Origin of the sequence: Flavobacterium sp. AED, assembly GCF_000812945.1 — a bacterium.
In the GTDB taxonomy this organism is placed as follows: Bacteria; Bacteroidota; Bacteroidia; order Flavobacteriales; family Flavobacteriaceae; genus Flavobacterium.
The window spans coordinates 461372-519042 of sequence record NZ_JSYM01000002.1 but is presented as its reverse complement, the minus strand read 5'-3'; the positions used below and the strand labels follow the sequence as shown (position 1 = coordinate 519042).

At 32.2% G+C, this 57671-nt stretch carries 44 protein-coding genes and 3 tRNA genes (2 of these 47 running past the window's edge); 22 read left to right on the top strand and 25 right to left on the bottom strand.

Going from position 1 to position 57671, the window contains the following annotated elements; translation table 11 throughout:
* Positions 1-1818, top strand: partial view of a putative LPS assembly protein LptD gene (locus OA85_RS11405; RefSeq protein ID WP_039109862.1) — the 3' portion only. 927 nt of this gene lie to the left of the window's left edge; only the last 1818 of its 2745 coding nucleotides appear in the window; its start codon lies off the left edge, out of view; it ends in the stop codon at positions 1816-1818.
* Positions 1819-1951: 133 nt separating this feature from the next.
* On the top strand, positions 1952-2332 hold the full coding sequence (locus OA85_RS11400; protein WP_039109861.1) for a RidA family protein: 381 nt from the start codon (positions 1952-1954) through the stop codon (positions 2330-2332).
* Here OA85_RS11400 and OA85_RS11395 read toward each other — a convergent pair.
* From OA85_RS11395 to OA85_RS11375, 5 genes are all read right to left on the bottom strand, one after another.
* Positions 2313-2687 carry a methylglyoxal synthase gene (locus OA85_RS11395; protein ID WP_039109860.1) on the bottom strand — a complete coding sequence of 125 codons (375 nt, stop codon included), beginning with the start codon at positions 2685-2687 and terminating at the stop codon, positions 2313-2315. The two genes, OA85_RS11400 and OA85_RS11395, sit on opposite strands and share 20 nt — an antisense overlap.
* 5 nt (positions 2688-2692) lie before the next feature.
* Entirely contained in the window at positions 2693-3544 is an 852-nt protein-coding gene (locus tag OA85_RS11390; protein WP_039109859.1) for an N-acetylglucosamine kinase, read from the bottom strand.
* A gap of 142 nt (positions 3545-3686) precedes the next feature.
* Positions 3687-4691, bottom strand: a complete 1005-nt coding sequence (gene gap / locus OA85_RS11385; RefSeq protein ID WP_035672828.1) for a type I glyceraldehyde-3-phosphate dehydrogenase — start codon at positions 4689-4691, stop codon at positions 3687-3689.
* Between the two features lie 73 nt (positions 4692-4764).
* On the bottom strand, positions 4765-5751 hold the full coding sequence (pfkA, locus tag OA85_RS11380) for a 6-phosphofructokinase (RefSeq protein WP_035672830.1): 987 nt from the start codon (positions 5749-5751) through the stop codon (positions 4765-4767).
* Between the two features lie 366 nt (positions 5752-6117).
* A complete protein-coding gene (locus OA85_RS11375; protein ID WP_039109858.1) occupies positions 6118-10545 on the bottom strand; it encodes a translocation/assembly module TamB domain-containing protein in 4428 nt (1475 codons plus the stop codon).
* A 211-nt stretch (positions 10546-10756) separates the two neighbouring features.
* Between OA85_RS11375 and tsaD the strand changes: the two genes are divergently transcribed.
* From tsaD to OA85_RS11335, 8 genes are all read left to right on the top strand, one after another.
* Positions 10757-11779, top strand: a complete 1023-nt coding sequence (gene tsaD, locus OA85_RS11370; protein WP_039109857.1) for a tRNA (adenosine(37)-N6)-threonylcarbamoyltransferase complex transferase subunit TsaD — start codon at positions 10757-10759, stop codon at positions 11777-11779.
* A gap of 3 nt (positions 11780-11782) precedes the next feature.
* Complete coding sequence (locus OA85_RS11365; protein ID WP_039109856.1) at positions 11783-12490, top strand: 16S rRNA (uracil(1498)-N(3))-methyltransferase; 708 nt, start codon at positions 11783-11785, stop codon at positions 12488-12490.
* 26 nt (positions 12491-12516) lie between these two features.
* Positions 12517-13155: a DUF4159 domain-containing protein gene (locus OA85_RS11360; protein ID WP_039109855.1), complete on the top strand. Its 639-nt coding sequence runs from the start codon at positions 12517-12519 to the stop codon at positions 13153-13155.
* Between the two features lie 546 nt (positions 13156-13701).
* Complete coding sequence (locus OA85_RS11355; protein ID WP_039109854.1) at positions 13702-14652, top strand: zinc metalloprotease; 951 nt, start codon at positions 13702-13704, stop codon at positions 14650-14652.
* A gap of 221 nt (positions 14653-14873) precedes the next feature.
* Complete coding sequence (locus OA85_RS11350; RefSeq protein WP_039109853.1) at positions 14874-15824, top strand: zinc metalloprotease; 951 nt, start codon at positions 14874-14876, stop codon at positions 15822-15824.
* A gap of 75 nt (positions 15825-15899) precedes the next feature.
* Complete coding sequence (locus OA85_RS11345) at positions 15900-16991, top strand: AI-2E family transporter (protein ID WP_039109852.1); 1092 nt, start codon at positions 15900-15902, stop codon at positions 16989-16991.
* A 2-nt stretch (positions 16992-16993) separates the two neighbouring features.
* Positions 16994-18175, top strand: coding sequence for a hypothetical protein (locus OA85_RS11340; RefSeq protein WP_039109851.1), 1182 nt, complete (start codon positions 16994-16996; stop codon positions 18173-18175).
* A 2-nt stretch (positions 18176-18177) separates the two neighbouring features.
* Complete coding sequence (locus tag OA85_RS11335) at positions 18178-18744, top strand: hypothetical protein (RefSeq protein ID WP_039109850.1); 567 nt, start codon at positions 18178-18180, stop codon at positions 18742-18744.
* Between the two features lies 1 nt (position 18745).
* Here OA85_RS11335 and OA85_RS11330 read toward each other — a convergent pair whose 3' ends face one another.
* Together OA85_RS11330 and OA85_RS17490 are read right to left on the bottom strand one after the other, a co-directional pair.
* Positions 18746-19408, bottom strand: coding sequence for a M15 family metallopeptidase (locus OA85_RS11330; protein ID WP_039109849.1), 663 nt, complete (start codon positions 19406-19408; stop codon positions 18746-18748).
* Positions 19409-19507: 99 nt separating this feature from the next.
* Positions 19508-19708 carry a hypothetical protein gene (locus OA85_RS17490; protein ID WP_197056076.1) on the bottom strand — a complete coding sequence of 67 codons (201 nt, stop codon included), beginning with the start codon at positions 19706-19708 and terminating at the stop codon, positions 19508-19510.
* Between the two features lie 116 nt (positions 19709-19824).
* Here OA85_RS17490 and OA85_RS11320 point away from each other — a divergent pair, with 116 nt between their 5' ends.
* The 9 genes from OA85_RS11320 (at position 19825) to OA85_RS11280 (ending at position 29854) form a co-directional block, all read left to right on the top strand.
* A complete protein-coding gene (locus tag OA85_RS11320; protein ID WP_156129452.1) occupies positions 19825-20307 on the top strand; it encodes an NADPH-dependent F420 reductase in 483 nt (160 codons plus the stop codon).
* Positions 20308-20398: 91 nt separating this feature from the next.
* Positions 20399-21016 (top strand): TetR/AcrR family transcriptional regulator, encoded by a 618-nt coding sequence (locus OA85_RS11315; protein ID WP_039109955.1) that lies wholly within the window; start codon positions 20399-20401, stop codon positions 21014-21016.
* Between the two features lie 53 nt (positions 21017-21069).
* The gene (locus OA85_RS11310) at positions 21070-22404 is read left to right on the top strand and encodes a TolC family protein (protein ID WP_039109954.1); all 1335 of its coding nucleotides are present in this window, start codon (positions 21070-21072) and stop codon (positions 22402-22404) included.
* A gap of 16 nt (positions 22405-22420) precedes the next feature.
* Positions 22421-23542: an efflux RND transporter periplasmic adaptor subunit gene (locus OA85_RS11305; protein WP_052257232.1), complete on the top strand. Its 1122-nt coding sequence runs from the start codon at positions 22421-22423 to the stop codon at positions 23540-23542.
* Positions 23543-23550: 8 nt separating this feature from the next.
* A complete protein-coding gene (locus tag OA85_RS11300; protein WP_039109847.1) occupies positions 23551-26619 on the top strand; it encodes an efflux RND transporter permease subunit in 3069 nt (1022 codons plus the stop codon).
* 7 nt (positions 26620-26626) lie between these two features.
* A complete protein-coding gene (locus OA85_RS11295; RefSeq protein WP_039109846.1) occupies positions 26627-27427 on the top strand; it encodes an SDR family oxidoreductase in 801 nt (266 codons plus the stop codon).
* Between the two features lies 1 nt (position 27428).
* The gene (locus OA85_RS11290) at positions 27429-27872 is read left to right on the top strand and encodes a PaaI family thioesterase (RefSeq protein WP_039109845.1); all 444 of its coding nucleotides are present in this window, start codon (positions 27429-27431) and stop codon (positions 27870-27872) included.
* A gap of 208 nt (positions 27873-28080) precedes the next feature.
* Positions 28081-28899: an SDR family NAD(P)-dependent oxidoreductase gene (locus tag OA85_RS11285; protein WP_039109844.1), complete on the top strand. Its 819-nt coding sequence runs from the start codon at positions 28081-28083 to the stop codon at positions 28897-28899.
* Positions 28900-28957: 58 nt separating this feature from the next.
* Positions 28958-29854, top strand: a complete 897-nt coding sequence (locus OA85_RS11280) for an AraC family transcriptional regulator (protein WP_039109843.1) — start codon at positions 28958-28960, stop codon at positions 29852-29854.
* A 290-nt stretch (positions 29855-30144) separates the two neighbouring features.
* On the opposite strand, the gene OA85_RS11275 is transcribed toward OA85_RS11280, so the two are convergent.
* The 10 genes from OA85_RS11275 to OA85_RS11230 form a co-directional block, all read right to left on the bottom strand.
* Positions 30145-31062 (bottom strand): carbohydrate kinase family protein, encoded by a 918-nt coding sequence (locus OA85_RS11275; protein WP_039109842.1) that lies wholly within the window; start codon positions 31060-31062, stop codon positions 30145-30147.
* Positions 31063-31131: 69 nt separating this feature from the next.
* Positions 31132-32286, bottom strand: a complete 1155-nt coding sequence (locus tag OA85_RS11270) for a DUF4960 domain-containing protein (protein ID WP_039109841.1) — start codon at positions 32284-32286, stop codon at positions 31132-31134.
* 41 nt (positions 32287-32327) lie between these two features.
* Positions 32328-34166, bottom strand: coding sequence for a hypothetical protein (locus tag OA85_RS11265; protein WP_039109840.1), 1839 nt, complete (start codon positions 34164-34166; stop codon positions 32328-32330).
* A gap of 31 nt (positions 34167-34197) precedes the next feature.
* The gene (locus OA85_RS11260) at positions 34198-35904 is read right to left on the bottom strand and encodes a RagB/SusD family nutrient uptake outer membrane protein (protein WP_039109952.1); all 1707 of its coding nucleotides are present in this window, start codon (positions 35902-35904) and stop codon (positions 34198-34200) included.
* A gap of 10 nt (positions 35905-35914) precedes the next feature.
* Entirely contained in the window at positions 35915-38992 is a 3078-nt protein-coding gene (locus OA85_RS11255) for a TonB-dependent receptor (RefSeq protein ID WP_082014158.1), read from the bottom strand.
* A 71-nt stretch (positions 38993-39063) separates the two neighbouring features.
* Positions 39064-40659: a glycoside hydrolase family 32 protein gene (locus OA85_RS11250; protein WP_039109838.1), complete on the bottom strand. Its 1596-nt coding sequence runs from the start codon at positions 40657-40659 to the stop codon at positions 39064-39066.
* A gap of 9 nt (positions 40660-40668) precedes the next feature.
* Positions 40669-41985, bottom strand: a complete 1317-nt coding sequence (locus tag OA85_RS11245) for a sugar porter family MFS transporter (RefSeq protein ID WP_039109837.1) — start codon at positions 41983-41985, stop codon at positions 40669-40671.
* Positions 41986-42976: 991 nt separating this feature from the next.
* Positions 42977-45520 (bottom strand): GH32 C-terminal domain-containing protein, encoded by a 2544-nt coding sequence (locus tag OA85_RS11240; protein ID WP_039109836.1) that lies wholly within the window; start codon positions 45518-45520, stop codon positions 42977-42979.
* A 196-nt stretch (positions 45521-45716) separates the two neighbouring features.
* On the bottom strand, positions 45717-48437 hold the full coding sequence (locus OA85_RS11235; protein ID WP_039109835.1) for a substrate-binding domain-containing protein: 2721 nt from the start codon (positions 48435-48437) through the stop codon (positions 45717-45719).
* Between the two features lie 433 nt (positions 48438-48870).
* The gene (locus tag OA85_RS11230) at positions 48871-49740 is read right to left on the bottom strand and encodes an AraC family transcriptional regulator (RefSeq protein ID WP_039109833.1); all 870 of its coding nucleotides are present in this window, start codon (positions 49738-49740) and stop codon (positions 48871-48873) included.
* Between the two features lie 265 nt (positions 49741-50005).
* Here OA85_RS11230 and OA85_RS11225 point away from each other — a divergent pair, with 265 nt between their 5' ends.
* Positions 50006-50332 (top strand): DUF6616 family protein, encoded by a 327-nt coding sequence (locus OA85_RS11225; RefSeq protein WP_039109832.1) that lies wholly within the window; start codon positions 50006-50008, stop codon positions 50330-50332.
* A 196-nt stretch (positions 50333-50528) separates the two neighbouring features.
* Here OA85_RS11225 and OA85_RS11220 read toward each other — a convergent pair whose 3' ends face one another.
* The 6 genes from OA85_RS11220 to OA85_RS11195 all read right to left on the bottom strand — a co-directional run bounded on the left by OA85_RS11220 (position 50529) and on the right by OA85_RS11195 (position 53681).
* The gene (locus OA85_RS11220; RefSeq protein WP_052257225.1) at positions 50529-50774 is read right to left on the bottom strand and encodes an MmcQ/YjbR family DNA-binding protein; all 246 of its coding nucleotides are present in this window, start codon (positions 50772-50774) and stop codon (positions 50529-50531) included.
* A 214-nt stretch (positions 50775-50988) separates the two neighbouring features.
* The gene (locus tag OA85_RS11215; RefSeq protein WP_039109831.1) at positions 50989-51720 is read right to left on the bottom strand and encodes an SDR family oxidoreductase; all 732 of its coding nucleotides are present in this window, start codon (positions 51718-51720) and stop codon (positions 50989-50991) included.
* Between the two features lie 118 nt (positions 51721-51838).
* Entirely contained in the window at positions 51839-52738 is a 900-nt protein-coding gene (locus tag OA85_RS11210) for an AraC family transcriptional regulator (RefSeq protein ID WP_052257223.1), read from the bottom strand.
* A gap of 669 nt (positions 52739-53407) precedes the next feature.
* Positions 53408-53481 (bottom strand) — tRNA-Arg (locus OA85_RS11205).
* Between the two features lie 23 nt (positions 53482-53504).
* Positions 53505-53579: transfer RNA gene (locus tag OA85_RS11200), tRNA-Pro, on the bottom strand.
* An 18-nt stretch (positions 53580-53597) separates the two neighbouring features.
* Positions 53598-53681: transfer RNA gene (locus tag OA85_RS11195), tRNA-Ser, on the bottom strand.
* A 229-nt stretch (positions 53682-53910) separates the two neighbouring features.
* On the opposite strand from OA85_RS11195, the gene OA85_RS11190 reads away from it, so the two are divergent.
* Positions 53911-55089, top strand: a complete 1179-nt coding sequence (locus OA85_RS11190; protein ID WP_039109830.1) for an acetyl-CoA C-acyltransferase — start codon at positions 53911-53913, stop codon at positions 55087-55089.
* 72 nt (positions 55090-55161) lie between these two features.
* The gene (locus tag OA85_RS11185; RefSeq protein WP_039109829.1) at positions 55162-55923 is read left to right on the top strand and encodes a C40 family peptidase; all 762 of its coding nucleotides are present in this window, start codon (positions 55162-55164) and stop codon (positions 55921-55923) included.
* A gap of 60 nt (positions 55924-55983) precedes the next feature.
* Here OA85_RS11185 and OA85_RS11180 read toward each other — a convergent pair whose 3' ends face one another.
* Together OA85_RS11180 and gyrA are read right to left on the bottom strand one after the other, a co-directional pair.
* On the bottom strand, positions 55984-57252 hold the full coding sequence (locus OA85_RS11180; RefSeq protein ID WP_039109828.1) for a tetratricopeptide repeat protein: 1269 nt from the start codon (positions 57250-57252) through the stop codon (positions 55984-55986).
* 49 nt (positions 57253-57301) lie between these two features.
* Positions 57302-57671: the 3' portion of a DNA gyrase subunit A gene (gene gyrA, locus OA85_RS11175; RefSeq protein ID WP_039109827.1), read on the bottom strand. 2255 nt of this gene lie beyond the right edge of the window; 370 of the gene's 2625 nt are visible here — the last part of the coding sequence; its start codon lies off the right edge, out of view — the gene reads right to left on this strand; its stop codon occupies positions 57302-57304.

Below are 57671 nucleotides of genomic sequence, written 5' to 3'. Positions count from 1 at the left end.
GGAGATTATTATACCAATGGTAGTTATGGAATGCGTTTTGAGTCTAGTTATGCCGAACGTTATAAATATCGAGGAAATTTAAATGTACGATTTGAAAATTTAATTACAAGTGAAAGAGGTTATCCTGATTATTTAAAACAGAAAATTTATAACATTCAATGGTCTCATTCTAAAGACTCTAAATCAAACCCTAACTCAAGTTTTTCTGCTTCCGTAAATCTTGGAAGTAGTAAATATTTTAGACAATCCATAAATCAGGCAAACATTGGATCTAATCTTAATAATACATTAAGCTCTTCGATTTCTTACAGTAAAACCTTCAATTCAGTACCACAAGTCAGAATGTCATTGACAGCAACACATTCTCAAAACACACAAACTGAAGAAATCAATATGACTTTACCAACACTGCAAGTAAGTGTGGATCGTTTATATCCTTTTGTAGGTAAAGATGGCGTAAAAAAGGGTTTCTTTAAGAACATCAATTTACAATATAACCTGAGCGGTAAAAATAGCATTGTAACAACTGATTCTTTATTCTTTAAGCCTCAGATGTTTAGAAATGCAAAAACTGGTATTGAACATACTATTCCAATCAGTACCAATTTTAAATTATTCAAATATTTCAGTGCTTCTTCCTCTTTTAACTATCGAGAAGTTTGGTATACAAAGACGATTAATAGAAGTTATGATGACGAACAAAGTAAAGTAGTCGATAATATTGTAAATGGATTTGATGCCTATAGAACCTACTCTTTTTCATCAAGTTTAGGAACGACAATTTATGGGACATTTAATTTTGGAGCAGACAAAAAAATAAAATCAATTCGTCACGTCATGCGCCCTTCAGTTTCATATGGCTACACACCTAGTTTTGAAAAATATTACGACACGTATGCTTCAGATGCAACTGGAACTATGACAAAGCAGTATTCTCGATTTGAAGCTGGAATTTTTGGAGCGCCAGGTATTTCAAACTCCAACACATTAGGATTTGACCTGAGTAATACTTTTGAAGCTAAAGTTACTGATAAGGATAGCACTAAGTTAGAACCTAAAAAGGTAATGCTACTTAATAATTTAAATTTTTCAACCAGCTATAATCTTAATGCAGATGGTAAAACATCTTTAGCATGGTCACCAGTTAGAGTAAGCGGTGGTACACAACTTTTTGCCAATAAAATGAATGTTAATTTTGGTGCAACTTTAGATCCTTATGCCATTGATAATTCAGGTACTAGAATTAATGTTTATAATATTGACAATGGTGGAAGTCTATTTAGAATGACAAGTGCCAATATGACTTTGAACTATGCCATTTCAAGTAAAGAAAAAGATAAAATCAAGAAAGATAAAAACGTTCAAAGCGAAAGAAATGGAGGTCGTGAAGATGATTTATTTGGAACAAATACTGATTTAAACGACAGCAGAAAAAGTCAATTTAGCGAAAGTGAAAAAGAAGAAGATAAAATTTCTGAATTTTTCAATGCAAAACTACCTTGGGATATGACTTTTGCTTACTCTTTGACCTATGGAAACAACAATAGAGAAAAGAAAATCATAGGGAATTCCATAATGATTTCAGCCAATGCAGACATAAGTCCAAAATGGAAAGCTGGTGTATCTACCGGTTATGATTTTGTACAAAAAGGCGTTACTTTCACTCAATTACGTTTTGAAAGAGATTTATTAAGTTGGAGAATGGATTTCAACTGGACACCTTTTGGAACAAATGCTAATTGGGGCTTTTTTATCGGAATAAAATCCGGTGTATTAAGCGATATAAAATTCGATAAAAGAAGTAGAACAAACAGATAGTTTAGCTCTATATATCCATACATTTTGAACTAAATACTCAAGCCTAGATTCCTTAAGAAATAATTCTCCATACAAAATAATCTATAATTTTAAATTATAGTTTTCAACTTAAATAATTAAACGCTACAATATTATGAAACAGATAATCTTTACTGAAAATGCTCCTGCTCCTATTGGTCCATACAATCAAGCTGTTCTTAAGGGAAATACACTGTATACTTCTGGCCAAATTGCAATAAACCCAGCAACTGGAGAATTAATTACCGAAACAATTGAAGCCGAAACTGAACAAGTTATGCAAAACATGAAAGCAGTTTTAGAAGCTGCCGGAATGACGTTTGAAAACGTAGTTAAAGCTACAATTTTCATAATGGATATGAATGACTTTGGAAAAATAAACACTATTTATGGTTCTTATTTTAACGAAAAAACCGCTCCAGCTCGTGAAACGGTTCAAGTGGCTTGTTTGCCAAAAAATGTAAATGTGGAAATTTCTATGATTGCAGTGCAATAGCATTTAATAGTAATTGTGCTGTTGCCTCATTTGTAGCCAATGGCACATTATGTACATCACAAACACGAATAAGCATATTAATATCAGCTTCATGGGGATGACTTGATAATGGATCCTTAAAAAAGAAAACCATTTGAGTTTTACCCTCAGCAACTCTGGCTGCAATTTGAGCATCACCTCCTAATGGACCTGAAAGCATTTTAGTAACTTTAAATCCTGAATTTTCGGCTTTACCACCTGTTGTCCCAGTTGCAATTAAATGTATTTTTTCTTCTTGTAAAATGACTTTATTTTTTTCTAAAAACTGAACTAAATCTGCTTTTTTACCATCATGTGCAATTATTGCAATCTCCATAAAAATTATTTATTAGCAATATGATACGCAATAAGTCCATCGATTGGTCTTCTTAATACGTTACCTAATTTTAATTCATATTTATCAAAAGTCTCTTGTAGTTCCTCTTTTAAATAAAATGCAATAGAACCTACAAAGTGTACAGGCACCTCTTTACAGTTATCATATTGTTTAATATAATTCTTCACAAAAGATTTCATTCCTTTGAAAATAATTTTTCTACAAAATTCAGTTTCTTTATGTTGAATTAAGAACTTGGCAAATGTTGCTAAATAAGCATTTGGATTTGGTTCTTTATATAATTTACTTTTAATAGCATCAGGATCTAAATCGTACTCTTTTTCAAATTCTACTGCCAATTCTTTGGGCATTTTATTGAAATAATACTTTCTGATTAATTCTTTTCCAAAAACATTACCACTACAATCATCCATAGCGATATAGCCTAATGATTGTACTTTTTGATGTAATTCTTTACCATCAAAATAGCTACAGTTAGATCCGGTACCTAAAATACTAACAATAGCTTTTTCACCTTTAGGTGTTGTAGCATATACAGCTGCATAGGTATCCTCTTCAACAACTATAATTGCGTTTGGAAAATAGTTTTGAAAAATTTGTGAAAGTGCAACTTTCATTCTTTCGGTTCCACAACCTGCCCCATAAAAGAACAAATGGGTTGCTTCCTTTTTATTTTGTAAAATATCAAAACGGTCATTTAAACGTTCCACTATTTCATCTCCCTCCAAAATTTCTGGATTTAATCCTAAAGTTTGCGTTGTAAACAATACTTTTCCATCATCATCTATCGCAATCCAATCAGCTTTGGTAGAACCACTATCAACTAATAATCTCATTTTTTTTGGTTTTTTTGGTTTTTTTGTATTTCGTTTTACTTATTTAAAATGCATGCAGTATAAAATTTGCATTTTAAAAAGTGCACAAAAAATAAAAAATCCCGTTAAATATAATATAACGGGACTTTGTAAATATAAAGAATTATTTTAAACCTGCAATATGTACAGATAAATCAATTAATTTGCTAGAATAACCATATTCATTATCATACCAAGAGATGATTTTGAAGAAAGTAGAGTTCAATCCAATTCCAGCATTAGCATCAATGATAGATGTTCTTGAATCAGAAACGAAATCTTGAGAAACAACTAAATCTTCAGTATATCCTAAGATACCTTTCATTGTAGTTTCAGAAGCATTTTTCAATACAGCCATAATTTCTTCGTAAGTAGTTTCTTTTTCAACTTTTACAGTTAAATCAACTACAGAAACATCAGTTGTAGGAACACGCATTGACATACCTGTTAATTTTCCGTTCAATGAAGGAATAACTTTCCCTACTGCTTTAGCAGCACCTGTAGAAGATGGGATGATGTTACATGAAGCAGCACGTCCACCTCTCCAGTCTTTTCTAGAAGGACCATCAGTAGTCATTTGAGTAGAAGTTGTTGCGTGAACTGTAGTCATTAAAGCTTCAACAATTCCAAAGTTATCATTGATAACTTTAGCTAATGGAGCTAAACAGTTAGTAGTACAAGATGCATTAGAAACAACCATATCAGTTGCTAAAGCTTCTTCATGGTTTACTCCCATTACAAACATTGGCGCATCAGCAGAAGGAGCAGAAATAATTACTTTTTTAGCACCACCTTTAATGTGTTCGTTTGCAGTTTCAATAGTAGTAAAGAAACCTGTACATTCAGCAACTACATCAACATCAACTTCATTCCATTTTAAATCTGCAGGATTTCTTTCAGCAGTAATACGAATGTTTTTTCCGTTTACAAAAAGTTTTCCATCTATAACTTCAACAGTCCCATTGAAACGACCGTGAACTGAATCATATTTTAATAAGTAAGCTAAGTGATCTACATCTAATAAATCATTAATAGCTACAACTTCTACATTATCTCTGTTGAAAGACTCTCTGAAAACAATTCTTCCTATTCTTCCAAAACCGTTTATTCCTAATTTTACTTTTGACATTTTACTTTAATTTTTGTTTGTATTTATTTAACTTATATAAAGTCTAATTTCCTCACAATAAACTTTAACCACTCTATGTTGACATTATATCAGAAACTCTTAATAACTCTCTATCAATTTCTGTTTTACCTTTTATAGCTTGTTCTAATGGTGTCAGGGCAACTTTGTCACTTTGTAAACCAACCATATAATTTGATTTGCCTTCCAATAATGATTCAACAGCTTTCACTCCTAATCTACTAGCCAAAACCCTGTCGAAACATGATGGAGAACCACCACGTTGCATATGACCTAAAACAGAAACTCTCACATCATACTCCGGTAAATTAGCTTCAACGTAATCTTTCAATTCGAATACGTTTTTACCAATTTTATCCCCTTCTGCGATTACAACTATACTGGATGATTTTCCTGAAGCTTTACTTTTTTGTAATGATTCTAATAATCTTTCCAATCCTAAATCTTCTTCCGGAATCAAAATTTCTTCAGCTCCTGCTCCAATACCAGCATTCAATGCGATATGACCTGCATCTCTTCCCATTACCTCTACAAAGAATAAACGGTTATGAGAACTTGCAGTATCTCTGATTTTATCGATTACATCTACTACTGTATTTAAGGCTGTATCATACCCTAAAGTATGGCTTGTTCCGAAAATATCATTGTCGATAGTACCTGGAATTCCCATAACTGGGAAATTAAATTCGGTATTAAATATCAAACCTCCGGTAAAAGTACCATCACCCCCTATTACAACTAAAGCATCAATTCCTGCTTTTAAAAGATGTTCATGGGCTTTTTTTCTTCCTTCTGGAGTTCTAAATTCTGTAGATCGAGCCGATTTTAAAATCGTTCCTCCTTTATTTACAATGTTGTTTACACTTCGAGGCCCCATTTCTTTGAAGTCGCCTTCAATCATTCCTTGGTATCCTCTGTATATTCCTATGCATTCTATATTATGATAAGCACATGTTCGAACAACTGACCGAATTGCTGCATTCATTCCTGGTGAATCTCCACCCGAGGTTAGAACACCAACCTTTTTTATTGTTTTTGGCATTATTTAAGTATTAAAGTGTAAAATTAGCAAACATTCAGCACTTTTAAAGCTGCATTTTTTATAAATTAGTAAACAGCTCTAAATTCAAACGTTTTCGTTAATAAGTTTTTAAAAAACCAAAATAAAACCCATTTTATTTAACAAAATTAAAAAAAATTCAATTATTATTTGATAATTAACAATTAATAGGATTTTTATTGTTGAAATTTAGAAAAAGTCAGCGCTCATTTTAAACGACGAAAAATAACATTTTTTGAACAAAAATTATCACAATTTATTTATAAATATTTTAACCGAAATTATAAAATATCATTATAAGCTACTAGTCTTTATGATTTTATATTTTATTCATAAAATACAAACGGACTAATCCTCTTTAGGAATAACAGCTTCCTGGTTGGTTTTTTGCTTTTCTGTAGTCGGTTTTTTAGGTTTCGAAAAGTTAATATAATCTGGAGCTAAATTAGAATCTTGGTCCTCACTAGTAGGCTTAATTTCTCTATCCAGTTTATGTTTTTTAAATATTTTATTAACTAATTCTTTAAAAGTATCAAAATCCACCTCATAAGAAACCCCTAAACCTTGTGTGTACCCTATTCCTTGACCTATATAATTAATATCGTTTTCTTTATTGAAAAGACGTAAATTCATAGTACCATCTTCGTTAACTCTGTAAAGCACTTCTAAATCACCTACAATTGCTGATTCATTTATTCCGCCAAATGGCACCCCAACTTTTCCATTAATAGTAATCCTTTCATTAATTTTTGATGAAATCGTAGCAACAAATCTTCCATCCGTTTCTCTACCGATTCTTTTATCAGCACCTATAAAATTAATTCCAACTTTAAATTTTTCGTTATCCGATTGTATTATACCGCCTAATAAACTAGTTGCTGTTTCAAATAAACTACCTGAAAAATCAGACTGGTTTACTCCTTCAGGACTTAAAAAACCACCTGATGACAATAAATATAATGCTTGTGTTTGTCTGACATCCTTATCATTTAATTTATACTGAATTTCTGATTTCAGGACATTACTTACCGTTGGGAATTCAATGTTAAAATCTGGCTCCGGGCTAGTTAAATCCCCTCGAAGACCTATTACTACTTCAACAGGAACTTTAGTGTTGAAAGAAGAGTTTTCTAATAATACAGCTGGATTTGCCGTTGTTTTATAAACCGCTTCTAGATTTAATTGTGCTTTCATGGGATTCCCTTCCCAAGAAATTGAACCTCCTTTTTTTACAGCAAACTTTTTATCAATCAATCCGCCATATTTAAAATTATAAGTTCCTTCGTATGCCTGGAAATCTCCCCACATATTGAATTTACCCAAAGTGTTTATCTTAAATAATAAGGACCCAAAACCTTTTCCTTTCATTCCGTGTCCCGTATTTCTATCTAAAATAACTTCCACTTCAGCATTTGGTGTTATATCAAAATCAAACTCTAATTCTAAACCATTATAATTTCTGGTATTCTCATAGATCCCTTTTTGAATATTATATTTTTCTTTAGCCGTAACAAAATGAATGAAATTATTATCACTAACACTTTCAGCATTATTAATAGGTATTTTTATTGCCGTTCCTTTTTCAGATTTCGCATCCACTTTTATAAATAAAGAATTCGTAGGTCCCTTAATCGTGGCAATACCATCTATAAAAGCGGTGCCATAATAGGCTGCGTCTTCACTGTCTTTTGTATCTAAAGCCAATAGATTTTTTGAATTAATGGCCAAATCTAATTTCCAATCACCAAAATTATGATGACTAATGCTTCCATTTAAAGTTCCTTTTGTTCCGTACTTAGTATCCGTTAGTGTATTATTCCTGAACAAAAACTTCTCATCAGCTAAGTCAACAATTGTTTTATCTTTTAATTCATAATCTACATTCAAATACGGAATGGTCATTCCGGCATTATCTACATAAAGGCGACCGTTTATTTCTGGTTTATTAAGATTTCCTTGAATAGTCGAATTACCAGATACAGAACCTCTAATGTTTGACAGAACCTCACCTCCCAAAGAACTTAACACTCCTAAATTAAATTTCTCGAATTTCAGCTTTAAATCCAGAATTGTTTCTTTATCTACAATTTCAAAATTCCCATCAGCATTAAACGATTGAAAATTTTCATTTTCGAGATTAGAATTTATAGTAAATTTTTTAAAACTCTCATCCCCTTGAATATCAAAATTCAAAATACCTAAATCCGTTTTATTCAAATTCAGATGATCAATTATTATGGAAGCAGTAGGTTGATAAACGTTTTTGTCTTGTTTATAATTTACTTCTCCATTGATATTACCATTAAAAACAAATTTGTTATTATCCGGTGTAATTTTATTTAAATCAACATTTTTAAAACTCAGTTTCAAATCTTTATAGGAAGTATCTTTCAAATCCCCTTTCAGTGAAATTTCTTGGTTTTCATGAGACAAAATGATATTATCAATATTGAAATTTTTAAAAGCCTTATCAAAAACGATTTGATTGTCAGCAGTTTCTTTAGCATTCAAAAACCATAAATAGTCTTTAAATTTAACTTCTGATTTACTAATACCGACAACATTTTTATTGGCTGCATTTATAGTATGATATAAATTTAAATTATAATAATCTTCCCCTTTTGCTCCTCCTTTAAATTCAGAACGAAAGTATAAAGTATCTTTCATTGTGACATTTATCAAACTAAAGTCACGAATTTTATAGTATTTATTTTTAATACTATCTAATTCTATATAAGCATTGTAAAGAGGGTTTTTATTATCTACAGCTATTCTAATATTATCAAAAGTATTGTTTGAAGCTACAATTTGCGGCGAATTGAAATTAAGCTTAAATTCCTGGTTGTCCGAGTTAATATTTCCTTTAACGATGGTATTGGCACCAATAGAAATATCAGGATAAAAAATTTCAATAATTTTATTATAAATTGTAAAATCAAATTTCAGGAACTGTCCCTTTTTTACCTTATTTGGTTTATAATTTGTGTAAAGACTACCCAACGAATTTGTCACCATATTTTTCAATTGACTAAATTCATATTTACCCACAATCTGACCTTGGATAATATCAGGGGAATTTACAGTTATTGTTCTAACTTTATTTTGATCAAAAACTGAACTTACAGCAAAATCATCAAAACGGTAAATTCCTTTTACATTTTGATATGAGGTCGCGTTAATAAATAAATTTCCTTGTAGATTTTCTATCGTATTCCCAGAAGCTTGAACAACAACATCACCTTTAAATATTGAAACGGAATCTTTTACAAAATTCAATTTATGCAAATCCGCATTTTCAACATTAATATGAAAATCATATCGACTATCTTTTTTACTTAAATCTAATAATCCATCAAATGTCATACTCAAATTAGGATCATTTACAGAAATTTGACCTTTATAATTAGGCATTTTAAATTTACCGTTAACCACAACATTATTATAGGTATAATTGTTATAATCAATTTTAGTAACATCACCTTTTATGGATGTATCCAAATATTTTTCTTTAAAACCTTTCCCATCAACATCTATATTCATGCTGACTTTCCCAAAGTCTTTCTTTTCGAATAAAGTACCAATATCAAAATCTTCTAAAACAACCTTACCCACATATGATGCTTTGTCAATGAAATCTAAGTTTTTCATTTTCAAGTCAGATTGTACTTTCCCTAAAGCGGTAGTCATGGAAAAACTAGCTTCAATTGCAGTAGTTGTAATCTGGGTAATCCCCACTGCGGTAAATTTTCCTAATTTTTTTAATGTAGTTGGTAATTTTTTTCCAAGAATATCCGGAAGTATAACTATCAGATTATCATAACTCGACGAAAGCTTATTGAACTTACCGTACATGTAAAATTTTTGATCTTTTTTAGCAAAAAGATTCTTGAAGTTAACATTTCCTATAATCTGTGTATTCTTAGAATCTATTAAATTAAGATTTGTAATTTTTAAATCATTAAGAGTACCTCTAATAGTCGCATTAGTGTAAAAATGCTGATTTTTACCTAATTCTTTATAAAAAAAGCGAATATCATTTGAAGCTATAGAAGTCGATTTCAGTTTTATATCAAATTGAACTTTATCTGTAAAATTAGAGAAATCCTCAATTTTATAATTTAGAAAAACATCACCCTTCAACTTCGAATCTTTCGTTACTAAATCAAGATTTTCTAATTTTATACTCTTTTTAGAATAACTAAATTTCGAACTTAAATTTTCTACATACAAACCTCGGTGATCCAGAAAGGACATTTTAGTAATAATAGTAGTTACTTCTGGTCCGTATATCTGAAAATTATTTACTGAAGCATTTAGATGAGTAAAATCAACTGATTTTGGAGTTTCCCGGTTTTCATCTGTTAGAATAAAATGCCCATTATAAATATGTAACTTAGTGGATTTAAGCAAAAAATGCTTTTGAGATGGCTTTCCAGTTCCAAAAGCAGCAATGAATATATCTATATTTGACTCTTTTTCATTCTTATATGTTTTTAGATTGAAAACTAATCCGTCTAAACGTAAATCGCCAAAAATCAAGTCACCATCCAATAATTTCTTCCCTTCTAGAATGGTAGTTTTTATTCTATCAGCATAAATAAGAGTATCTTTATGATGATCAATAATTAGTACTTTTTTAAATTTCACACCTCCAAAAGCGGATACTGCAACTCCGTCAATAGAGATATTAATTCCGAAATCTTTATTTATACTTCGAACAAAATATTGAGCAATTTTTGTTTGAACATAAGGTGTCGAAAGGGCTATTCCAAGCACCAATAAAAGTAGGATTAGTCCAAGTAGAGAACGAAATACTATTTTTTTAAATTTTTTGATACTTATATAATGTTTTAATTTTTTATAAAATTTTATTTTGCTTTTAGAAACAACAGCAGCTTTAATAAAAATTCTTTAATTTTGCCTTTTTATGTAAAAAAACATTTTTTACATAGGATTGTCAAATATAATTCAAAATTTGTGCCTTTTTATGCAAAATCCCGAGGTTTTTATTCTTGCTATCGAAAGTTCTTGTGATGATACGGCAGCAGCTGTTTTACAAAAAGACAAAGTATTATCAAACATTGTCGCTAATCAATTGATTCACAATCAATATGGCGGTGTAGTTCCTGAGTTAGCTTCACGTGCGCATCAACAAAATATAGTGCCGGTTATTGACGCAGCACTTAAAAAAGCAAATATACAAAAAGAACAGTTGTCCGCAATTGCTTTTACTCAAGGACCAGGATTAATGGGCTCTCTTTTAGTAGGAAGTTCATTTGCCAAATCATTGGCATTGGCCTTGAAAATCCCTTTAATAGCCGTAAATCATATGCATGCCCATATTTTGGCACATTTTATACATGAAGAAGGATTTGAAAAACCTACCTTTCCCTTTTTGGCCTTGACCATAAGTGGTGGCCATACCCAAATTGTGAAAGTAGATGATTTCTTTGATATGACAATCATAGGAGAAACTACTGATGATGCTGTTGGAGAAGCTTTTGATAAAAGTGCAAAAATACTTGGACTCCCTTATCCCGGTGGGCCTTTGATAGATAAATATGCGCAATTAGGAAATCCTAAAGCTTTTACTTTTACAAAGCCTAAAGTTCCAGGTTTAGATTTTAGTTTCTCAGGTTTAAAGACTGCAATTTTATATTTTATTCAAAAGAAAAAACTAGAGAATCCTAATTTTATTGATGAAAATCTAAATGATATTTGTGCCTCAATTCAATATACAATTATTGAAATTCTGATGGATAAATTAAAATTAGCCGTAAAGGAAACGGGAATAAAGCAAATAGCAATTGGCGGAGGAGTTTCGGCCAATTCAGGAATAAGAAACACTTTGGCGGAAGCCGAAAATAAATACGGCTGGAAAACATTTATTCCTAAATTTGAGTACACCACGGATAATGCTGCAATGATTGGAATTGTAGGTTACCAAAAATTTTTAAATGAAAAATTTGAAGCGTCATCTGTCGTTTCTAAAGCAAGAATACAATTCTAAATTATGCAATTATTTTATAATCCAAATATAAACGAGACTACTGAAACCTTTTCTTTTGACAAAGAAGAAAGTAAACATATAATCAAAGTATTACGCAAAAAAGACAGTGATATTTTATTTGTAACCAATGGTTTAGGATATTTATTCAAAACTGAAATTACCTTAGCATCCGACAATAAATGCACAGTAAAAATTATTTCTTTTGAAAAAACAGCAACTCCTAAATTTCATTTGCATTTAGCGGTAGCTCCAACCAAAATGAATGATCGTTTCGAATGGTTTTTAGAAAAAGCTACCGAAATTGGTATTCATGAAATCACCCCTATTATTTGCGATCGTTCCGAACGAAAAGTAATCAATACCGAAAGATTTGATAAAATTTTATTGACTGCCATGAAGCAATCAAATGTATTATTTCTTCCTAAATTAAATAATGCTATATCGTTCAAAGAATTTTTGAAACAAAAACAAGAAGGATTAAATTTTATAGCCCATTGCGAGGAAACAGATAAAAAAACTTTAAAAACAGCCTTAAAACCGAATGAAAATGTTACAATACTCATAGGTCCAGAAGGAGATTTTACAGAAAAAGAAATCGAATTAGCACTTGATTCAAATTATATTCCGGTTTCTTTAGGAAATACCCGATTAAGAACAGAAACTGCAGCAATTGTTGCATGTCATAGCGTAGTTTTTGTTAATGAAAATTAAGAATTAATGATTCCGAATTTATAGTTATGAAAAAAATATATTATTTATTACTATTAATTTCTGTTACTTCATTTTCACAGGAAATTGCATTATTAAAATATAGTGGCGGTGGTGATTGGTATGCTAATCCGACTTCATTGCCTAATTTGATAAAATATTGCAATGCCAATATCAATACCAAAATAAAATCTAAGCCGGGAACCGTTGAGCCGGGAAGTCCGGATTTACTTTCCTATCCATTCGTACACATGACCGGACATGGAAATGTTGTTTTTAGCGATACTGAAGTCATTAATCTTAGAAATTATTTGCTTGCCGGTGGTTTTCTTCACATTGATGATAATTACGGTATGGATCAATACATTAGAAAAGAAATAAAGAAAATATTTCCAAACAATGATTTGGTCGAAATTCCTGCAAATCATGCTATTTTTCAAAAACCAAATCTTTTCTCTAATGGATTACCAAAAATTCACGAGCATGATGGAAAAAGACCACAAGCTTTTGGAATATTTATAGAAAGTAAATTGGTCCTTCTTTATACTTACGAATGCGATTTAGGCGACGGATGGGAAGACCCTGAAGTGCATAACGATCCCGCAGATGTTCGCGAAAAAGCATTAAAAATGGGCGCTAACATTATGAATTATATCTTTAATAATTAATCTCTACAACTAGAGCATAAAGATATTAATTCGAAAGAAAACATTTCTTGTCATTTTCAGTATACATTCAATATGGGCTCACTTTTTACAATTAGTGAAGCTTTTGGTGTTAAAAAAATCATCTTTTAAGAAAAGAACATCCCCTCTATTCATAAAACTTCTCGAAGTACTGCTCTTTACGCACTATACTCTGTAATTCATGAAACTAATGATTTACAGGAATATTTATCCGCAATAATTAAAAATTATCTCCTTAGAAATTACAGATACAAATAAACCTTTTAAAAGCAGTTTTTTCAAGTTTCATTAAAAATAGACAACGAAATGGATGTGTTTTTAATGAGCTTTTAACAATTTTAAATCAAATTGCACACATCAATATATGTGACGAGAACAGCAGTATCAATGTCGCACAAGTTATCACTATATCGTTATAGTTGTTTTTTTTATTTTTTTTACAAAAATTTGTTTTATCGAATAATTTGTTATAAAATTGCATTATTATTAACCCAAATCAATTTTTTATAACAAAAAACCAGTATTATTATGAAAAAAATTCTTTTAACTGCAACAGCATTTTTGATGCTATTCTCATGTCAAAATGACCAAACAGAATCGACAGTTTCAGCAACAAATGCTATTGCACGCCGCTCATGCGCTTCACAAGATGTATTAGCGGAACAATTAAAAGCTGATCCTACATTGGCTTTAAGAATGAACCAAATTGAAGCTTTTACACAAAAATCAATGTTGACTAACCGTTTAGTAAATGGTAAAGTAGTAATTCCTGTAGTAGTAAATGTATTGTACAGAACTGCAGCTGAAAATATCTCTGATGCACAAATACAATCACAAATTGATGTATTAAACAAAGATTACACTGCTACAAATCCTGATTTCAGCAGTACTCCTGCTGAGTTTGCTGGAGTTGCTGCAAATATTGGTATCACTTTCGAATTAGTGAAAATCAATAGAAAATCGACTACTAAAACTTCATGGGGAACTAGAGATGCCATGAAAAAGACTAAACAAGGAGGATTAGATCCAACTTCACCAAGTACAAACCTTAACTTATGGGCATGTACAATTGGAGGAGGAATCTTAGGATACGCTCAATTTCCTGGTGGTTCATTAGCAACTGATGGGGTTGTAATTGATTCTAATTATTTTGGATTATCAAGCGCTGCTAGCTATCCTTACAATTTAGGAAGAACAGCATCTCACGAAGTTGGTCACTGGATGAACCTTAGACATATTTGGGGTGATGCATCTTGTGGAGACGATTTAGTTTCTGATACTCCAGTTGCTAAAACTTCAAACTTTGGTGTACCAACATACCCATACGTAAGTACTTGTTTACCTGCTCATAATGAAATGACAATGAACTACATGGATTACACTGATGATAGAGGAATGTTCATGTTTACTAATGGTCAAAAAGCGAGAATGACTGCTTTATTCGTTTCTGGCGGAGCTAGAGCAGGTTTCGGAATATAATTTTTTTTTTAGTTTTTTAGATTTTAAAACTCGCTACTTGTTAGCGAGTTTTTTTTTTGAATAGTTCAGAGTAATACCCTTTATACAATCATAATTCTTTAATACTAATAGTCGAGCAACAATTTAAAGCTTCTAAATTTATTTTTAATAAATAATAATCGTAAATTGCTTAATTATTTATTTGATAAACAGCACTTTATAATCTTAAAAAAACTACTATTATGAAAAAAATTATTTTAATTACAACAGCATTTTTGATGTTATTTTCTTGTCAAAATGACCAAACAGAATTAACTTCCCATACAACAAACGCTATTACTCGAAGAACATGTGCTTCACAAGATGTTTTGGCAGAACAATTAAAAGCTGATCCTACATTAGCTTTAAGAATGAACCAAATTGAAGCCTTTACACAAAAAGTAATGTTAACGAACCGTTTAGTAAATGGTAAAGTAGTAATTCCTGTTGTTGTAAATGTATTATATAGAACTGCCGCAGAAAACATCTCTAATGCTCAGATACAATCCCAAATTGATGTATTGAATAAAGATTACACAGCAACCAATTCTGATTTTAAGAGCATTCCTAGCGAGTTTTTAGGTGTAGCTGCAAATATTGGTATCACTTTTGAATTAGTAAATACAATTAGAAAATCTACTACAAAAACATCTTGGGGAACAAGAGATGCAATGAAGAACTCAAAAAAAGGAGGTATTAATCCAACTTCACCATCTACAACATTAAATATATGGGCTTGTACTATAGGAGGTGGAATTTTAGGATATGCACAATTTCCAGGGGGTTCTTTAGCAACTGACGGAGTTGTAATTGATTCTTTCTATTTTGGTTCATCAAGCGCTGCAAGTTATCCTTATAATTTAGGAAGAACCGCATCTCACGAAGTAGGTCACTGGATGAACCTTCGCCACATTTGGGGAGATGCTTCATGTGGAGATGATTTAGTTTCTGACACGCCTGTTCACAAAACCGCAAATTTTGGTGTACCAACATATCCTTACATAAGTACATGTCTACCTACTCATAATGAAATGACTATGAATTATATGGATTATACAGATGATAGAGGAATGTACATGTTCACTAATGGCCAAAAAGCAAGAATGTCTGCTTTATTTGTTTCTGGTGGAGCCAGAGCAGGTTTCGGTATATAATTTTTCGAATTTTAGAATTTAAAACTCGCTACTTGTTAGCGAGTTTTTTTTATCTTTATATCCTAAAAAATATAAATGATTACATCAAAAATTATAGCTAATGGAATTTTAAGAGCAATAACTACTATCGTTTTAGTCGCTTTATCTCTTTATTTTCTATATCAAATTCAATCGGTACTGATTTATCTAATAGTTGCATTAATTCTTACATTAATAGGAAATCCAATTTTAGATTTTTTTAAAAGAAGATTAAAATTCAAACATGTATTTGCTACAATTGCAACATTATTAATTTTTGTCTTTATTATAGTTGGATTTATAATGATGTTTATTCCTTTGATTTCATCACAAGGTCAAAATTTATCGCTTTTAAATACCACAGAAATAGAAAAAAATACGCTTCAATTAATTAACCAAATATCTTCATTTTTGGAAAGTCATAATATTGATTCCACAAAAATGCTAAAGGAATCTAACATCACTTCTAAAATAAACTTTAATTTTATTCCAAATTTTCTAAATGCCGTTTTAGGTACAATTAGTAGTTTTGGAATGGGATTGGCTTCAGTACTTTTCATTACTTTTTTCTTTTTAAAAGACAGATTATTATTTAAAGATGGTGCCAAAAAATTAATTCCTGACAGCCATGAAGATCAAATTTTAAATTCTTTAGATAAAATAAATCACTTATTATCCCGCTATTTTATTGGATTACTACTCCAATTATTTATTGTGTTTATTTTATACTTTATTGTTTTACTCGTTTTTGGTGTGTCAAATGCAATTGTCATCGCCTTTTTATGTGCCGTTTTAAATATTATTCCTTACGTAGGACCATTAATTGCCTCAATTTTAGCTGCAGTTTTGACTATGATTGGTAATTTAGGCAGTGATTTTCAAACACAAATTTTGCCAACAACCATTTATGTTTTGATTGGTTTTTGGATTGTACAAATTATTGATAACAATGTGTCTCAACCTATTATTTTTTCAAAAAGTGTGAGCTCACATCCATTAGAAATATTTCTTGTCATATTAATTGCGGGCTTTCTTTTTGGAATACTAGGAATGATTATAGCGGTTCCATTATTTACCATATTGAAAGTAATTGGTAAAGAATTTTTTCCTGAGAATAAGATTATACAACTATTAACAAAAAATATTTAATCTTGGATTTAAAAATTCTAAATCCCAAAATTCAAGAATTTATAGGGGGAAACATCGGTATTTCTATTTCGAAATTAGCACTTCAAAAAAATCCTTTTCCTGATGTAGATTGGATTTCTATTTTGAACCAAATCGAAGCCAAAACAAAAGCAAAAGATAAACTACCTAATTGGTTTAGCACCAAAAATATTATTTATCCAAGTAAAATCTCAATAGAACAGACTTCATCTGAAAAAACAGCTTCTTATAAAGCTTCAATCATTTCAGGAGAACGTTTAATTGATTTAACTGGAGGTTTTGGTGTGGATGATTACTATTTTGCAAAAAAAATAAAAACTGTCGTTCATTGCGAAATCAACTCAGAACTGTCTGACTTTGTAAACCATAATTTTGAGCAATTAAATGTTTCGAATATCATTTGCTATCGTGGAGATAGTTTCACTACATTAAATACCTTAAATACAAAATGGGATTGGATTTATATTGATCCTTCACGTCGAAATGATGTTAAAGGGAAAGTATTTATGCTTAAAGATTGTTTGCCTAGTGTTCCGGAAAATCTAGATTTTTATTTTAAGAATTCGAATGCCATTTTAATAAAAACTGCTCCGCTGCTTGATATCTCCGCTGGATTATTAGAATTACAAAATGTTAAAACGATTCATATAATAGCGTTAGAAAATGAAGTAAAAGAATTATTATGGGAATTGCACAAAGATTATTCTGGAAATGTAAATATTAAAACAGTTAATCTTTTAAAAGACAAGAACGAAACATTTGACTTTGTTTTGGGAGAACAGACTAAATTAGCTGATTTTAGTTTTCCTCAGAAGTATTTATACGAGCCTAATAGCGCTATAATGAAATCTGGTGGGTTTGATGAAGTAAGTTCATTTTACAACCTAAACAAGCTGCACAAACACTCTCATTTATACACTTCGCTTGACTTAATATCCTTTCCTGGACGAGTTTTTGAAATTCAAAATACATTTGCTTATAGCAAAACGGAAATGAAAACGTATTTAGAAAATACAAAAGCGAATATTACAACCCGAAACTTTCCTGATACTGTTGATACTATTCGAAAAAAATGGAAAATAAAAGATGGTGGAAATGTATATTGTTTTTTTACAACTGATGAAAATAACCATAAAATAGTTTTAATTTGCACCAAAATATCATAGAAATGAAACAAGTAATTACCGCAATACTATTATTCTTAAGCTTTAACATATTTGCTCAAAAAACATGTGAATATAGCGTAAACGTTACTGATTCTTTGGGAACTTATAAATCGACAAAGGAATACATGATTAGTGAGAAAAATTTTGCTGGAAATTCCAGTTATATCTTTTATTCATTGGCATTAACGGATGGTTTACCAACATTGAACGTGCAATTGATTCAAAAGAGTAAAGACTTCATGAAAGCGAATTGCTTTGACAAAAATTCAAAATTGTTTTTGCAGTTAAATAATGGAAAAATAATAACGCTACTACACATCGATCAAGAGAATTGTGGAACTATGATTCGTGATGACAAAGGCTATGACAATAGGGTAATTTCAGGTCAATTTATGTTTATGAAAGATAGTTTTGAAGAATTAAAAAATTCTCCTGTATCAATGATGAGAATTAAATATTTGACAGACACTGAAGATTATATTATTAGAAAAGAATTTAAATCGGAATTAAACAATGAGGTTTATCAACCAGAAACTTACTTTATTAATAACATCCATTGCATAGAATAAGTTAATTACAATCCCATTTAAAATTAGAAACTTTCTCTTTTAAAGCTGATCTTAGGTTATAATGCCACCATTCTGAATCAAAAGAGTTGAAGCCGTTTTTATTCATTATCTTTTTTAATAATTCCCTGTTTGCCCTAACCTCTTCTGATACATTTAGGTAGTTATGACTGGCTTCGATCCCAAAATAATCAAAAGAAGTTCCCATATCCAATTCTTTCCCGTTAGTGTCAACCAGAGTAATATCTACCGCTCCCCCTCTATTATGGATAGAACCTTTAGCAGGATTGGCTACATATTCTGGGTTAGGAACAATTTCCCACATTTTTTTCTGGATATCTAAAGGGCGATAGCAATCAAAAATTTTGATTTTAAAGCCTTTCGTTATGAATTTTTTATTGGCTTCAACAAGTGCATTAACGGTTTTTAATCGTAAAAAACATGCTTCGCAGTCATATACTTTAGCTTTTAAAAAATTATCCGTAGTTGCATACTTCATGTCATACACAAAATCTTGACTATAGTCTTTTAAATTAACGAAGGTAGTATCATTGATAATTGGACCGTTTTTTTCTTCAGCAGCAGAAATAATAGCAGTTTGCGATTTACAGGAAACTATCCAGAAAAGGGAACAAAGAAGTACGAAAGGTTTAAAACTGAAAGTCATCAATGTTATTTTTTTATAAAAATAAGATAATTTAAGGATTTAGAATAGATATAAAAACAAAAAAACCGATACTAATTAAAGTATCGGTTTAAGTGAACCTTATGGTGCAAAATTCGAACCTTTTATTGGAAGATTTAAAGCTTTTATCCGACTGTTTTGAATGACAAACTTGCTATAACTCCCGGCAACCTTTTTGCGGTGATTCACTCCCCAGTTTTTAAGGCTGAATATAATTGGTGTCAGCGTATCTGCATAAGGCTCTAATTCAAAAGATGTTGTAAAAGATATTGATGTTATCATCTTATCCTTACCAACGGCAGTAATCCCAAGTCTGCCTAAAGATTTATTTAGAAGTGTACCTGAAAACATTATCGTTGCGGATACTTCAAATTACTACCCATACCGTGATAGTAAAATTGAAAATTAAAAATGGTAAAGTAGAAAGTGTCTGGGTATCGGAACAGATTGGACGCACGGTAGTCAAAGCATTTAATAATTTATTGACAGAAACTTTGGCCAATGGCAGAAAACAACCTGACGCCTATGATAGAATTGCAATGGCAATAGCTGGTGATAATATTGAAGCAAAAAAAGTTATTTCAAGTTTGATTGATGATGCAGGTTACGATGTTGTTGATTCTGGAAATCTATCAGATTCATGGAGACATCAACCCGGTACTCCTGCCTATTGCACAGAATTAAATGCTGATGAACTAAAACAGGCACTTGCAGACAGTAATAAGGAAAACGCTGCCGAGATCAGAGATTATGTAATCCGTCAATTTATGGGCGCAGATGGTGCACCAACATCGCATCAAGGTGTGATTGATTTCAATCGTTCGCAATTTCTAAAAATCCGAAAACACTTTAAAAATTTATCTCGAAGAAAACAGCAGTAATTACTATTTTTTTGCTGCTGTTTTAAAATTTTAAACAAAAATGAACGTTGTTCAAAAAATATACATATATTTGCAAAAGAATATTATTTTTATGAGTACAGCAGAAAGAAAAGCACGTGAAAAAGAAGCCTTAAAATCTCTCATTTTAAAAGGAGCCAAAAAACTTTTTTTGGAAAGAGGAATTGAGCAAACAACAATTAGAAACATTGCTGATGAAATTGACTATAGCGTGGGAACTGTATATGTCTATTTTAAAGATAAAAATGCAATTTTACATGATTTGCACTCTATTGGATTTCAGGAATTAGGTGGGTATTTTAAAGAATTATTCGCGATTGAGGATCCAATGGAACGTTTAATGAAAATGGGATTCACCTATATAAAGTTTGCTATGGAAAATTCAGAGATGTATGATTTGATGTTCAATGTTAAAGCACCAATGGAATTTCTTGAAAGCTCTGAAAAAGAAGGATGGAATGAAGGTGTTGATACCTTTGGAGCTTTAAAAACTACAGTGGAAAATTGTATGAGCAAAGGGCATTTTAAAGGGCATTTATCAGAACCATTGTCATTTATGATTTGGAGTTTGGTACACGGAATGTGCTGTCTTGAAATACGCCAGAGAACAAAAGGTGTAAAATTTGCTAATCCCGATACAATCCTGTTTGATGGATACAACGAATATTTAAAAATAATAAGAAAACTCTAAAAATTTTTTGATTTTAAAAATGAACAATGTTCAATTAAAAAACAATGTATAATATGATAAAAAAAACACTAACTCTGACACTAGTCTTAATTGGATATCTGGGATATTCACAGAGTAAGCTTGACGGCTATATTGAAGTCGGGCTAAAAAATAACGAAGTAATAAAGCAGCACAATTTTGATATTAACAAAAGTATGTATGCTTTAAAAGAAGCGCGCTCCCTGTTCTACCCTACCGTTTCCTTAAACGGAAGTTATACCAAGGCTGAAGGAGGAAGAACAATTGATATTCCGATTGGTGATATGCTGAATCCGGTATACAATACCCTGAATCAAATTACAAATTCGAATGCTTTTCCGACTCTGGAGAATCAGTCTGTTCTAATTAATCCGGATAATTTCTATGATGCTAAAATTCATACCACGATGCCTTTGCTGAATTTTGAAATTATCTATAACAAGAGAATTAAAAGCCAGCAGACTTCATTACAAAAAATAGAGCTGGAAATATATCAAAGGGAATTGGTCAAGGAAATAAAAACAGCCTACTACAAATACCTCCAATCGGTTGAAGGAATTAAAATTTATGAGAATGCTTTAGCATTGGTTAAGGAAAACCAGCGAGTAAACAAATCCTTATTTAAAAATGAAAAGATAAACCGTACGGCTGTCTTACGAAGTGATAATGAGGTAATACGTATACAGGCAAATCTGGAAACGGCAAAGCAAAACAGTAATAATGCCAGGTCTTATTTTAATTTTTTGCTTAATGAAAAGCTGGATGCTGCAATTGAAGTCGATGAAAATGAAGCGCCACCTATTGACGCTGTTTCAGAGAATACCCAAAACAGGGAAGAATTACAAAAACTTAATCAGGCAAAAGAAATAAACGATAATGTAAGCAAGCTCACCCAGTCGTATTGGTTTCCAAAGGTAAACGGGTTTGCTGATTTTGGAATTCAGGATTTTGATTTTGAAGTAAACAAACAATCACGTTACTATTTTGCAGGAGTTGGTTTGGAATGGAATATTTTTTCAGGCAACAAAAATAAATTCAAACTCAAACAAACAGAAGAAGACAGTAAAAAAATCAGTTCGCAGATCGATAATGCAAAACAGCAGTTATTGCTTCAGTTTCAGGTTTCCCAAAACAATTTGAAATCAGCTTTGGAGCAATTCTACGCTGATAAAAATCAAAAAGAATCAGCCAAAAAATATAATGAGAATATAACCAAATTATACAAAGAAGGTCAGGCGATCTATATTGAACTTCTGGACGCACAAAATCAATGGGTAAGCGCTCAGCTTAATACCAATATTGCCCTTTATAATTCCTGGATCGCTTTTGCAGAATTAGAAAGAGCCAATGCAACTTTTACTTTTAAATAATCCAAAAACAATAATTATGAAATCAAAGATTATTACATCCGTTCGCCTTTCAGGCTCGGGTCACAAACACCTAAAAAATATTTTTACACTTGTGAGTAAAAAAACAATAGTACTATGTCTTCTTGCCCTTCCTCTTTTTTATGCGTGTAAAGAAGAAAAAAAAGAACATACACCATTCGAAACTGCTGATATTATTCCGATTAAAACAGCAACAGTTCAATCTTTGGCACTTGCAAATAATATAAGTGCGTCCGGATTAGTAACAACAGAAAACCAAGCCAATTATGGTTTTAAAATAGGTGGTGTAGTGAGTCGAATTTATGTAGAAGAAGGCCAGTTTTTTAAAAAAGGCCAACTTTTGGCAGCATTAGATGCAACTGAAATTAATGCCGGTTTAAATCAAACGGATTTGAATGTAAAAAAATACGAACGTGATTACAACCGTGCCAACAATTTATACAAAGACAGTGTGTACACCTTAGAACAACTTCAAAACACAAAAACCGGTCTTGACATTGCCAAAAAACAAAAAGATGCCGTTGCTTTTAATGCACGTTACGCTAAAATATATGCTGCTGCCGATGGTTTTGTAGCCAGTAAGATAGCTAACGAAGGTGAAGTCGTTGAATCCGGTTCTTCTATTCTGGCAATAAATGAAACAAATCAAAATAACAATTATTTATTAAAAATCGGTTTAACAGATAAAGAATGGGCATCAACAAAAATTGGTCAGAAAGCAACTGTTACTCTTGATGGTTATCCCGAAGAGCACTTTGATGCTTTTGTTTTTCGAAAGTCACAATCCGCGGATGCGTCAGTAGGTTCTTTTCAGGTAGAATTGAAACTGAATATGAAAAACAGTAAACCGGCAGTTGGTATGTTTGGGAAAGCAGAAATTAAAGCAGAGAATGCAGAAGATTTTATCATCATCCCTTATAATTCACTTATTGAAGCCGATGGTAACAAAGCCTTTGTATTTATAGTAGCCAATAGTAAAGTAAAACGTCAGCCTGTTACGATTAATAAATTTGAAAATAACAAGGTATTCATAAAAGACGGCCTTCAGAAAACAGATCAGATAGTGATATCTAACAGTGCTTATCTAAACGAACAATCGACGATCAAAATCATTAAATAACTAACAGTATGAAGATTACAAACTTTGCCGTCAAAAATTATCAGTTTACACTGATCATATTTCTTCTGGTAGCCGTTGTGGGTTATCTTACCCTGTTTTCGATGCCGAGATCAGAAGACCCTTCCACTCACCCACCCCAGTATCTTATTACGGTTATTTATCCGGGTACCAGTCCAAAAGATATGGAGGAACAAGTCGTAAAACCTATCGAAAATAAAATTTATGGACTTGAAAACATCGATAAAATATTAACTACAGTAGAAGATGGTGTAGCCGCTTTTCAGGTAAAATTTAAATATGGTGTAGACGTCGATAATAAATATCAGGAGATATCTACTGAAATGAATGCGCTGAAAAACAGCGAACTTCCAAAAGACATTTACCAGATTAAAACCGAGAAAATTGCATCTTCAGATGTAAAAATTCTTCAGGTGGCATTAGTATCAGAAAATGCTTCCGACAAAAAATTGCGTGATGAGGCTGACAAGCTGAAGACAAAATTAGAAAAAATCACCAATCTTAAGGATGTAAAATATGCTGGAATTCCTGAGCAGGAAATTCGTATTGATTTGCAATTGGATAAACTGGCACAATTAAAAATTCCGTTAAATCTTGTGATGGGAAGCTTACAAAGTGAAGCAGCCGATATTCCGGGAGGAAGCATCGATCTTGACAGTAAAGTATTTAATGTAAAAACCAGCGGTAAATTTAAGAACGCAGAAGATGTTGCCAATACCGTCATTTATAATGCAAACGGAAAAATAATCTATATGAAAGATGTTGCCGATGTAGGCTACAAATCTCAAACAGTAGATCATATTACCCGTATAAACGGACATCGATGCATTTTGGTTACTGCCGGAATGAAGGACAATGTAAATATTACCGATGTTCAGAAAGAATTTTCACCAATCGTAGAAGAATTCGCGAAAGACTTACCTCAAAACATCAAGCTGGTTAAAAACTTTGACCAGGCTAATATGGTATCACAGCGTTTAGGACATTTGGGCTTTGATTTTGCACTTGCGATCATTTTAGTTATTATTACATTGTTGCCGTTAGGGTCAAGAGCTTCTCTAATCGTGATGATATCGATACCATTATCATTGGCTTTGGGACTGATCGCAATGAATGCTTTAGGGTATTCCTTAAACCAGTTAAGTATTGTTGGATTAGTGGTAGCTTTAGGATTATTGGTGGATGACAGTATTGTGGTGGTAGAAAACATCGAGCGCTGGCTTAGAGAAGGACATTCTAAAATGGATGCCGTTTTAAAAGGTACAAAACAAATAGGAATTGCTGTTGTGGGATGTACGGCAACACTTGTTATTGCCTTTTTACCACTGGTTTTTCTTCCTGATGTTTCGGGTGAATTTATTAGAAGTCTTCCAATGGCGGTTATTACAAGTGTATTGGCTTCTATGATTGTAGCCTTGACATTAGTTCCATTTTTAGGAAGCAGATTTTTAAAAACACACGAACACGGTGAAGGAAACATTTTTCTTCAGTATTTGCAAAAATTCCTTACCCGAAGTTACAGGGACATAATGCCTAAAGCATTAAAATTTCCAAAAACAACTATTGCTATATCAATATTTTTAAGTATTACCGCTTTTGGATTGTTTAAAGCAACCGGATTTAAATTATTCCCAACTTCAGAAAAACCAATGTTTCTAATTAATATAAAAATGCCACTACAGGCCAATATATCAGAGAGTGACAGGGTGACAAAATTGATAGAATCTGAGTTAAAAAACCATAAAGAAATTGTGTTTTATACTGCCAATGTCGGTAAAGGAAATCCGCAAATTTATTACAATGTACATCCTCAAGACAGAAAACCCGACTTTGCTCAGATTTTTGTTCAATTAGAAGACGAAGCAAAACCTACTGAAAAAACTGCTTTGATTGAAAAACTTCGGGAAAAATTTAAAACAATGCCCTATGCCAAAGTTGAAGTAAAAGACTTTGAGCAGGGAACGCCTCTTGAAGCAAATATCGTAGTGAGACTGTTTGGAGAAGACCAGGCTATTTTACGTAAACTATCGGCTCAGGTAGAAAATATTTTACGAAACCAAAAAGGAACAGTTTACATTAATAATGAGTTGAATACGTATAAAACAGATGTTAAAGTAAAAATTAATAAAGAAAAAGCAAGAACACTTGGCGTTTTAACAAGCGAGGCAGATAAAGTAATTCGTCTTGCCGTGGCAGGATTAACCGTTGGAGATTATATAGATGACCGTGGTGATGCACGAAATGTTACACTCACGCTCCCAAGAGATAAATTTTCTAATCTCGATGCACTTAAAAATTTATATGTAAATAATATTCAGGGAACGCCTATTGCACTAAACCAAATTGCAACAATATCTTTTGAAACTTCACCAACAGCAATTAATCATTTCAATAAATCGCGTTTTTCAAAAGTAACGGCATTATCAGGAAAGGGTTATTATGCTAATGATCTGTTGCTAGAGATTATACCTAAATTGGATAAACTAAAAATGCCAAAAGGATATTATTATAAATTGTCCGGAGAAAAAGAATCTGAAGGTGATGCTTTGGGAGGAAATTTTCTAGCGGTAATTATTCTGAGTACGTTCCTTTTCATTGGCGTATTGCTGTTGCAGTTCAAAACATTCAAAGGAATAATAATTGTACTTTCTATTATCCCGTTAGGAGTTTTAGGAGGTGTTGTATTGCTCCTTATTACCGGAAGTCCTATGTCATTGGTCGCTATTATTGGTTTTATTGGTCTTTCCGGAATTCAGGTTAAAAATTCGCTCCTTTTGGTAGATTTTACCAATCAATTACGACTGGAAGGACATTCAATTGATGAAGCGATTGCTATTGCCGGAGAAACCCGTTTCCTTCCAGTAGTATTAACATCCATAACAGCAATCTGTGGACTGATTCCTCTTGCGTTAAATTCAAATCCTTTAATTGCACCATTGGCCATTGTATTAATTGGAGGACTAATAAGTTCTACCATACTATCAAGAATTGTAACACCTGTGATGTATAAATTAATGCCTCCAAGTATCGAAATTAATAATAAAAAACCGCTTAATTAAATTCAAGATGAAAAACATATTAATAACAGGAGCTTCAACCGGCTTTGGACTCCAACTGGCCATTAAACTTCATGAAAAGGGGTTTAATGTTATTGGAACGAGCCGTGAGCCGGAAAAATACAAGAATAAAGTTCCTTTCAAGCTATTACGCCTAGATATTTCCGATGATGATTCTATTAACTCTTTTACTACAGAACTTTTTACTCAAATAGAAAAGCTGGATGTTTTAGTAAATAATGCTGGCTATGCTGTTACAGGGCTTGCTGAAGAAACACCAACAAAAATAGGATTACAACAATTTGAAACTAATTTTTGGGGTACAGTTAAGCTAACTAACGCACTACTCCCAAATATGAGAAATCTAAAACAAGGTAAAATTATTACTGTAGGTTCATTTTTAGGGTTAATTGGGCATCCCAACTATAGTTTCTATTCAGCATCTAAACACGCTTTGGAAGGATATTTCAAATCATTACGATTTGAAGTAAATCAATTCAATATAAAAATTAGTATGGTTGAGCCTATGGTTCACAAAACTAATTTTTTTGATAACGCTGTTGCAACCTATGGCAATATTGAGGATTATGATAAGTTCAGGCAAAAAATCCATTCTTATTACAATAATGAACTCAAAAAGGCGCCAGGACCAAACGCTGTTGCTGATACTATAATTAAAATCATTAATTCAAAAAATCCGGAATTTAGTTATCCGGTTGGAAAAAGTACATCAATGATCCTTACCCTACAGCAATTTTTATACAATGCCTTTGAAAGTATCATTTTAAAAGAAGTTAATAAAGCAATATAAGATGGAAAATAAAAGATTACAATTACTTCAAAGTTTTATTGGCAGGCCATTCTCAGGAAGCCCGTCCCCATTTGCTAGATGGCTCAATGGGACTGTGGTATCTGTAAATGAAAAAGCAGTAGAATTTCAATTTACAGTTAGAAAAGAAATGACAAACCCAGCCGGAACAGTCCACGGAGGTGTTCTATCGAGTATGATTGATGACTGCATCGGCGTTAATTTTATGATACTTGGTTTAGAAAACTTCTATCCAACGATTAATTTAAATGTAGATTTTTTTAACCCTGCTTTTGAAAACCAAACCGTTTTGGTTAAAACAGAATTAATCAAGCTCGGAAAAACGATCATTCATTTCAATGCGGTAGTCATAAATCAAACTAATAATAAACTTGTTGCTAAAGCAGGTTCTAATCTGGCAATTAGTTCAATAAAAATTCCGGATTAAAATTCGATTAAACTTTTAATAGAAAATGTGATTATACTTATAATAGGGCTTAACTTAAGCCTCAGTTTTTATTTGTATATTCTAATACGTATTTGTAATTGATACAGTTTCGTTAAAACGTTTCATTATTACCCACTTTTGTATCATAATGTTTATTAATAATTGACGGAATTTTGTCTCAATAATTAAAACAATAAAATATAGTACAATGAAAAAAACAATTTTTATAACAGGTGCATCCCGAGGATTTGGAAAAATTTGGACTAAAGCTTTTCTCAAACGCGGCGATAATGTTGTAGCAACAGTAAGGAATACAGAATCATTAAAGGATTTGGGGTCAGAATATCCGGAAAATTTATTGGTCTTACAATTAGATGTTACGGATAAAAAAGCATCCTTTGAAGCAATTTCAAAAGCAAAGAGCCATTTTGGCGCAATTGATGTATTGATTAATAATGCCGGATACGGACATTTTGGTGCCATTGAAGAATTGGAAGAACAGGAAATTCGTACACAGTTTGAGACCAATGTACTTGGGTTGATTTGGCTTACACAGGCAGTTATTCCTATCATGCGCGAACAAAAATCGGGTCACATCATCCAGCTTTCAAGTGTTTTGGGCGTTATTGCATTGCCTACTTTAGGGATTTACAGCGCTTCTAAATTTGCTGTTGAAGGTCTAACTGAATCTTTGGCTGCAGAAGTTGCAGGATTCGGAATCAAAGTCACTCTTGTAGAACCAAATGGTTATGAAACCGATTTCAGCGCGTCTTCTGCTGTACAAAGTAAGCCTTTGCCACAGTATGATGCCGTAAGAACAGCGCTTTATGAAGGGAACAAAAAAGAAGATAATGGCGTGCCTGAAGCGACTTCAGAAGCCGTTTTAAAACTGGTAGATGCAGAAAACCCTCCGTTAAGATTACTTTTAGGCAAAGCTGGTGTACAATGGAGTAAATACGCCTATGCCGAACGTTTGAAAACCTGGGAAGAATGGCAGGACGTTTCTGAAGCGGCACATGGAAAATAAAGTTTAAATTTGCAGAATCCGATTCGTCGGGTTCTGCTTTTCTTTTAAAATTAAACAGATGAATCATTTCGATAAAATAAGTAGTTACAATCAGGCTATCGGGCTTAAAGCTCCCGAGCATCCGTTGTTTTATATTGCTCGGGGCAATAAAGAATGTTGTAGTGTTGGCAATGACTCTGAATTTACGGCTGACTTTTATATCATTATTTTCAAAAAGGTCGAATCGGGAAGCATGCAATACGGAAAAACAAAATACGATCATAACCGAGGGAAAATGTCATTCATTAAGCCGAGGCAGATTACAGGATGTAAAAACATTCGTTTAGAAGAAGATTGTTTTACAATTCTTATTCACGAAGATTTTTTATCAGGAACAACTTTGCATAATGAAATCAAGAAATATGCCTATTTTGAATACGAAGTAAATGAAGCGTTGCACCTTTCGCCCAGTGAAGAAGAAACAATTTGGAATCTGGTGTATGCTATGGAAAAAGAATACCACAATAACGTTGATGATTATAGCAAGACCATTATCCTTAGTCATCTTGATACGATGCTTAAATATGCACAGCGCTTTTACAAACGGCAGTTTATCAATCGTGAGGAATTATCCGGGGCAACATTTACAAAGTTTAATGATATTCTTTCTTCGTATTTTGAAAATAGAAAAAATAATGATTTGGGACTCCCTACTGTTAGTTATTTGGCGAAAAAACTGAATATTTCTTCACGTTATTTGAGTGATATGCTAAAACAGGAAACAGGAAAGACTGCCTTGGAGCTTATTCATCTCTATTTGATTTCAGAAGCAAAAAATTTATTGAAAGAGGGAAAAATGAATATTACCGAAATTTCTGTTTCTCTGGGATTTGAAAATCCTACTTATTTTTCCCGTTTGTTTAAAAAAGAAGTTGGAATCACACCCAATATATTCAGAGAGGAAAGTTTGAATTAAGCTGATTAAGTCTAGAGTCTAATCAACCCGGTTTGATGCTTAACAGAGGTGTTATTTCAAGTATGATTGATGTATATCTTTAATCTTAAAAGAATATCCATCCTTATAAAAAATTCAAAAATATTAATTAATATCTTAAATACAAGCAACTTAAAAATATAATATTCTACTCTTATTTGATATCAAATGAAATATTTATTAGGCTATATACTAAAGTTCTGCAACTAGCAAAAAAAACGCTGGGTGTAATTCAAAAACAATTACACCCAACGCGTTAATAGAATCACAAACTATTTTTTTATACTTTTTTTCTCAATTTTCATATAATCACTAATTACCTTTTCAGAAATCTTTGGATTAGCTCCTTCTTGTCCAGCTACTAAAGCACCTATTGCGCAAGCATAATTCAATGATTTTTGAGGTGATTTTCCTCTTAGTAACCTTATTATTAATGAAGCTAAAAAGGAATCCCCGGCACCAACGGTGTCTACAACTTTTATAAAATAACCACTATTATAATAAAATTTATCATTATAGTACAAAACAGCTCCAAATTCCCCCTTGGTAACGCAAACCTGTTTTGTATTTGTCTTTTCTGCAATAAATTTAATGTTTTGTTCAAATGAATTATATGGTGACCCCAATTCGCTGCTTATTTCACGTAACTCTTCATCATTCAACTTAATAAAATCAGCTTTTAACATAAGTTCATTTAAGACATCGGTGGTGTAATAAGGAGCTCTTAGATTTACATCGAAAATTTTATACTTTGCTTTCCCTAAAAGTTTGTTCAAAGTGGTCCGAGTAACCTCATCTCTACATGCTAAGCTTCCAAATACAAAAACATCCGCTTCAGCAGTTACTTTTTCCATCATTTCTGTTTCTATGATCTTGTCCCAAGCTGACGGATATAAAATATCATAGGAGGCATTTCCTTTTTCATTAATCATTACATGAACAGCTCCCGTTTTATATTCTTCTGTAATTTGAATTAAATCGGTGGTAACCTCTTGATCGTTTAAAAAAGATAGTATGTTTTTTCCATTTTCATCATCCCCAACACGACTTATCATAGTCGTTTCTACTCCCATAGAATTCATTCTTAAAGCTACATTCAATGGTGCTCCCCCAATTTTTTTATGCGTAGGAAAAATATCCCATAAAACCTCCCCAAAACAAACCGCACTTAAAGTATATTTTTTTTCCATTTTTTAATAAATTAAATAAATTAAAGGGCAGGAAAACCTGCCCAATAAAACCACAAGCAAAACAAATTATTATTTTGTACCTAAATAGTCAATTGAATTTCTATAGATTCCTTGTATATTAGATGCGTATACATTGGTTCTTCCGTCATTCATGGCCCATTCCATACCGCCTATGCCTATTGCTATAATAGTTCCTGCATAAACTGAATTCGACTTAAACTCAATAATACCCGGGCAACATTCATCACTAACACCGCTCCAAACAGCAAGAACTTTACCACCATAAAGGTTTTCAAATTCTGCAAACTGCCCTTTTTGATGACCTGGTCCTAACAATGGTCCTAAATCCCACAAATTATTATGATCTTCTTTATATCCACCATTAATTACTGGGAAATACCCATTAGAATCAGTAGAAATTACTTGAGTAAAGTTATAAATAGGACTATTTCTTTGATCATTTTGAAAATTAACTCCTCCATCAATACTCCAAGTACCACCATCAACAAAGCCAATACCATTTCCTTTTATTGTTAAAAGACCACTTTTATCACGACCAATAACTTCAGCATAACTAGTTGCCATTCCTCCTAAAAGCATTTTACCTCCTTCTACAAGATACTGAGTTAATACATTCTTTTTATCTAAACTTTCTTGAGGCAAAGCTGATGTTCCCTGAGTATCATAAAAAAAGAAAACAACATTCACTGTTTTCAAAGAATTTATAGTTAAATCAGAGAAAGGAATAAAAACAAATCTACTACCATAAGTATCTTTAGCCCATTGAGCAGCAGCTTTTACATCTTCATCAACAATATTATCAATCGATGTTGCATCACTAACAAAAGCTATTTGATTTGGCAGTACACGTGCATTAATAATATAATGTCTGGTTTTACCCCCTGACATAGCAGTTACTTCAAGAGGGTTCGTCAAATCAACAGTTGTTCCTGATGCAGGATTAATAGTTACACCTTCCGGGCTCTTTATATCTAATACAACTGCAGCTAAATTTGTTTCAGAAGGCAAAACAAAATTAACGACTCCAGACAAATTATCTATCGTAGCACTTGTTTGACCTATTTTAATTGATTCAATTATATTCAAAGTACTTGGCAATTGATCGTCATAATTCAGACGTTCCTCACATGAGTATGTGATTGTTGCCAGTAATAGCAACAATACATACTTAATGTAAAATCCATTTTTTATTTTATTTTTCATTTTTCATTTTTTTATAATTAAGAAATTCTATTTAAAAATTACTAATCATTATTTAGATTATATAAGTGATCCAGAATATTCTTGGTGAAAACTTTTATATTGTTTTGATAATCATTTGTAGTTCCGTTCGAATTCCATTCATAACCTACAATTGTATTTGAAATTGTAAAAATATGTCCTTTGAAATCTGTTGGTATTTGAGAATCAAATGCTGCATTATTAGCCAAGTCAGTTCTTTTAAATTCAACTGCACCATAACCAAAAGCATCACCAATGTGTCTTAATGTTCCATATTTTACTGCCGTTAAAGTCTTTTCAAACTGGGAAGCAGCATCAGAACCACAACAGCTTGGATTAAGAATTCCATCAAAGTGTTGCCACCATATTAATCTAACTTCTCTATTCGCACTATTTTGTAATGGCAAATATTCGTTTCCAGCTCCTCCTTCAAAGGTTAAACCATTAAAAATTTCATCATTACGTCTATTCCCAGAATTATTAGAGTCTCTCATTCCCAATCCCCATATATCATCTGCGGGTTTACCCGTGTCATAACATCCTGTTTCACTTGCACAACCAAATTCAGAGAATACATAATTTCCTGGTGCTCTTGCTGCTCCAAAATTTGCGGGAACTCTCCCTAAAGAAAAGATGAATGGACTAGGGTCTCCTGCAATAAGCATATCTCCGCCCCCTTTTACCCAAGATTTAAGCACCTGAGCTTGTGAACCACCTAGTCTTAAACCAGCAGGCAGCATATTAGAAACATCACTAGAAGTAGCAGAAAAACCTTGATTTTCTTTTGGAGTTAAATAATACAACATGGCAACCTTTACATCTCCAATATTTAGTGCTGAAATATCTGCAATTTTAATGTATTTAAAATCCGCACCATAGGTACTTTGCATCCAAGTTGCAGCAGCTTTTGCATCATCATCGACTAATGAGCTTATATCATCTTCTAACCCCAAAAAGGCATATTTTGTTGCTGCTATTGATTCAACTTTTACATTATAAACCTTTGTAAGGTTTTCTTTGTTCTTAACTGTGTAAGTAACTGAACCATTACTAAAGTTTTGTGTGGCCCCAGAAGAAGGAGTTACTGTTTGTTCTGCAGGTAACGTAATAACAGGTGCTAAATTAGTTAGGTTAGCTCCCGGAGGTAAAATTACCACAATTGAATTTGCAGCATTATCAACAATACCAACTGCTCCATTTACCACAAATGATTCAATTCTAGGCGCTTGTATTTGTGTAACCGTCACCGTATATTGTTTAGCTGTGTATCCATTATTTGATAAAACAGTATATACTTTAGGGGAAGTAAAATTTCTGGCAACTCCAGAAGCAACATCTACAGTTGTTCCTTCAGCAATTACAAATGAAGGTGCTAAATTACTCAAGTCTCCTCCTTGACTACCAATCTCAACTTTAATTGTTTTATTTACTTCATCAATTATACCCAATTTATCCCCAATCGAGAATGATAATATCTTAGGATCACCATAAGCTGCAATACTAGCAGTATAGGTTCTATGAGCTCCATTTGTTGAAACTACCTCAAAGGTTACTGGACCATTACTAAAATCTATTGTAGATCCTGAGGCTGGTGTTACTGAAGCAGATTCTGGAAGTCTAATTTCTGGTTTAACATTTTTCAAATCAGTTCCAGATGGTAATGTCATTGTAATCGTACCAATGGTATGATTAATATCGGCATATTTAGATCCTACTTTAAAAGACTGAACGATAGATTCCGTATAATCAGGAACTTTATCAGAAAAGTTATCATCTTTAGAACATGATAAGAAAGTCAATGCAATTGTGATAAATGCAATCGCTATACTATAAATAGATTGTCGTTGTTTTATTGTTTTCATATTTTTATAAGTTTGGTTTGGTTTAGTCTAATTAGTATCCTGCTCTTTGTTTATATACTCCTGCACTTGCATCAATTTCAATTTGTGGTATAGGCAAATATTGTTCATGAGATTGTAATGAAGCACTTTGTAAATAGGTACGGCGTGTTTTTTCAACTTGAATGTAGTTGTTGACATATTGTTCAGCAATACCCCACCTCACTAAATCATAGAAACCATGTCCTTCGTTAGCTAATTCTAATCTTCTTTCCATTCTAAGTGCTTTTCTAGCTGCATCCTGAGATAATGATAATGGATATAGATTTATCAAATAATTTGCTGCATTTTGAGATGGATTATTAAAATCTTTTACATACGGTGAGTTTTTAGCTCTATTTCTAATTTCATTAATTATGGTAACTCCACCAGAAACATTTGAACCAGATTCAATTAAAGCTTCAGCTTTCCATAACAATAAATCACTGTATTTAATAATAGGAAAGTCTAAATTACCTAGTGCCCAAGGAAACCCTGTAGGATTTGAAGCTAAACCGTTTGAATTTGGAGAAATTACATTTTTCTTAACCAAGAAAGAACCATAAGTTGCTGGATCTCTATTCCAGTCCGGTTGTTGTGGTCTTGCTGCCCAATCTTTCCAAGTAATTCCTGTTCTTCCTATTTCGTGATCTAATCTTGGATCGACTAAGTCTGTTGGAGTTACATTTGCATTATTATAACTGTCAAATAGAGGAAGCCCATCTGCTCCAACTTTAAATGCGTTTACAAGATTTTGAGAAGGTTTATCAAAATCATCTCCATTTAAATATGGGTTTTTAATATCATCTCCAGGACTATCAGGTGCATTTAATAAATTTCCAAAATTGAGATTTCCAAATTGAGAACCATCATTTATAGAATACTGAACTGCAAATATGTTTTCACGATTTCCGTAACCTGGAATCGAATATAATTTTTCGATATCAGTTACTAATCCATAATTTCCAGAATTAATAACATAGTTTGCACTTACAATTGCCTCAGTCCATTTTTTTTGAAAGACTTGCGCTTTACATAAGTAAGCATAAGCAACTACTTTATTTACTCTCCCTAATTCTGTTTGTGTGTCAGGTAATTGGGCAATTGCATCAGTTAAATCACCTTCAACTTTAGACCACATAAAACTAAAGTCAAAAGTATTTGGAATTTTATTAATATCAGCTATTGGAGTATTTTCATCATACCAAACTATAGACCCAAAATTTTTAATTGCTTCAAAATAAAAATGAGCTCTTAAAACTTTTAGTTCTCCTATTCTTGCTTTCTTATTAGGAAATTTAGCTTCATCTATAGTATTAATAGCTCTCAAAGCACTATCAACTCTTTTTATTCCAAAATAAATGGCTCTCCAAACATTGTAAGCATTTTCACTTGAAGGAAATAAATCATGCGTTTCTAATTGATGCATTCCACCACCTGGATTATCACCAGTTCCACCGCCTCCTTTGTAGGAATCTCCACAACGAATATCGCTTGTTGCCCAGTTGGATGGTGCATGGTCAAAAGGCCATAAGTCTCTAAATTCACCTGTATTATAACGATAATCAAGGGCGCTATATGCCGCTATTACTAATTGTTCAGGATCAATATTATCTGCTGATAAAACATAGTTCTCCTTTACATTTAAATCGCTGTCATTTACACAGGAAAGCAACTGTATGCTTATCATTAAAGTAAATACTATTTTAAATTTTGTTTTCATATTTAATATTTTAAAAATTTGCATTTATACCAAAAGTCATCGATTTTGTATGAGGAATTCCATAACCTGCTACACCAATTCCTCCAGCACTTAAACCAGAAACCTCATAGTCAAAGCCAGTAAAAGACGTTAGAGAAAACAAATTTTGACCCACTAGATAAAATCTCATTTTATTCATTCCTAATCTTTTTGATAAAGCTTTATCAAAATTATAACCTAATGTTATATTTTTTAATCTGATATAGGAACCATCTTCAACATAATAACTTGACGGTTGCAACTCATTATTACTATTCAATGTTGACAATGCCGGTACATTTGAATTAGCCTTACTTGGTGTCCAAGCGTCTAGAGTATTTGTATTATGATTAAAACTAAAATAATCAAAATCACCTATTGCACGCTGTGCATTATATAAATCATTTCCTTGTTTCCCGTCAAAAAACAGTGTTATGTCAAATCCTTTATAAGAGGAATATAAGTTTATTCCATATATAAAATCGGGATGTGGATTTCCAATGATTGTTCTGTCAAATTGGTCAATTTTACCATCAAGATTAATATCCCTATATCTAATTCTACCTACTGCTTTTCCAGGTTGATCAGCATGAACGGCAACTTCTTCAGGAGTTCTAAAAAGACCATCAGCAATTAATCCGTAAAAAGAAGCTATTGGCGATCCTTTTTTAGTTATTGACACTCCGTTAAGTAAAAAATTTGACTCTGTATCTAAACTTTCTACGTTATTTTTATAGGTTGAGAAATTCAAATCAACCCCATATTTAAAATCATTTGCAGGATTACTTTTGTAGCTCAGCACAGCTTCAAAACCTTTATTACTAACCGAACCTGCATTAATTAATGGAGGCTGGCTTTCTCCGTTAACAGATAAAGCTATTGGTCTTAAAATTAAATCATTGGTTGTTTTTATATAGAAATCCGATTGTAACGAGATTCTTTCATTAAAAAATCCTAAATCAAATCCTACGTTGTATTGTTCTGTTGACTCCCATTTAAGATCGGGATTAGCTTGACGAGATTGCAATACACCACCTGAAGTACCTATACCTGTTCCATCTATGTTGTAATCTGAAAACTCTACTACATTACCAACGGTATTATTTACATAACTAGAAAGATAGGAATAATCTGCTATTTGATCATTACCATTTATACCCCAAGACGCTCTAAGTTTAAAATTAGAAACGTACTTACTATCCATTAAAAATTTCTCGTTTTTTGCATTCCAAGCCAAAGAGGCTGATGGGAAAATTCCATATTTATTATTTTCTCCAAAACGTGATGATCCGTCTCTTCTTACAGTACCCGATACAATATATCGATCATCAAAAACATATTTAAGAGACCCAAATTGTGAAATCTTAAATGTTTCGACCTTCCCTACTAATGTTTTATATTGTGCATTATCATTAATCACATAACCTGCAGGGTCAGTAATATTTACCCCATTAATTTGGTTATTATGAAAGTTTTCTTCTCTTGCTGAATTTTCTATACCAGCCAATATTGATAATCGATGTTTTCCAAAACTTTTATCATATTTTAAAGTATTAGTAAAAATGGTAGCCAAATAATCATTATCCACGTCATCAGTAGTAATTTTCTGAAATACGGAAGGGATTGTCCCATTTGTAGAAAAAGCTTCAGTTGCAGTGTTAAATTTATAAGTTCCTTTATCAAAATTTAAGGTCGTATTAAAAACCAAACCATCAATAATTTTAAAATCTAAATAGGCATTTCCTAAAAACCTTTGATTCTTTTGCTTATTATTTCTATTACTCCATAAATTAGCTACAGAGTTTGGTTTGTCTTGCATACCTCCAGTTATAATAGTGGCATAATCTCCCAGATTAGAATATACCGGGAGCATTGGATTTTGAAGAATGGCATTTTCAAACTCGTTTGCTTTTATCTCATTATACTTAGAGTACAAGAAATTTTCACCAATGGTCAATCTATCCTTAAATAATTTATACGAAGCATTTATTCTAGAATTAAATCGGTCATAACCGGTATATCTCTGTATACCTTTATCTTCCGAATAACTCAATTGGGTATATAAACTTAAGTTTTCAGTTCCTTTTCTGTAACCAAAATCGGTGTTGTTTGAAAATGTATCGTTTGTAATTTCCTTTACCCAATTAGTATTAGCTGCTGTTTGCAAGCCATTTGGATCTAAATATTGAGGGATGGTAAAACCAGAACCATTATTAATTAAAACCGGATGTGTAGGTATTGCAATTCCAGCACCTTGTTGTGCTTGGTATTCCACATTCGCCCATTGTTGTGAATTAAGTAAGCTAATTTTATCTCTTAACATATTCACTGTTGTTTCAGATTTAAAACTAAATTCAGAAACTCCTTTTTTGCCTTTCTTGGTAGTAACTACAATTACTCCATTTGCAGCTGAAGTTCCATAGATCGCTGCTGAGGCTCCATCTTTTAATACCTGAATTGATTCAATTTCTTCAGGATTTAATGAGGATGAACTTGTGGTTTGAACCCCATCGATTACCCATAGCGGAGCTGACCCACTTGTCACTGTGGTTAATCCTCTAATAATAATTTGAGAATCATTTCCTCCTGGCGTACCCCCAGAATTGATTTGTAAACCAGCAACTCTACCTTGCAAAGCTGTTAAAATATTAGGGGAAGCCTCTTGAGAAATATCCGAAATTTTAACAACCGAAATAGCACCTGCTATATCTGATTTTTTTTCTTTTGTATACCCAACAACAATAACTTCGCTAAGACTATTAAGACTAGATTTTAATTTGATGCTGTATGTGTTTTTTGAAGTTATCTTTAATTTAGCATCTACATAACCAATATAAGAAACCATCAAATTAGCCCCTTCATTAGCAGAAATTTTAAAATTACCATCAAAATCTGAAGTGGTTCCATTTTTAGAGCCCTCTACAAGAATACTAGCCCCTGCTAAAGGCTGTCCGTCGTCTGATAAAACAGATCCGTTAATTTGTCTTTCTTGCCCTGAAGCAATAAACACTAAGAAAAACAAACATATTGACAATATGTTTTTCTTATTTTTAAAATACTTAATTTTCATACATCTATAATTTTGGTTATTAGTTAATTTGTTTTTTTTAATTATTATTCTTTTTTTGCATAATCTATTATCTAAAATTTCAGTTGGTTTATCAATACATTTTTAAGTTCAAAATCAGAATTTGCTTTAGCAATTGAAAAAGAATCCATTGGTTTATCTGAAAAATAAATTTCAGTCATCACCGTTTTTCCATTATCATAAAACACTTCAATTGAAGTCTTATCGATAAGCACTCTCACTTCGATTGAATTAAAGTCTGATGTAATTGGAGCCTTTGAAATTTTGTTTGCAAATTCATTCGAAAAAGAGGTTTGGCTTACATTTTTTCTGTCAATGTAAAAACACTTCTCTTTTTTATTGATTCCAAAATGAATGGCATTATTTTCTTTATTTGAGAGGATAAAATCATAGTTGTCATCCTTTAAACCATTCATAGTAAAATGAATGTCTAATCTTGACATATCTACAGTAGATTTGTCAACAATTACAGTTGTTTTATCAATGACAAGAAGATCCTTTTTAATAGTCTTTGAAATATATTTATCCAATTCTTTTACTGGCAGGGAAACTATTCGATAATGACCATCGGTGTTTATAAGTTTTAATTCTCTTGGAACGGTCATGGCACTTCTCCAATTTCGTGTAGGTACTTTATTGGCATATTCCCAATTCGACATCCAACCTATAAACAATTTACGTCCATCAGAATCCGGAATATTAGACCAAGTGACTCCTGCATAATTATCCTTACCATAATCAACCCATACTGCTCCAAAATTGTTTAAATCTTGAGTAAATGAATCGTCTACTGTGAACCTTTTTCCATCAAAATTCCCAACAAAATATTGTGTTGCCGATCCTCCATTTGGTCCACCAGGATTAATACTTTGTAAAAGCACCCATTTCACTTCGGTTGAGCCATCAACTTTAATAGGAAAAAAATCTGGACATTCCCAAGGGGCACCGTGCGCGCCAAGATTCTTGCCAAAGGCAGAAGCCAATTCCCAATCAATTAAATTTGAAGAACGATATATTTTAGTTTCCACATCGGCAGCCAGTACCATTATCCATTGATTATGAATCGCGTCCCAAGTCATTTTTGGGTCTCTAAAATCTTTAATATTAGGATTTTTAATTACTGGATTATTCTTGTATTTTGTCCAAGTCATTCCTTCATCTAAAGAATAAGCTATAGCCTGTGATTGAAAATCTTTTGCTCCTGCTTTTGCTTTTACAGCATCATGATAAGTAAACATTGCTACAATTGGTGGATTTTTCAAACTCCCAAATCCAGACGTATTATTCACATCAACAACTGAGCTACCTGAAAATATATATCCCATCTCATCTGGATAAAGAGCAATTTTTTCTTCCTTCCAAGTTATCATGTCTTTACTTGTGGCATGTCCCCAATGCATTGGTCCCCAAACATTATCATTTGGATAATGCTGAAAACATAAATGATACACCCCTTTGTAAAAAAACATTCCGTTTGGATCATTCATCCATCCCGTTTTTGGTGTAAAATGAAAATTGGGTCTGTATAATTCTTCGTTGGTTAACACTTTTTCATTACTTGTTTTAGTAGAACTACAACTATTCATTGCAATCAGTATCAGGATAAAAAATAATCTTTTTAAAATTCCATTGTTTACTATATTCATCATAATTATTATTTAATCCATTAATCCTTTACTTACCTCTTCCAAAGAAATTCCTTTGGTTTCCGGCATCATAAAAAGGACAAATAGCAATTGAAAAACCATCATAAAAGCAAAAAAGGCAAATACATTCCCAACACCAAAACTTGTAAAAAAGATTGGAACCATAGAAGGGATAATAGCTGCTAAAACCCAATGGACAGAACTACCAAAAGACTGTCCGGAAGCTCTCAAATGATTGGGAAATATTTCAGAAATAAATACCCAAATAACAGCCCCTTGTCCAATTGCGTGAGATGCAATAAAAACAAATAGAAATGTAGGAACTGCCATTCCTGTCCAGTTTAAGTAAAAAGAAGTTGCCACCATTGAAAGTGAGAAAATATAACCAATAGATCCGAAAATCATTAATTTACGTCTTCCCAATCTATCTATAAGATAAACACCAATTAGTGTAAAAATCAAATTTATAAAACCAATACCTATGCTACTTAACAATGCTGTTTTTGCACCTAATCCTGCTTCTTCAAATATTCTTGGAGCATAATATAGAAACGCATTAATTCCTGATAATTGATTAAATGCAGCAATCAAGAAAACCAAGATTAATTGAAAGCGGTATTTTTTCATAAAAATATTTTCGTTTAAAGGAGTACTATTACTATTTTTACTTAAATCATCCAAAATACCTTGAACATCTTCTTTTGATCCAATTTTTTCGAAAATAAGTTTTGCTTCATCAATTCTAGTTTTTGAATACAACCATCTTGGACTTTCTGGTATACTAAATGCCATAAAAGAATAAATCAAAGACGGAAAAACTTGAACACCAAGCATCCATCGCCAAGCGTTTATACCAATATCACTTAATAGATAATTTGATAAAAAGGCACAAAGAATCCCTAAGACAATATTAAATTGATACAATCCCACTAAACGCCCACGATCCTTGGCGGGTGATATTTCAGATATATAAGCGGGTGCAGCAATTGTTGAAGCTCCAATACCTAAACCCCCAAGAAATCTAAAAAAGGCAAAAACAAACGGATCGTTTGAAAGCGCTGAACCAGCAGCAGAAATAGAAAATAAAATCCCTATAATTAATAACGTATTTTTTCTACCTAGCTTATTTGTTGGTATTCCCCCAAAAATAGCACCTATAACTGTACCCCAAAGTGCCATTGCCATCACTACAGAACCGTGAAAAACATCACTTGAATTCCATAACAGCTGTAATGTTTTGTCTGCACCTGAAATCACTACTGTATCAAAGCCAAATAGAAATCCTGCGAAAGACGCAATGATTGACCATCTCAAAATTTTATTATTCATAAATCCTGTTTTTAATTATTATCAAACTTATTATTAAACAGTAAGATAACGTTTTCGTAATGTATCCATTTACTTCAAATTTGTTACACAAATTATAACTATTTGATTTTCAATAAATTAAAACAAACACAATACATGATTCTATAATATTGTAACATGGAATTATGATTTTGAAACAAAAAATAAATTAAAAAAAAAGTTTTAAATAATTTAAGTACCTTGAAATTACATATAGTGTTTTTTTATTTTAAATTATTTACACTTATATCAATAGCAACACACTAAAAAAATAGTGATCGTTTAAATTTTGGGGATTACCACTCTAAAAAAATAATTTATCTATAGTACTAAAACAGCCTAATTTTAGAATTAACTAATACAAAACCTTTAGAATAACAGAGGGCATTGAAAAAGTCCTCCTAGAAAAAATTGAGACAAAATCTTGATGAAAAAACGGAATAAACGCTCTGAGAATCGCTTAATTAAGTTTGAAAATATAGCAAAGAGAAGGACTTAAACTGATTTAAAGTTTAAGCCCTTTTATTTATTAGGTAGTTTTTCAGTACTCTCGAATAGCATAGTGCAACTTTATATTAGTAGTTCAAAATAGGAAGAAGGTAAATAATTTCACTTTATAAGGATTTGCAATTTTCATAAGAGAATTTAATAATCTTTACTAATGCTTTAACGCAGAAGTTCACCATAGCTATATAGTACGGAATGAAATGCAAAAAAAAACAGGTAGAATTAAAAAAAATAGATTATACAATAATATTTAAAATATCATTATATAATCTATTCAATATGAGAGATGGTATTCACCACCATAGAAGAATATTTCAATTGGTCATTTATCCAATTTTTTCTAATGTAGAATGCAGTTTTAGTCTAAAAATTTTAGTTTCATTTAGTTAATAATTGCTGCGACGGTACTTAATTTATAAATGAAAAAAGACAAGCAATAATAAATACTAATTTTAATTTCTCATCATTATTCTACGATTATTTTAGCATCAAATAATTCATTTTTCAATAGACCTTTAATTATATAAACACCTCTAATAGCTTTATTTCCATTATCCATAATACCATCCCAATGAATTATTAGATCATTGGCATCTACTATTTTTTCAATCTTTTTAACAGGAAATCCTGTTATATCAAAAATATAAGCATAAACAGGAGTCGCCTCAGTTATAGCATTAAATTTAATATTGAAATTTTCACTTGATGGATTCGGAAAAACAACCGGATGCATTATTTCTTTTTTCACTTCAATACGCTTTGATGTAGATGCAGTTCCACCTCCTTGAATATTATATATTTTTAAGTCTGTTGCTGTTGCTGTACCGCCCTGAGCATATAAATCAATTAAATTATTCCCGGTTGAAGGAAAAGATCGTGTTGCAAAAGCTAATTCTTCATTAACAAAAACCTCTATTACTGACGCATCGACAAAAATTCTCCAATTAATATTTCCTGTCGGTAATACATAATTAGTAGATTGATTAGATAGTGGAACCCCTGTAAGAATTGAAGATTTACTTCTATCTACAACAAAACTACTTGTAGTATAATCATAATAAATTAATGTTTGTTCACCTGTTGCGGTATTTTTATTTAGAGAAAAACCAACTTTTGTAGTAGTTCCTGGATTAATAGTAGCAACGATTTCATATTGAGATCCAGTTGAATTATTTAATACATTTGAGCTATTTTGGTCAAAAACTACATTGGTGAAATTTTTAGAAGCTCCTCTAAGGCTCAATACATTTGGATGTGGAACTTGTTTTATTTTACCATTAACAAGTGTCCAAACTCTAGGTAAACTAAATACGTGCGCCCAGCCTTGCTCTTTTTGTTTTGCAGAAGTAACGCCATCCGGAATAATTCCTATTGCCGTTAAATTACCATTTGCATCAGGATGAATAGAAGGTGATAATAATTGATTGATTACATCTAATCGTTCAGGAACGGGATTATCCCTAACGAATTGTGATCCATTAAAATTCCCAGTCCAATACAACGCATTTGCATTAGGAAGCTTATTGATTAGTACAATTGATTTCGTACCAAAATTATAATAAATGGGCATTTCCCAAAAATCCCCGGTTCCATCTACAGAAGGATTTCCCTCTAACATTGTACCTTGAAGAGACCATTGTTTGAAATCTGAAGAAGTAGATTTATACAAATACAATGCTCCTCTTGGGGTTCCACTTCTTAAACCGGTCCCAATCATCATATACCATTCTGAATTGTGTTCAAATACAAAAGGATCTCTAAAATCAGCGTTTGCAGAAGAAGTTGGTGCATTTGGTATAATCGCAGAAGTATTTTTTGTCCAAGTATCGTAAGGAGCAGTTGAAGTCGCAAGTCCTATTGCAGCTTTAGCTTTATTTACACCAGTATAAAAAATAAAGGGCTGACCATTACTTATTATGGCATGTCCTGACCAAATTCCAACTTCGTCAAATCCAGGTTGAGGCCATAAAATTTGTGTTTTTTCTTCCCAGTTTATTAAATCACTACTAACATAATGTCCCCAATTTATATGCTCTAAATAGGGGCCATTGAAATTTCTTTGACTGAATATATGGTATTTATTATCAATATATAGCAATCCGTGCGATTCGTTAGTCCAACCCGCAGATGGAAGTAAATGGTATTTTGGTCGATGAATATCATTAGCAAATCGAATTGCAGTCGGGATTTTAAGATCCGGATCTGATGGCGCAAATTTATTGTACTGAGTTAGTATCTCGGCAGCTGTTAGGTCTTTATTCCAAAGTGCTACTTGATCTATTGCCCCAGTTAAACCATTAGTATCAAATCCAGCGATTGTTTTAGACTTTGATTCTTTTCCAATATAAATAGTGGCATTATTATCCCATAAAAGTGTCCCAATATCAAACGTAACACTTTTAATTTGAACACCATTCAAATACAATGAAGCCGTTCCGCTTGAAGCATTTATATTTAATGTAATATAACTCCACTTTTTTAGCGCTACTTCTTGATCAGATAAAATTTGAATCACATTTGTCCCAACTTTAAATTGTCCAATAACTCTTCCGTGCTGATTGATCCCTAAGGCAACGCCAGAACTATTGGATGTGTTTACATTTGAAAAAATAGCAGCGTTTGTATTTTCGGTAATTGGATCTAAATCTTTCCTTTGAACAGGAAAAGCGGATGGAGCAATCCAACCAGAGACACACACTTTTGCAGTAGGATAAGTTACACTTGCATTTCCGGTAGCCCAACCATAAAACCCATTAACTCTTAATGAATTTCCTTCAACGCCCACAATTCGTTCAGATGAACCAGAAGGTCCATTTATATTAAAACTGGCATTCGTTTTAGTTTCTACTAGTGTTTGCCCAGAAGTTTCATTAAAATTAAATTTCAAAAGCTCGGCAGCCACATTAGGGTTTGGATTCGGATTTGGGTTCGGACTTGGACTTGGATCATTTTTGGATTTACATCCAATAAGTATAAGTCCTGACAGGATAATTGTTATGCACTTTTTCATTTTATAATATTTTTTTATAAAATTACAAGGATACTCTAATGAACTAATTAAGTATTGTTACACATACCAAGTAATTTAAAAAAAAAGCTTAACTCCAATAAAATAAGGAGTTAAGAAAAAAGAATACTGCAAAATCAATATAAAAAGACGTTAAAAATCATTATATCTATAAAAATGTTACATTGTTTTAGCACAATTAATTATTTCTAAAGTCTTTTGGGGGTATCCCGTACTTAGTTTTAAAAGTAGTTGAGAAATAATTAGGAGAGGCAAAACCGCAAGAATAGGCAATCTCAGAGATGTTCATTGTTGTAGTCATTAATAGCTCTTTTGCTTTCTCCAATCTAAAATTATTAATATAATCTCCAACGCCTATACCTAAAACTGCTTTTACTTTTCTATAGAGTTGCACTCGTGAAATATTTAATTTACTGGCAAGATTTTCAACAGAAAAAGAGGAGTCATCAATATTTTTTTCTAAAATCAAATTAATCTTATTCAAAAATTCTCTTTCAATTAAGTTGAGCCCATCAGTCTCAATTTTATTTATATTATTTGTATAATAATAACGTAACTTTTCTCTGTTAAACAGTAATCCTTTTATAGATTGCTTTAAGACTTTTAGATTAAAAGGTTTTGTTAAAAACAAATCTGCTCCAACTTCTAATGATTTTATATAAGTATTATTATCATCCATTGCTGTTAAAATGATTACAGGAATATGAGAAGTAATCATATTCATTTTTAAAGCTTCACAAATTTCAAAACCATTCTTCTCCGGTAAATTTAAATCACAAACAACAATATCTGGCATTAACTCCAAGGCCATTTCTATTGCTTTGGTTCCGTTGCACCTGCTAACAATGTAATCTTCTTTTAATTTTGAAGCAATAAAATCCAGTAAATCAGCATTATCCTCAATAATTAAAAGAGAAGGTTTGTTTTCTGTAATTAGGGATTCCGTACTAGGTGTTAATTCAGTTTCCAAATACTCATATCCATTTTCACTATCTGAAAAATAAGTACTTTCATTAATAATTTTTGATTTATCGATATGGTCTTTTCCTAATTTTAGATAAACTGAAAATTCGGCTCCATTAATTGACTTTACTTCTATTAGACCTTCATGTAAATCAACAAAGTTTTTAGATAAATTCAATCCAATACCTGATCCGTTTCTATAGTTATTAGAACCTTGGAAAAAAGGACTGAAAATTTGATTTATTTCCTTTTCAGGAATACCAATACCAGAATCTTTAAAATTAATTTTAACAAGTCCTTTGTCTTTTTCTTGGCTTATTTTAATTTCAATTTTACCTCCATCAGGAGTGAATTTAAAACAATTAGATAACAGATTATAGTAAACCTTGTCCATTAAATTTGGATCAAAATAAACTTCTAAACCCTCATTATCCGTTTCAATTGTATAATTTATTTTTCTTTTTTTAGCCTCTCTTTTAAATTCCTTAAACATATTAGCCGAAAATTTCCAAAGATTATTTTTGGATAGTTTCAGAGTGAATTTTTTATCCTCAACCATTCTAAAATCCAACAATTGATTAATCAATCGAAGTAATCTTAAAGAATTATTATACATTATGTCTAAATCTTTTTTAACAGCATTACTTTTATTTTGAAATTCATCATGTAAAGATTCAACTGAACTTAATATTAGGGTTAAAGGGGTTTTAAATTCATGAGATATACCGGTAAAAAAATTAATTTTGGATTCATTACTTTCTTTAAGTTTCTCTACAAATTTTTCAATTTCATTCCTTTGATGAATGATTTTTGTATTTGTTACCTCTAATAACTTTTTTTTCTTTTTTATAGAAAATACGGAATAAATACTAAAAAGGCCTAAACAGAAAATTACTACCAGAAGAAAGGTCAGCAATTTAATTAAATTATATAATGTTAGGTATTTCTTTTCCTGTTCTTTAATTACATTCTGCTGTGTTTCAATATTAGATTGTTGTTGCGTCACTTTATCAAATTGATTGCTCATTATATCAGCATTTAAGGAGTCTATCAAAATGGTGTTAAGTATATTATTCTTAGAGACTATTTCTTTATTGGCAAGTTTAATAGCAAGCTTTATCGCTTCGCTACCACCAGTTGGATATAAGATCGTTGCAGTTAACTTACCATCTTTAACAGCTTGTATTCCTCCATTTGGATCATTCAATCCATCTATTCCAATAAATTTTATATTTTTTTCTCTACCTTTTCGTTTTGCTACTTCCCATGCTTGGAGTGCAATAATGTCATTAAAAGCAAAGACATAATCTATTTTTGGCATACTGTCCAGGACTTTACTAAAATTATTATTTAGTGATGCCAAATCCGGAGCAGTTATACTTATCTTTTTAATGTTTGGGTATTTATCGATAATTTGTTTAAATCCTAAACTTCTCTCAACGCCAGGTGAAATATCAGTCGTTGCCTTAATTTCAAGAATATTGGCATGAGCCTTAGACATAGAAACAATATATTTTCCTGCAATATGCCCTACTTCAACATTATCAGCCCCTAAAAATGCCTTATAATTCGATGTATTCACTTTTCTATCAACAATAATTACAGGTATTCCTTTTTTATTCGCTTTCTCGATTACTGGCACTATAGAATCTGAACCATATGGAGCTACTATTAATACATCCACTTGGTTTTCAATCATTTTTTCAATATCGGTAACCTGCTTTTTTGTACTGCCATTCGCATTGTAAACAGTTAAGTCTATCTCTGGATGAAGCGAAGCTTCGACCTTCATTGTATTATCCATAGATTTTCTCCAGCTATCATCTTCAGAGATACTTTGTGAAAATCCAATTGAAATCCTTTTTTGATTATCATCATTTGTATTACAGGAAAACAGTGTAATTAGTACCAATAATATATATATTCTTCTTGACATAAAATTTGTGACATTTATACGATAGACATTGAGGCCTTATTGAATTCAATTTCGCTAAGAAAATTTACTTTTATTTAGTAAAAATATTTTAAAGATTTTTACTAAATAAAAGTAGTTAGCAATATTGACTAATTATTTAAATAGGGTAATTGAATAAGTTAAAGCGAAAGTTTAACAAAAGTAATTATTTTTATAATAAATTAAGAATCTTATATTTTTTTCTTTAATTGTTATGAAGAAAAACATTTATTTCTGAATTAACTAAATGCTCTATTAAGAAATTCAAAATATTATCAATAAGATTTTAAAACAGGAAGATTTGTAATTGTAAAGATGTAATAAGCAATTGGAAATACTATTTCATAACTGATTTATAACTTTTATTTGTAACAATAATTGCCTATTAACTCGGCAATGACTCCATATATTAAGATTATTTATTACGGTATTGATTTGGTGTCATCCCCACATACTTTCGGAAAAGACGAACAAAGTAGTTCGGTGTTTCAAACTTTAATTGATTGCTGATCTCCGCAACTGATAAGCTGGTATAATTTAACAAGTTTTTTGCTTCCTGAATAACCCTGTTAAGTATAAACGATTTGGACGTAGACCCCAAATACTCTTTCGTCATCCTGTTTAAATAATTGACTGTTATGAAAAGTTTGTCAGCATAGAACTGAACATCATGTGATTGTAAATAATGTTCATCTAACAGCTTTACGAAGGCCTGGATATGTCTGTTAGCCTGTTCTTCTTTCGTGAACGTGTTAATGGTCTTAACCGGTATGATCTCTCCCCTTTCAAGCAGTGCCAAGATCAGATAGACCAATGCCCGGAGAATATGTTCACTACTGCTAACGCCCAGTTGGATTTCATTGTTTATTTGCTCCAGATACGCTACAACGTTTTTAAAGAGTTTTTTGTTGAGCCGTATCAACGGAGAAGTACGGCCATGTTTCAGATACTTGAATTTGTTTAAAAACTGTTTATCGTTGAAGAATGAGAACAAAAATTCTTCTTCAAATAGCAACACATAGCCTTGCATTGCGGTTTGTTTTGGCCAGCTCCAGATCTCACCAGGAATAGAACAAATCACATCCCCTGACCCAACATGCAATTCCGTTTGATTAATAAATACGTTTTCATTTCCATTGGTTATAAAAGTCATGTCATAAAAAGTAAGCCTATGAGTGGGTTCTTTTTCTATGTATTTATTGATTTCAGAAATTGGAACAATATCTATCAGTAAAGTTTTCCCATATTTTTCATTGCTAAAATGATACTGAACTATTGATTTCATGACGTTTAATATAAATATTTTTTGGCAATGGTCATTTATAATTTATGACAGGTGTGAGCTGTGTTACAATGATAATAAATCGATGAGCAAAATCCTAACCGACCAAAATATTAGCACCAATAGTGACATTTTTGGTACCATTTGTCTATCAGATACTATGTTGATTGCCTATATCTTTGTCAGCATCTAATTAAATATTTGACCTTTACTGGTCTAAACTCACTTAGATTAGTACTATTAAAAAAAATTATAAAACAGCAGCATTATGAAGTATTTTATCGAAATGTTTTCACCTAAACAAGCTTGGCTCGACCTGAGCAAAGAAGAGAAATCCGCTTACCTTACTCATGTGAATGAATCTTCGCAAGGACTGATGGACCAGGGGGTAGCGATAGTCAGTATGAACGAAAATGACAAGGACACCATTCAGCGTGTTGATTATAATTTCTTTGTCATCTGGACAATTCCAACTGATGAGCTTGCAAATGCAGTTCAAAAGCTGATTGTAAGTGAAGGATGGTTTAATTACTTTGACCAGTTAAATCTGAAAGGCGATTCTACGGATATTTTTGAAAAACTCATCAATATTTAACTTCGGAATTTTTTGGACGATTTATTTTTGTTGCGTCACTTGTTTTCAGTGGATAGTACAACGTTTGCTCTTCTAAAAAAGCAGCTCACTTACGGTGGGCTTTTGAATACGATACTATGAAATTTGGACTCTTTTGGATATAACTGATATTGCATTGCTGTAAATTAGGTGTAACAGAATTTATAAAGATATCATTTTATTTATTTTTCTTCGGAATACCTTCTGCAACAAGTTTATAAGATTTCATAACAAGATCTTTGATCAATTCATGAGAGACATCCCCGTTTAAATCAACACTTATCCAGTGTTTTGGGCTCAAGTTAAAAGGTTTGTCGATCCCCTTGTGTTCCCTAAGCTCATCAATGAACTCGGGATCACATTTTAAATGTACAACGATCAAATTTATCAAGGTCGAACAAGCAGAACATCTTTTTACCAACATAAAATACAAGGATAGATCGTGAATTCTTAAAAAATCCCTCGAACGGCATTCCTTCCCGAGTATTCGGGAAGGACAAACAAAAATCTCTGAACTCTTCTACATTCATATAACAAATTATATTTCAATATCTTCAAGCAAATGCTAAACTTTTAAAGAGAAGTTTTACTATTAGAATAAGAGTTTTGAGATTACTTGAAATTTGCATTTTCATTATTTACCATGGTAATACCTCGCCAGACTGAGAAAAAGTACCCGATGGTCCATTTTCATCCAGCAGGGCTAAAGCTATACCTGTTTTCGCACCTTCTTCAGCTGTAAGTGGAGCTTGATCTGAGCCTATAGATGTTTGAACCCAACCAGGATTTGCTGCGTTTACTTTTATTTTTGTTTCGCGAAGTGCGTGGGCAAGAAAAACGGTGAACTGGTTTAAGGCTGTTTTTGATGCACTGTAAGCATACGGTTTTAAAGCGTACAGCCAATGAGCTTCATCCAAATGAACGCCAAAAGAACCGGAAACGCTGCTGATGTTTACAATACGTCCACACTCACTTTTTTTGATTGCCGGCAATAAAGCCTGGGTCAACTCAACGGTTCCAAAATAATTAATATCAAAAGTATCACGAAGTGTTTGTAATGTTACAATTTCCACATTATTTCCGAACCACGCATCATCTAAAAATACGGCTGCGTTGTTTACCAAAATGTCCAATACGCCATACTCGCTTTCAATGTAGCTTGCAACGTTGGCTATATCTTCTGAATTACTAATGTCCAGTTTTATATAGGTAACATCTAACGACAAACCTCGTAAAACTTCTTCTGCCTTTTTACCATCAGTTTCATTTCTTGCTCCTAATAATACCTTAATGTTTTGTTGTGCAAGTTGTTTAACTGTTTCAAAACCAATGCCTTTATTGCCACCGGTCACTAATGCTATCTTTGTCATATTTATAATTTTTTAATTACAGCACAAAGGTAGAACTGATGCCATAACCACTGTTAGCGCAAATAAAACCAATCCTTACTAAAATCAAACTTTTGCCTCAGATCTTAAAAAGACCAAACTATTCCCTATGTAATTTTCTGTAATCTGTAGGAGAACCGTTCGTATGCTTTTTAAAAAATAAGTTGAAATGTGAAGGTTCCTCGAAACCGAGTGCAAAGGAGATTTCCGCAATGTGCCAATTGGTTAATTTTAATAAGATCTTAGCCTCTTGGACAAGTCTTGCTGCGATGATCTCACTTACGGTTCTTCCTTTAGCTAATTTCACCTGGCGGTTCAAATAATTGGGATGGAGCGACAGACTGTCTGCGAAATCTTTTGAAGTTTTAAATTTGATCGCATTCTGAGGAGATTCTATGGGAAACTGCGATTCCAGTAATCTTATAAAGGAACAGGCGATGACCTCTGTCGTATTATTTGTTTTTACGAATGAGTTAACCGGAGCGAGTTTTTGTGCGTTAAAAATGATTTCAAGTAGATAAGTGCGTTGCAGATTATTTTTAAAGACGCTATTGCCTTGTGTTTCATCAAAAACTTTACTGTAGATATCAATAAAATCTTTCGTTTGATCATCTGTTAGCGAATAGATATTCTGCCTTCCTGGTTTATAGATCGGAAATTCAAGTAAACGATAACCACTGTTAGATTTAGTAATAAACTCTTCTTTAAAGACACAACTGATACCGGCGTATCCCAAACCAGTAGCGTGCACCCCAAAAGGGATTTTGGTGGTGGTAAAAAGTAATGAGTTACCCGAAACATCAATATTTCTATCTTCAAATTCAAGCCTATATTCCCCTTGTAATAAAGTGGCCGTATAAAATACCTTCCTATTATATTCAAATGAAAAAAGCGGATTATCGGCTATACTCAGATCCAGTATATGAAAAGTTTCGACATCATTTTGAATGGTGTATGATTTTTCAGGGTCGATAGAAGATGTTGTATCAGATATTCTCATACACAAAAGTAGGTATTTTTTTTATTAGAAGTTAGTGGTCCTTCAGACTCAAACAAACGATTTAATAACATTCCAATTGAAGTCATTGCTATAATATAGGGATTGCCAAATCCTTTCAAATAAAATTAATTGAAATATAATATACATTATAGATACAAAAATTGAATATTTTATGGGTACAGATGAGTTTAAATGAGAAAGAAATAATTCTAAAATTATTTTAACTTATGATAACTATTTTAGTGATCAATATATTACCAATACTAATTTTTTAAACACCAGAACCATTGAGCAAATTTCAAATAGTAAACCCAGAGTTTTCTCAGATAGAAAAGTCTCCGTCAATCAGGTAATGAAAATATTAAAAAAGAATGGTATAGAGACAAGCGTAGCACAGGTAAATGAGATACTTGATTTCCTGTATACATTTACTAAAGTATATTCGAATCGAGATGTTCAAATATATCTGAGTTGATAGCACCCCGCAAGGGGATATCGAACATAAAATCATTGTTTTATTATCTATTCTGGCATTTTTTTTAAACATTTTTTACGAATCAAAAAATATCGAACCAGTAAAAATTCCAAAAACACCTACATAACCAATTACTAATCAACACATTGAAGTAAATAAAAAAAGGGACAATCAAATTTGATCATCCCCTTAAGTGAAGGCAGAAGGATTCGAACCTTCGACCGCCTGCTTAGAAGGCAGGTGCTCTATCCAGCTGAGCTATGCCTCCATTGCTCATGTAAAAAAATCTAGTCGGGGTGGCAGGATTCGAACCTGCGGCCTCCTGCTCCCAAAGCAGGCGCGATAACCGAGCTACGCTACACCCCGAAGTGCAAAAAAATTAAGCGGAGGGACAGGGACTCGAACCCTGGCACCGATTACTCGATGACAGTTTAGCAAACTGCTCCATTACCACTCTGGCACCCCTCCAAGCTCAAAGAAACGTGTCCTGTTTTGCGGTTGCAAATTTAAGACATCTTTAGACTTCTCACAACTATTTGAGGTCTTTTTTTCAATATTTTTTATCCTTTTTACAAAAACAGTTCACAATCAAACATATAGAATGAAAATGTTTTTAAAAAAAGATAATGGTATAATCAAAATTTGAAATTGTTTAAAAAAGATTAAATTTGCTTCATAAACCAACATTTTATAAGTTATGAACAAAAGAGTTGTTATCGTTTCTGCCGTTAGGACACCTATCGGAAGTTTTATGGGGGGATTATCTACAGTTACTGCTCCAAGATTAGGCGCAGTCGCTATTAAAGGTGCTTTGGAAAAAATAAATTTAGATCCAAATTTAGTAGATGAAGTATTTATGGGCAATGTCGTTCAGGCTGGCGTAGGTCAGGCTCCTGCTCGTCAGGCAGCATTATTTGCTGGCTTACCAAATACCGTTGCTTGCACCACAGTAAATAAAGTTTGTGCTTCTGGAATGAAAGCTGTCATGTTGGGTGCGCAAGCAATTCAATGTGGGGATGCCGAAATTGTAGTAGCCGGAGGAATGGAGAATATGAGTTTAATTCCACATTACATGCATTTGAGAAATGGAACTAAATTTGGTCCTGCAACCATGATTGATGGAATGCAGAAAGATGGACTGACTGATGCTTACGATAACAGCGCTATGGGAGTGTGTGCTGACTTATGTGCTTCAGAATATGGTTTTACTCGAGAAGAACAAGATAACTTCGCAATTCAATCGTATGAGCGCAGTGCGAAAGCATGGGATTCTGGGAAATTTAACAATGAAGTTGTCCCTGTTGCGGTTCCACAAAGAAAAGGCGATCCTATTATAGTTTCTAAAGACGAAGAATACACTAATGTAAAATTAGATAAAATACCATCATTAAACCCTGTTTTTACTAAAGACGGAACAGTTACCGCAGCTAACGCATCAACAATAAATGATGGCGCAGCAGCAGTAATATTAATGAGTGAAGAAAAAGCAATCGCTTTAGGTCTAAAACCTTTAGCTTACATTAATGGTTACGCTGATGCAGCACAAGAACCTAAATGGTTCACAACTACCCCATCTAAAGCAATTCCTAAAGCTTTAGAGAAAGCAGGAATAGCAATTGGCGATGTTGATTATTTTGAATTCAATGAAGCTTTTGCAGTTGTAGGTTTAGCTAATTCTAAAATTCTTGGATTAAATGACAACAAAGTAAACATAAACGGTGGCGCTGTTTCTCTAGGACATCCATTAGGTTGCTCAGGAGTAAGAATCATTGTTACATTAATAAATGTTTTAGAACAAAATAACGGTAAAATTGGTGCTGCTGCAATTTGTAATGGCGGCGGTGGTGCTTCAGCAATTGTTATTGAAAGAGCCTAAAATAATTATAAATTATGGGTTATGAGTTTTGAAACTTATAACCCATAATTATTAACTCATAAATTGACCTAAATGTTCGGAATTTGTAATCTAGCTATAATCCCACTTCGCTTTGAACCAAATGACAGAAGCGAAATCGTTTCTCAAGTTTTGTTTGGCGAACATTTTGAAATTTTAGAACAATTAAAACAATGGTCCCGAATCAAAATGCAATATGATGATTATGAAGGCTGGGTAGATTCTAAACAATACCAACTAATTTCCGAATCTAGTTTTAATCAATTGTCTAAAGACGCAATCATTTTGAATGCTGATTTAATAGAATACATTACCGCGCCAAATAATATATTAATCCCAATTCCGCTAGGTTCATCAGTATCTTTTTTAAATTACAATGAAATCAACACTTCAAGTTTTGACTTTGAAGGAACTAAAATTAGCGGCATCAAGCCCAAAGAAGGTTTGATTAATACTGCCTTTTTATATCTAAATGCTCCTTATTTATGGGGTGGAAAAACACCATTTGGTATTGATTGTTCCGGTTTTACACAAATGGTTTACAAACTTAACGGATATAAACTATTACGTGACGCTTCACAACAAGCAAGACAAGGAGAAGCATTGAGTTTTATAGAAGAAAGCGAACCTGGTGATTTAGCTTTCTTTGATAACGATGAGGGCAATATTATTCATGTGGGCATCATCATGGAAGACAATTACATTATTCATGCAAGCGGAAAAATACGAATTGACAGGTTAGATCATTTAGGAATCTATAATCCCGAAACAAATAAACACACTCATAAACTTAGAGTAATCAAAAAAATAATCTAAAAAAAACCTATCAAGAATTTCATTCGAGATAGGTTTTTTTTTAATCTATTTAAAAAAGTATTACATCTTTGCTTTCAATGCTTTTTTCTTTTCTGTCATTTCTAATGCTCCATAAACCCCTAATAAAGTTGCTTTAACTTCTGCATTTTTAGGATCTAATTCGCTAGCTTTTTCTAAAAATGGTAAAGCATCTGTAAATACAGCTTCTCTTTGCTTTTTAAGAACTAAATAACGTTTATTGTCTTTTTCTGAATTTCCTAATTTGCTCATCTCATCAAAAAGCTTTTTGTCAGCATCTAGTTTCATGATAGCTAAATTAAGATACGCATTTACATAATCCGGTTTTATTTCAATCGCTCTTTTATAGTATTTCTCAGCTTCAACTGTATTTTTAGCATTTGCGCTAATTACACCTAAATTAAAAACCAAATCAGCATCATTAGGATTTTTTTCTAATACTTCTGAAATTAATTTTTTATAAGTATCAAAATCTTTAGTTTCTAAATACAAGTTAGCTTCAGTCAAAATCAACGAAGTATCTTCAGGATTAGCAACTCTTGCCTCAGCAATTGCTTTTTTAGCTTCTTCCGTTTTACCTTTTTCTACTAAAATCAAAGCCATATTTTTATATATCTCTCCTCTTTTAGAAGGAATTACCTCTGTTCTTGGCTTGTCATGAGTCCCTAGTTTCACCATTCTGTCTCTTTCTTGAGCAGTTGCAAAAACATCCTCTTCGCTAGTTAGTTTATTCACTGCAAAATAACTTGTTCCTTTTCCTGAATAGTTTAAGTTTTTCAATTCATCATACAACTTAAGTGCAGGATCATATTCTTTAGCATTAACATAAGTAGAAGCTGCATAATACAAATTAATGGTGTCCTTTTTATCTAACAAATAAGCATCATATAATTTTTTAGCACTGGTTGAATGCTTATCAATTTTAGAATCTGCAATTGCACTATTAATTAATTTAAATTTTATCTGTGTAATTGACGTAGCTGCTTGAGTAGAATATTTAACTTTTCCGGAAGCTTGTTCAACAGCAATCAAATCTTGATATGCTTTTGCAGCAAGAGAAAGATTTGTATCTACATCAACATTCTTATTTGCTAAGTCTAATAAAGCATTTCCTTTAACAAAGAAAAATTGTGCTTTTTCAGCATCAGGAGCTGTTGCAGAAGCAGTTTCTGCAGCTTGCAAAATAGTTACGGCTTCTTGAGAATTTCCGCCTTTCAATGCTTTTTCAGCTGCTTTAATTTGATCTTTTTGAGCAAAAGTAGCTACTGATATCAATAATGCTGATGCAAGTATTACATATTTACTTTTCATAATATTCTTGGTTTTTGTTTAATAATTATTCTTTTTTATATTTTTATTTTTAAGCTTCATCATCAGAATCTTCGTCTTCGGCATCTTCTTCAGACTCTTCGTCTTCTTCAGAATCATCCTCATCATCGTCTTCCTCTGTTCCTTCGTCTTCAAGTACTTCTAAAACTGGCTTAACTCTTTCAATAGCCTCCGTTTCGATTACATTACCTTCTTCGTCAACAACAACTTCAGCCACATCATCTTTCATTACTTTTGTAACAGCAGCAATTGAATCGTTTCCTTTAATGTTAATCAACTTCACTCCTTGCGTAGCACGTCCCATAACTCTTAAATCTTCGACAGCCATTCTGATAGTTAATCCAGATTTGTTGATAATCATTAAATCATCAGCATCTGTAACTGCATTGATTGAAATCAGT

What these genes read in the sequence shown, in the direction of transcription:
- OA85_RS11255 (WP_082014158.1), bottom strand. Translation starts at nt 38,992, where the DNA reads ATGAAAATTAAGTATTTTAAAAATAAGAAAAACATATTGTCAATATGT.
- OA85_RS11365 (WP_039109856.1), top strand. Translation starts at nt 11,783, where the DNA reads ATGCAATTATTTTATAATCCAAATATAAACGAGACTACTGAAACCTTT.
- OA85_RS11360 (WP_039109855.1), top strand. Translation starts at nt 12,517, where the DNA reads ATGAAAAAAATATATTATTTATTACTATTAATTTCTGTTACTTCATTT.
- OA85_RS11355 (WP_039109854.1), top strand. Translation starts at nt 13,702, where the DNA reads ATGAAAAAAATTCTTTTAACTGCAACAGCATTTTTGATGCTATTCTCA.
- OA85_RS11295 (WP_039109846.1), top strand. Translation starts at nt 26,627, where the DNA reads ATGAAAAACATATTAATAACAGGAGCTTCAACCGGCTTTGGACTCCAA.
- OA85_RS17490 (WP_197056076.1), bottom strand. Translation starts at nt 19,708, where the DNA reads ATGATAACATCAATATCTTTTACAACATCTTTTGAATTAGAGCCTTAT.
- OA85_RS11185 (WP_039109829.1), top strand. Translation starts at nt 55,162, where the DNA reads ATGTTCGGAATTTGTAATCTAGCTATAATCCCACTTCGCTTTGAACCA.
- OA85_RS11310 (WP_039109954.1), top strand. Translation starts at nt 21,070, where the DNA reads ATGATAAAAAAAACACTAACTCTGACACTAGTCTTAATTGGATATCTG.
- OA85_RS11395 (WP_039109860.1), bottom strand. Translation starts at nt 2,687, where the DNA reads ATGGAGATTGCAATAATTGCACATGATGGTAAAAAAGCAGATTTAGTT.
- gap (WP_035672828.1), bottom strand. Translation starts at nt 4,691, where the DNA reads ATGTCAAAAGTAAAATTAGGAATAAACGGTTTTGGAAGAATAGGAAGA.
- OA85_RS11275 (WP_039109842.1), bottom strand. Translation starts at nt 31,062, where the DNA reads ATGGAAAAAAAATATACTTTAAGTGCGGTTTGTTTTGGGGAGGTTTTA.
- OA85_RS11240 (WP_039109836.1), bottom strand. Translation starts at nt 45,520, where the DNA reads ATGAAAAAGTGCATAACAATTATCCTGTCAGGACTTATACTTATTGGA.
- OA85_RS11215 (WP_039109831.1), bottom strand. Translation starts at nt 51,720, where the DNA reads ATGACAAAGATAGCATTAGTGACCGGTGGCAATAAAGGCATTGGTTTT.
- OA85_RS11280 (WP_039109843.1), top strand. Translation starts at nt 28,958, where the DNA reads ATGAATCATTTCGATAAAATAAGTAGTTACAATCAGGCTATCGGGCTT.
- OA85_RS11270 (WP_039109841.1), bottom strand. Translation starts at nt 32,286, where the DNA reads ATGAAAAATAAAATAAAAAATGGATTTTACATTAAGTATGTATTGTTG.
- OA85_RS11345 (WP_039109852.1), top strand. Translation starts at nt 15,900, where the DNA reads ATGATTACATCAAAAATTATAGCTAATGGAATTTTAAGAGCAATAACT.
- OA85_RS11180 (WP_039109828.1), bottom strand. Translation starts at nt 57,252, where the DNA reads ATGAAAAGTAAATATGTAATACTTGCATCAGCATTATTGATATCAGTA.
- OA85_RS11220 (WP_052257225.1), bottom strand. Translation starts at nt 50,774, where the DNA reads ATGTTGGTAAAAAGATGTTCTGCTTGTTCGACCTTGATAAATTTGATC.
- OA85_RS11290 (WP_039109845.1), top strand. Translation starts at nt 27,429, where the DNA reads ATGGAAAATAAAAGATTACAATTACTTCAAAGTTTTATTGGCAGGCCA.
- OA85_RS11330 (WP_039109849.1), bottom strand. Translation starts at nt 19,408, where the DNA reads ATGACTTTCAGTTTTAAACCTTTCGTACTTCTTTGTTCCCTTTTCTGG.
- OA85_RS11260 (WP_039109952.1), bottom strand. Translation starts at nt 35,904, where the DNA reads ATGAAAACAAAATTTAAAATAGTATTTACTTTAATGATAAGCATACAG.
- OA85_RS11265 (WP_039109840.1), bottom strand. Translation starts at nt 34,166, where the DNA reads ATGAAAACAATAAAACAACGACAATCTATTTATAGTATAGCGATTGCA.
- OA85_RS11390 (WP_039109859.1), bottom strand. Translation starts at nt 3,544, where the DNA reads ATGAGATTATTAGTTGATAGTGGTTCTACCAAAGCTGATTGGATTGCG.
- OA85_RS11400 (WP_039109861.1), top strand. Translation starts at nt 1,952, where the DNA reads ATGAAACAGATAATCTTTACTGAAAATGCTCCTGCTCCTATTGGTCCA.
- OA85_RS11285 (WP_039109844.1), top strand. Translation starts at nt 28,081, where the DNA reads ATGAAAAAAACAATTTTTATAACAGGTGCATCCCGAGGATTTGGAAAA.
- OA85_RS11305 (WP_052257232.1), top strand. Translation starts at nt 22,421, where the DNA reads ATGAAATCAAAGATTATTACATCCGTTCGCCTTTCAGGCTCGGGTCAC.
- OA85_RS11250 (WP_039109838.1), bottom strand. Translation starts at nt 40,659, where the DNA reads ATGATGAATATAGTAAACAATGGAATTTTAAAAAGATTATTTTTTATC.
- OA85_RS11350 (WP_039109853.1), top strand. Translation starts at nt 14,874, where the DNA reads ATGAAAAAAATTATTTTAATTACAACAGCATTTTTGATGTTATTTTCT.
- tsaD (WP_039109857.1), top strand. Translation starts at nt 10,757, where the DNA reads ATGCAAAATCCCGAGGTTTTTATTCTTGCTATCGAAAGTTCTTGTGAT.
- OA85_RS11210 (WP_052257223.1), bottom strand. Translation starts at nt 52,738, where the DNA reads ATGAGAATATCTGATACAACATCTTCTATCGACCCTGAAAAATCATAC.
- OA85_RS11230 (WP_039109833.1), bottom strand. Translation starts at nt 49,740, where the DNA reads ATGAAATCAATAGTTCAGTATCATTTTAGCAATGAAAAATATGGGAAA.
- OA85_RS11245 (WP_039109837.1), bottom strand. Translation starts at nt 41,985, where the DNA reads ATGAATAATAAAATTTTGAGATGGTCAATCATTGCGTCTTTCGCAGGA.
- pfkA (WP_035672830.1), bottom strand. Translation starts at nt 5,751, where the DNA reads ATGCCAAAAACAATAAAAAAGGTTGGTGTTCTAACCTCGGGTGGAGAT.
- OA85_RS11300 (WP_039109847.1), top strand. Translation starts at nt 23,551, where the DNA reads ATGAAGATTACAAACTTTGCCGTCAAAAATTATCAGTTTACACTGATC.
- OA85_RS11235 (WP_039109835.1), bottom strand. Translation starts at nt 48,437, where the DNA reads ATGTCAAGAAGAATATATATATTATTGGTACTAATTACACTGTTTTCC.
- OA85_RS11315 (WP_039109955.1), top strand. Translation starts at nt 20,399, where the DNA reads ATGAGTACAGCAGAAAGAAAAGCACGTGAAAAAGAAGCCTTAAAATCT.
- OA85_RS11225 (WP_039109832.1), top strand. Translation starts at nt 50,006, where the DNA reads ATGAAGTATTTTATCGAAATGTTTTCACCTAAACAAGCTTGGCTCGAC.
- OA85_RS11335 (WP_039109850.1), top strand. Translation starts at nt 18,178, where the DNA reads ATGAAACAAGTAATTACCGCAATACTATTATTCTTAAGCTTTAACATA.
- OA85_RS11190 (WP_039109830.1), top strand. Translation starts at nt 53,911, where the DNA reads ATGAACAAAAGAGTTGTTATCGTTTCTGCCGTTAGGACACCTATCGGA.